46 protein-coding genes (1 of these 46 only partly in view) are annotated in these 57,671 nt (G+C 65.6%); 23 read left to right on the top strand and 23 right to left on the bottom strand.

The genetic code is table 11. From position 1 onward, the window contains the following. The 8 genes from NLR35_RS18710 to NLR35_RS18675 form a co-directional block, all read right to left on the bottom strand. Positions 1 to 1,418, bottom strand: the beginning of a protein-coding gene (locus NLR35_RS18710; protein WP_257167986.1) for an EAL domain-containing protein. 1,687 nt of this gene lie to the left of the window's left edge; only the first 1,418 of its 3,105 coding nucleotides appear in the window; the start codon lies at positions 1,416 to 1,418; its stop codon lies beyond the left edge, outside the window. 203 nt (positions 1,419 to 1,621) lie between these two features. Beyond that, positions 1,622 to 2,692, bottom strand: a complete 1,071-nt coding sequence (locus NLR35_RS18705) for a branched-chain amino acid ABC transporter permease (RefSeq protein ID WP_257167985.1) — start codon at positions 2,690 to 2,692, stop codon at positions 1,622 to 1,624. Then, a complete protein-coding gene (locus tag NLR35_RS18700; protein WP_257167984.1) occupies positions 2,689 to 3,699 on the bottom strand; it encodes a branched-chain amino acid ABC transporter permease in 1,011 nt (336 codons plus the stop codon). Before NLR35_RS18700 ends, NLR35_RS18705 begins: the two co-directional genes overlap by 4 nt. Next, positions 3,696 to 4,418 (bottom strand): ABC transporter ATP-binding protein, encoded by a 723-nt coding sequence (locus NLR35_RS18695; protein WP_257167983.1) that lies wholly within the window; start codon positions 4,416 to 4,418, stop codon positions 3,696 to 3,698. Before NLR35_RS18695 ends, NLR35_RS18700 begins: the two co-directional genes overlap by 4 nt. Continuing rightward, positions 4,415 to 5,179: an ABC transporter ATP-binding protein gene (locus NLR35_RS18690; RefSeq protein WP_257167982.1), complete on the bottom strand. Its 765-nt coding sequence runs from the start codon at positions 5,177 to 5,179 to the stop codon at positions 4,415 to 4,417. The genes NLR35_RS18695 and NLR35_RS18690 overlap by 4 nt, the downstream gene beginning before the upstream one ends. A 65-nt stretch (positions 5,180 to 5,244) precedes the next feature. Continuing rightward, a complete protein-coding gene (locus NLR35_RS18685; protein ID WP_257167981.1) occupies positions 5,245 to 6,438 on the bottom strand; it encodes a substrate-binding domain-containing protein in 1,194 nt (397 codons plus the stop codon). A gap of 135 nt (positions 6,439 to 6,573) precedes the next feature. Continuing rightward, positions 6,574 to 8,352, bottom strand: a complete 1,779-nt coding sequence (locus NLR35_RS18680; protein ID WP_257167980.1) for a bifunctional diguanylate cyclase/phosphodiesterase — start codon at positions 8,350 to 8,352, stop codon at positions 6,574 to 6,576. 191 nt (positions 8,353 to 8,543) lie between these two features. Beyond that, on the bottom strand, positions 8,544 to 9,506 hold the full coding sequence (locus NLR35_RS18675; RefSeq protein ID WP_257167979.1) for a sensor histidine kinase: 963 nt from the start codon (positions 9,504 to 9,506) through the stop codon (positions 8,544 to 8,546). A gap of 180 nt (positions 9,507 to 9,686) precedes the next feature. Between NLR35_RS18675 and NLR35_RS18670 the strand changes: the two genes are divergently transcribed. Further along, a complete protein-coding gene (locus NLR35_RS18670; RefSeq protein ID WP_257167978.1) occupies positions 9,687 to 10,529 on the top strand; it encodes an SDR family NAD(P)-dependent oxidoreductase in 843 nt (280 codons plus the stop codon). Between the two features lie 235 nt (positions 10,530 to 10,764). Here NLR35_RS18670 and NLR35_RS18665 read toward each other — a convergent pair whose 3' ends face one another. Then, positions 10,765 to 12,141: a cytochrome P450 gene (locus tag NLR35_RS18665; RefSeq protein WP_257167977.1), complete on the bottom strand. Its 1,377-nt coding sequence runs from the start codon at positions 12,139 to 12,141 to the stop codon at positions 10,765 to 10,767. Positions 12,142 to 12,850: 709 nt separating this feature from the next. Here NLR35_RS18665 and NLR35_RS18660 point away from each other — a divergent pair. Beyond that, a complete protein-coding gene (locus NLR35_RS18660; RefSeq protein ID WP_257167976.1) occupies positions 12,851 to 13,099 on the top strand; it encodes a hypothetical protein in 249 nt (82 codons plus the stop codon). On the opposite strand, the gene NLR35_RS18655 is transcribed toward NLR35_RS18660, so the two are convergent. Together NLR35_RS18655 and NLR35_RS18650 are read right to left on the bottom strand one after the other, a co-directional pair. Further along, entirely contained in the window at positions 13,083 to 13,238 is a 156-nt protein-coding gene (locus NLR35_RS18655; protein WP_006610278.1) for a hypothetical protein, read from the bottom strand. The two genes, NLR35_RS18660 and NLR35_RS18655, sit on opposite strands and share 17 nt — an antisense overlap. A 359-nt stretch (positions 13,239 to 13,597) precedes the next feature. Further along, the gene (locus NLR35_RS18650; protein ID WP_257167975.1) at positions 13,598 to 14,413 is read right to left on the bottom strand and encodes an outer membrane protein; all 816 of its coding nucleotides are present in this window, start codon (positions 14,411 to 14,413) and stop codon (positions 13,598 to 13,600) included. A 323-nt stretch (positions 14,414 to 14,736) separates the two neighbouring features. Between NLR35_RS18650 and NLR35_RS18645 the strand changes: the two genes are divergently transcribed. After that, positions 14,737 to 15,147 carry a response regulator gene (locus NLR35_RS18645; RefSeq protein ID WP_257167974.1) on the top strand — a complete coding sequence of 137 codons (411 nt, stop codon included), beginning with the start codon at positions 14,737 to 14,739 and terminating at the stop codon, positions 15,145 to 15,147. A gap of 540 nt (positions 15,148 to 15,687) precedes the next feature. Here NLR35_RS18645 and NLR35_RS18640 read toward each other — a convergent pair. Beyond that, positions 15,688 to 16,926 (bottom strand): LLM class flavin-dependent oxidoreductase, encoded by a 1,239-nt coding sequence (locus tag NLR35_RS18640; RefSeq protein WP_257167973.1) that lies wholly within the window; start codon positions 16,924 to 16,926, stop codon positions 15,688 to 15,690. A gap of 487 nt (positions 16,927 to 17,413) precedes the next feature. On the opposite strand from NLR35_RS18640, the gene NLR35_RS18635 reads away from it, so the two are divergent. Then, positions 17,414 to 18,919, top strand: coding sequence for a PHB depolymerase family esterase (locus NLR35_RS18635; protein WP_257167972.1), 1,506 nt, complete (start codon positions 17,414 to 17,416; stop codon positions 18,917 to 18,919). A gap of 221 nt (positions 18,920 to 19,140) precedes the next feature. Here NLR35_RS18635 and NLR35_RS18630 read toward each other — a convergent pair whose 3' ends face one another. Further along, on the bottom strand, positions 19,141 to 19,821 hold the full coding sequence (locus tag NLR35_RS18630) for an MBL fold metallo-hydrolase (protein WP_257167971.1): 681 nt from the start codon (positions 19,819 to 19,821) through the stop codon (positions 19,141 to 19,143). A gap of 146 nt (positions 19,822 to 19,967) precedes the next feature. On the opposite strand from NLR35_RS18630, the gene NLR35_RS18625 reads away from it, so the two are divergent. After that, positions 19,968 to 21,566 carry an alpha-amylase family glycosyl hydrolase gene (locus NLR35_RS18625; protein WP_257167970.1) on the top strand — a complete coding sequence of 533 codons (1,599 nt, stop codon included), beginning with the start codon at positions 19,968 to 19,970 and terminating at the stop codon, positions 21,564 to 21,566. 222 nt (positions 21,567 to 21,788) lie between these two features. Here NLR35_RS18625 and NLR35_RS18620 read toward each other — a convergent pair whose 3' ends face one another. Next, the gene (locus NLR35_RS18620) at positions 21,789 to 23,498 is read right to left on the bottom strand and encodes an alpha-amylase family protein (protein WP_257167969.1); all 1,710 of its coding nucleotides are present in this window, start codon (positions 23,496 to 23,498) and stop codon (positions 21,789 to 21,791) included. A gap of 123 nt (positions 23,499 to 23,621) precedes the next feature. Between NLR35_RS18620 and NLR35_RS18615 the strand changes: the two genes are divergently transcribed. Both NLR35_RS18615 and NLR35_RS18610 read left to right on the top strand, forming a co-directional pair. Beyond that, complete coding sequence (locus NLR35_RS18615) at positions 23,622 to 24,104, top strand: MmcB family DNA repair protein (protein WP_257167968.1); 483 nt, start codon at positions 23,622 to 23,624, stop codon at positions 24,102 to 24,104. Between the two features lie 233 nt (positions 24,105 to 24,337). Continuing rightward, positions 24,338 to 24,703 (top strand): hypothetical protein, encoded by a 366-nt coding sequence (locus NLR35_RS18610; RefSeq protein ID WP_257167967.1) that lies wholly within the window; start codon positions 24,338 to 24,340, stop codon positions 24,701 to 24,703. Positions 24,704 to 24,725: 22 nt separating this feature from the next. Here NLR35_RS18610 and NLR35_RS18605 read toward each other — a convergent pair whose 3' ends face one another. After that, complete coding sequence (locus NLR35_RS18605; protein ID WP_035646275.1) at positions 24,726 to 25,280, bottom strand: ActR/PrrA/RegA family redox response regulator transcription factor; 555 nt, start codon at positions 25,278 to 25,280, stop codon at positions 24,726 to 24,728. Between the two features lie 154 nt (positions 25,281 to 25,434). Next, the gene (locus NLR35_RS18600) at positions 25,435 to 26,799 is read right to left on the bottom strand and encodes an ActS/PrrB/RegB family redox-sensitive histidine kinase (RefSeq protein ID WP_257167966.1); all 1,365 of its coding nucleotides are present in this window, start codon (positions 26,797 to 26,799) and stop codon (positions 25,435 to 25,437) included. Between the two features lie 99 nt (positions 26,800 to 26,898). Here NLR35_RS18600 and NLR35_RS18595 point away from each other — a divergent pair, with 99 nt between their 5' ends. The 5 genes from NLR35_RS18595 to NLR35_RS18575 all read left to right on the top strand — a co-directional run bounded on the left by NLR35_RS18595 (position 26,899) and on the right by NLR35_RS18575 (position 33,977). Next, the gene (locus NLR35_RS18595) at positions 26,899 to 27,690 is read left to right on the top strand and encodes an ABC transporter ATP-binding protein (protein WP_257167965.1); all 792 of its coding nucleotides are present in this window, start codon (positions 26,899 to 26,901) and stop codon (positions 27,688 to 27,690) included. Continuing rightward, entirely contained in the window at positions 27,687 to 28,499 is an 813-nt protein-coding gene (locus NLR35_RS18590; RefSeq protein ID WP_257167964.1) for an ABC transporter permease, read from the top strand. The genes NLR35_RS18595 and NLR35_RS18590 overlap by 4 nt, the downstream gene beginning before the upstream one ends. A 124-nt stretch (positions 28,500 to 28,623) precedes the next feature. Next, the gene (locus NLR35_RS18585; protein WP_257167963.1) at positions 28,624 to 29,952 is read left to right on the top strand and encodes a polyhydroxyalkanoate depolymerase; all 1,329 of its coding nucleotides are present in this window, start codon (positions 28,624 to 28,626) and stop codon (positions 29,950 to 29,952) included. A gap of 208 nt (positions 29,953 to 30,160) precedes the next feature. After that, positions 30,161 to 31,000, top strand: a complete 840-nt coding sequence (locus tag NLR35_RS18580) for a M48 family metallopeptidase (protein WP_083846380.1) — start codon at positions 30,161 to 30,163, stop codon at positions 30,998 to 31,000. Between the two features lie 301 nt (positions 31,001 to 31,301). Further along, positions 31,302 to 33,977: an EAL domain-containing protein gene (locus tag NLR35_RS18575; RefSeq protein WP_257167962.1), complete on the top strand. Its 2,676-nt coding sequence runs from the start codon at positions 31,302 to 31,304 to the stop codon at positions 33,975 to 33,977. A gap of 248 nt (positions 33,978 to 34,225) precedes the next feature. Here NLR35_RS18575 and NLR35_RS18570 read toward each other — a convergent pair whose 3' ends face one another. Beyond that, complete coding sequence (locus NLR35_RS18570) at positions 34,226 to 36,454, bottom strand: transglycosylase domain-containing protein (protein WP_257167961.1); 2,229 nt, start codon at positions 36,452 to 36,454, stop codon at positions 34,226 to 34,228. A gap of 148 nt (positions 36,455 to 36,602) precedes the next feature. On the opposite strand from NLR35_RS18570, the gene NLR35_RS18565 reads away from it, so the two are divergent. From NLR35_RS18565 to NLR35_RS18550, 4 genes are all read left to right on the top strand, one after another. Continuing rightward, on the top strand, positions 36,603 to 37,028 hold the full coding sequence (locus NLR35_RS18565; protein ID WP_257167960.1) for a DUF1330 domain-containing protein: 426 nt from the start codon (positions 36,603 to 36,605) through the stop codon (positions 37,026 to 37,028). Positions 37,029 to 37,383: 355 nt separating this feature from the next. Then, positions 37,384 to 37,698, top strand: a complete 315-nt coding sequence (locus NLR35_RS18560) for a helix-turn-helix transcriptional regulator (protein ID WP_257167959.1) — start codon at positions 37,384 to 37,386, stop codon at positions 37,696 to 37,698. Then, positions 37,695 to 38,054: an SRPBCC domain-containing protein gene (locus NLR35_RS18555; protein WP_257167958.1), complete on the top strand. Its 360-nt coding sequence runs from the start codon at positions 37,695 to 37,697 to the stop codon at positions 38,052 to 38,054. The genes NLR35_RS18560 and NLR35_RS18555 overlap by 4 nt, the downstream gene beginning before the upstream one ends. Before the next feature lie 41 nt (positions 38,055 to 38,095). After that, entirely contained in the window at positions 38,096 to 38,713 is a 618-nt protein-coding gene (locus NLR35_RS18550) for an ATP-dependent Clp protease proteolytic subunit (protein ID WP_257167957.1), read from the top strand. A 324-nt stretch (positions 38,714 to 39,037) separates the two neighbouring features. On the opposite strand, the gene NLR35_RS18545 is transcribed toward NLR35_RS18550, so the two are convergent. The 4 genes from NLR35_RS18545 to NLR35_RS18530 form a co-directional block, all read right to left on the bottom strand. Next, positions 39,038 to 40,282: an ABC transporter substrate-binding protein gene (locus tag NLR35_RS18545; RefSeq protein WP_257167956.1), complete on the bottom strand. Its 1,245-nt coding sequence runs from the start codon at positions 40,280 to 40,282 to the stop codon at positions 39,038 to 39,040. 428 nt (positions 40,283 to 40,710) lie between these two features. Beyond that, positions 40,711 to 41,937, bottom strand: a complete 1,227-nt coding sequence (locus tag NLR35_RS18540) for an ABC transporter substrate-binding protein (RefSeq protein ID WP_257167955.1) — start codon at positions 41,935 to 41,937, stop codon at positions 40,711 to 40,713. A 346-nt stretch (positions 41,938 to 42,283) separates the two neighbouring features. Beyond that, positions 42,284 to 42,649 (bottom strand): DUF1304 domain-containing protein, encoded by a 366-nt coding sequence (locus NLR35_RS18535; protein WP_257167954.1) that lies wholly within the window; start codon positions 42,647 to 42,649, stop codon positions 42,284 to 42,286. A gap of 98 nt (positions 42,650 to 42,747) precedes the next feature. Next, entirely contained in the window at positions 42,748 to 45,543 is a 2,796-nt protein-coding gene (locus NLR35_RS18530) for a [protein-PII] uridylyltransferase (protein ID WP_257167953.1), read from the bottom strand. A 194-nt stretch (positions 45,544 to 45,737) separates the two neighbouring features. Between NLR35_RS18530 and NLR35_RS18525 the strand changes: the two genes are divergently transcribed. The 5 genes from NLR35_RS18525 (at position 45,738) to NLR35_RS18505 (ending at position 50,284) form a co-directional block, all read left to right on the top strand. Continuing rightward, entirely contained in the window at positions 45,738 to 46,712 is a 975-nt protein-coding gene (locus NLR35_RS18525) for an aliphatic sulfonate ABC transporter substrate-binding protein (protein WP_257167952.1), read from the top strand. 375 nt (positions 46,713 to 47,087) lie between these two features. Next, positions 47,088 to 47,936, top strand: coding sequence for an ABC transporter permease (locus NLR35_RS18520; protein ID WP_257167951.1), 849 nt, complete (start codon positions 47,088 to 47,090; stop codon positions 47,934 to 47,936). After that, on the top strand, positions 47,936 to 48,721 hold the full coding sequence (locus NLR35_RS18515) for an ABC transporter ATP-binding protein (protein WP_257167950.1): 786 nt from the start codon (positions 47,936 to 47,938) through the stop codon (positions 48,719 to 48,721). The genes NLR35_RS18520 and NLR35_RS18515 overlap by 1 nt, the downstream gene beginning before the upstream one ends. 58 nt (positions 48,722 to 48,779) lie before the next feature. Further along, entirely contained in the window at positions 48,780 to 49,295 is a 516-nt protein-coding gene (locus NLR35_RS18510) for an OsmC family protein (RefSeq protein ID WP_172235798.1), read from the top strand. Positions 49,296 to 49,486: 191 nt separating this feature from the next. Then, positions 49,487 to 50,284 (top strand): hypothetical protein, encoded by a 798-nt coding sequence (locus NLR35_RS18505; RefSeq protein WP_257167949.1) that lies wholly within the window; start codon positions 49,487 to 49,489, stop codon positions 50,282 to 50,284. Positions 50,285 to 50,287: 3 nt separating this feature from the next. On the opposite strand, the gene NLR35_RS18500 is transcribed toward NLR35_RS18505, so the two are convergent. Further along, positions 50,288 to 51,283: a hypothetical protein gene (locus NLR35_RS18500; protein ID WP_257167948.1), complete on the bottom strand. Its 996-nt coding sequence runs from the start codon at positions 51,281 to 51,283 to the stop codon at positions 50,288 to 50,290. A gap of 391 nt (positions 51,284 to 51,674) precedes the next feature. Further along, complete coding sequence (mutS, locus tag NLR35_RS18495) at positions 51,675 to 54,419, bottom strand: DNA mismatch repair protein MutS (protein WP_257167947.1); 2,745 nt, start codon at positions 54,417 to 54,419, stop codon at positions 51,675 to 51,677. A 502-nt stretch (positions 54,420 to 54,921) separates the two neighbouring features. On the opposite strand from mutS, the gene pcaF reads away from it, so the two are divergent. Further along, positions 54,922 to 56,130, top strand: a complete 1,209-nt coding sequence (gene pcaF / locus NLR35_RS18490) for a 3-oxoadipyl-CoA thiolase (RefSeq protein ID WP_257167946.1) — start codon at positions 54,922 to 54,924, stop codon at positions 56,128 to 56,130. Between the two features lie 309 nt (positions 56,131 to 56,439). Further along, positions 56,440 to 57,333: a dioxygenase gene (locus tag NLR35_RS18485; protein ID WP_257167945.1), complete on the top strand. Its 894-nt coding sequence runs from the start codon at positions 56,440 to 56,442 to the stop codon at positions 57,331 to 57,333. The last annotated feature ends 338 nt before the right edge of the window (positions 57,334 to 57,671 follow it).

The raw sequence follows: 57,671 nt of genomic DNA, 5'->3' as shown, positions 1-57,671 counted from the left end.
TCGCGCTCCTGCTCCAGCCTGCGATGCTCGCTGATGTCCTCGATGGTCGTGACCCAGCCGCCGGATGACAGCGGCTTGTCGATGACGTTGAAGAAGCGGCCCGAGCTTGCCTCCGTGACCATCTGCGACGTGCCGCCGGCCGCCGCCCGATTGATGACATCTGCGCAGAAATCCGCATCGTTGCCGACGAAGGCGCCGCGCGCCTTGCAGTGCGCGACGACCTCGCGGAGGTGCAGGCCGGGCCGGATCACGTCGGTGGACAGGTCGAGCAGATCGATGAAGCGCTGGTTGAACATCACCACGCAGGCATTCGCGTCGAACGAGATCAACCCCTGCGTCATGTTGTCGAGCGCGGTCTCGACCCGCTGCTTCTCGTCCTCGAGTTGCTGTGTTGCGATCCGGTTCTGGCGCACGATCTGCCGGATCATCAGGCTGAACATGATGGCGATGACGAGGATGGCGAGCATCGCCGCCGCGACCAGCAGCACCATTTGCGAACGCCAATCGGCCAGCGCGTCGTCCACGGTCTTGGTCGCTGTCATGGTCAGCGGAAAGCGACCGACCTTGGCGCCGGCTGCGATCTTCTCGACGTCGTCGACGGGACTGGTGATCAGGCCGGTGTGGACGTTGCCGTCGGCCACCGTGCGGTGCAGGTTGCCGGTGGCGATCCTGCGTCCCATGACTGAGGCGACATGCGGATAGCGCGCCAGCACCGTGCCGTCGGCGTGGAACAAGGTAATCGCCGCGTGCTTGCCGAGGGCGATCGACGCCATGAATGTCTCATAGGCGCGCGGGTCGACGCGGCGCGTGAGCAGGCCCAGGAATTCGCCGTTGGCGCCGCTCAGGCGATGCGCGACGATCGTGGCCCAGCCGCCGGTGACGCGGCTCATCACCGGCGCGATGACGAAGCCGTCCGGCTGCGAGGACGACTTGAGGTCCTTGAAGTACGGGCGGTCGCTGACGTCGATGGAGGGCAGCGGATCGTTGGTCGACCAATTGACGAAATGGCCGTCGTCTCCGATCAACGTGAGATCGCCCATGTAGGACAGGCCGTTGACCTGCGACTGCAGCATCTCGCGGATGTCGGGCTGTGACATCCGCGCGCGGAACGCGTCGGGCGAGCTGATCGATCCCAGCTGCATGCGGCGGATCGCGTGCGACACTGCCGTCTCGGCGTCCTCGAATTGCTGGCCGAAATGCCGGCTCAGCAGCAGGACCGTGTTCTCGAGTTCACGCTCATTGTTGGCGATCGTGCGGGCGCGAAAGTCGTTCGCCGTCACGATCGTGCCGATGACGATGGCTGCGATCAGCAGCGCACCGCAGGCGATCAGCCACGGCACCGGCCCGCGCCAGAGGGACGTGCCAATCCGTTCCGGCTCGATTGCGCCGGCCCCCGACGTGTCTGCTGCGCCCTGCATGCCCTGATCGACCCGGAAGGAAATGACCTGTTGCAAGCAAGCTTGATAACAAGCCAGTGGTACCGGAGCGGTTAGGAAACGCGGTTAGCCCGGGCTTAAGGCGAGGATGAAACCTCGTCTCAAACGGCCGGTTCTCCATCGGAGTACCGCGGTTGCGCTGTCAGGACGGCCATGTTGCGCAAAGTTTTAATGGTAATTGCAGCCTAGCGTGATGAACCGGGCTTGCTGCGGAGACGGCCGACGACGCCGGTCGGGAAGAAGTAGACGCTGGCGATGAACAGCAGGCCCAGCCACAGCAGCCAGCGGTCGGGATGCAGCAGCCCCGGCAGCAGCGGGAGCCCGGCATCGGCTGCGGCGGTGGAGGCGATGCTCATCAGCGCCTGCAGGTAGTTCTGGGCGAGGATGAAGATGGCCGCGCCGATGATCGCGCCATAGATCGTGCCCATGCCGCCGATCACGACCATCAGCAGGATGTCGAGCATGATCGAGAATGACAGAGACGTGTCCGGCCCGGCGTAGCGCAGCCACAGCGCGTTCAGCATGCCGGCGCTCGCGGCGATCATGGCCGCGATGCAGTTGGCGTAGGTCAGGTGAAAGACGGTGCGGAAGCCAAGCGCCTCCGCGCGAAACCTGTTCTCGCGGATCGCCTGCAGCACGCGGCCGAACGGCGAGTTGACCACGCGCAGCAGCGCCAGGATCATCAGCGCGCAGGCGAAGAACACCAGGTAGTAGGTCAGGATGCGGCCATTGACCGTAAAGCCGAACCATTCCTTGCCGATGAACACGGTGCCGGGGCGCAGCAACTCGGGCAGCTGGAAGCTGCGGCCGTCCTCGCCGCCCGTCAACCATGAGAGCTGCGAGGCCAGCACCAGGAAGGCGGAGGCGACGGCGAGCGTGATCATGGCGAAGAAGATGGCCTCGACGCGTAGCGAGAACAGGCCGATGGCGAGCGCGAGCAGTAGCGCGAGCGGCAGTCCAGCCGCGACGGCCGCGGCGACCGAGGTCCAGTTGGGACCAAGGCCGTAGAGCGCGATCGCGATCGCGTAGGAGCCGATGCCGTAGAACATCGTGTGGGCGAACGACACCGAGCCGGTGTAGCCGAGCAGCAGGTCGTAGGAGGCGACCAGCGCTGCGAAGATGCAGATCTTGGCGGCGACGTTGAGCGCCTTGGCGCCGGGGAAGATGAAGGGCGTCGCCAGCAGCGCCAGCACGATGACGACGAGCAGGATCGACAGCGCGCGGCTGCGGGGCGGATCGCCGGACAGGATCATCATCGGCTGGTCACCGCATAGAGGCCGCGCGGCCGCCACATCAGAACGGCGACCATCAGCAGGATGTTGGAGACGAGGGCGAGCTTCGGCACCAGGAAGCCGCCGTAATTGGCGACCATCGCGACCAGGATCGCGCCGATGAAGCAGCCGGTGATCGAGCCGAGCCCGCCGATGATCACGACGATGAACACGAGCACGGTGAGCTCGTCGCCGATCGAGGCATGGACCTGTTCGCGATACAGCCCCCACATCACGCCGCCGAGTCCGGCGAGCGCCGAGCCTGTCATGAACACGCCGAGGAACAGCCGACGGATGCGGTAGCCGAGCGCCTCGACCATCTCGCGGTTTTCGACGCCGGCGCGGATCAGGAGGCCGATCTTGGTGCGGTTCAGCACCAGCTCGATGGCGATGAAGATCACGAGGCCGATGAGCAGCGCCAGCAGCCGGTATTTCGAGATCGCGACGTCGCCGAGGATGAAGGAGCCGCGGAATGCCGTGGGCAGCGGCAGCGGGATGATCTGCGGGCCGAACAGCGCATAGAGCGTCTGCTCGGCGACGATGAGGCCGCCGGTTGTCATCAGGATCTGCTTCAGATGCTGGCCATACACCGGCAGCACCAGCACGCGCTCGACAACGAGACCAAGTGCACCGGTCACGCCCATCGACAGCAGCGCCGCAGGAACGAGGACGGCGAGGTTGGTCAGCAGCGAATCGGCCTGCGCCCAACTCGCGAGCGGCAGCAGCACCAGGGTTGCGACATAGGCCCCGACGGCGATGAAGGCGCCGTGGCCGAAATTGAGCACGTCCATCAGCCCGAAGACGAGCGTCAGGCCGGAGGCCATGATGAAGATCATCATGCCCATCGCGAGGCTCGCCACGGTGAGCGTGACCCAGGAGCTCTCAGATCCGATCAATGGGATCATCAGGAGCGCCAGCACGACGGGGAGCAGCAGCGGCGCGATGTCGCGCTTCGGCTTCGGCAGCGCGTCGGTTGCGGCAATCTCGCTCATTGATGCGCCTCCAGGCTGAGGCCGAGCAGGCGCTCCTGCAGCGGCACGTCGGCGGCGAGCGCGGCCATCTCGCCGCGATGGACGATGGTGCCGTTGTCCATCACCAGCACCTGGTCGCCGAGCTCGCGCGCGGCGTGGAAGTTCTGCTCGACGAGGAGGATCGTTGCGCCACGGCGCTTGATCTCCTTGAGGCACTCGATCAGCGACATCACGATCGCCGGCGCCAGTCCCTTGGTCGGCTCGTCGATCAGGAGCAGCTTGCGGGGTTCGACGATCGCACGCGCGATGGACAGCATCTGCTTCTGTCCGCCGGAGAGACTGCCGGCGCGCGACAGCCAGAACTTTTTCAGGGCCGGGAAGAAGCCGAAGATCCAGGCGAGCTGGGCATCGTCGAGCGGGCCGTTGCGCGCCGCCAGCACCAGGTTCTCCTTGACGGTGAGATCGGAGAACACCGCCATGCTCTCGGGCACATAGCCGACGCCGCGCTGGGCGATATCTGGCGTCGCGAGCTTCTCGATCGACTCGCCGGCAAGCGAAATGCTGCCGCTCTTTGCCTGCCACAGCCCCATGATCGTGCGGAGCGTCGTGGTCTTGCCCGCGCCGTTCCGCCCAAGCAGCATCGTCGTCTGGCCCTCGGGCACCTCGAAGTCGACGCCCTGCAGGATGTGATAGCGGCCGATATAGGTCTCGACGCCCGACAGCTTCAGCAGCGTGCTCATGCCGCGCTCCGCGGCGAGACGCCGAGATAGGCCTCCTGCACGATCGGCGAGGCGATCACCTCCGTCGGCTTGCCGTCGGCGACGAGCTGGCCGTTATGCAGCACGATGATCCGATCGGCGAGCGAGCGCACCACGTCCATCTTGTGCTCGACGAGCAGAATGATCTTGCTCTTGTCCTGCTTGAGCCGGCCGATGAGATCGAGCACGACCGGCACCTCGTCGATGCTCATGCCGGCGGTCGGCTCGTCGAACATGAAGACCTTCGGCTCCAGCGCCATCATCAGCGCCACCTCGAGCTTGCGCTGGTCGCCATGCGACAGCGTCGTCGCCGTAACGCTGCGACGGCTGCCGAGCGCGACCTGATCGAGGATCGCATCCGCGCGTGCAATCAGGTCGCGCCGCGCCATCCACGGGCGGAGAAGGTCGTAATGTGTGCCGCTCTGTGCCTGCACGGCGAGGCGGACATTCTCCTCGACGCTGAGATTGGGGAACAGATTGGTCAGCTGGAACGCGCGTCCAAGTCCGGCGCGGGTGCGCAGCGGCGCGGAAAGCGAGGTGATGTCGCGGCCGTCAAACAAGATGGAGCCCGAAGAGGCGGACAATTGGCCGGAGATCAGGTTGAAATAGGTCGTCTTGCCGGCGCCGTTGGGGCCGACGATCGCGGTGAGCTCACCGGGCCGGAAGCTGCAACTGACGCTGTTGACTGCGACGTGGCCGCCGAAGCGGATGGTCAGGTCGCGGGTTTCGAGAGCAAGTGTCATGGCGTCAGCTGTAGGACTTCCAAAGTGGACGTGCCCGGCGCGAGGGCCGGGCACGAATGCAATCGTCAGCGCTTGTTGCGGATCGGGATCGCCATCTCGTCGATCTTGATCTCGCGCACCGGCTCGTTGACCGCCCAGGCGAGGTTCGGGTCGACCTTGACGCGGAAGTGATACATGCTTTGCAGCGCCTGGTGATCTTCCTTCCGGAAGATCATCTTGCCCTTCGGCGTATCGAACTCCATGCCCTCCATCGCCGTGATCAGCTTCTCGGTGTCGGTCGACTTCGCCTTGGTCACCGCGGTGACGACGGCCATGGCCGCGGAGAAGCCGCCTGCGGTGAAGAAGTCTGGCGGCGCGTTGAAGCGCTTCTGGTGCTCGGCCACCAGCCAGTCGTTCACAGGGTTCTTGGGGATGTCATAGTAGTAGTAGGTGGCGCCTTCCATGCCGGGCAGCCGCTTATAGGCGGCGAGGGCGGGAAGGATGTTGCCGCCGGTCGACAGCTCGATGCCGTAGCGCTTCGGATCCATGTCCTGCAGCTTGGTCAGCGGATCGCCGGCGCCGGCCCAGATCACCCAGATGATCTTCTTGCCCGGCTTGTCCTTCAGCGCATCGAACAGGCGCTGGCCGACGGCGGTGAAGTCGGTGGTGTTGGTGGGCACATATTCCTCGGCGCCCAGCGTGGCGCCGGTCTTGGCGAGCGCCTCCTTGAACGCGGCGACGCCGTCGCGGCCGAAGGCGTAGTCCTGCGCCAAGGTGGCGACCGTGACGCCGGGCTTGCCGATCGCGACCGCGTTGGAGATCGCGTCCTGCGAGGAATTGCGGCCGGTGCGGAAGATGTAGCGGTTCCACTTCTCGCCGGTGATCTGGTCGGCCACGGCGGGCTCGACGATCAGGATCTTCTTGTTCTCCTCGGCGACCGGCAGGTCGGCGAGCGCTGCGGCCGAGGATGTCGTGCCGATCGCGATGTCGGCGCCGTCATCCTGATAGGCTTCGGACAAAGCGGTCTTCGACAGGTCGGGCTTGCCCTGGTCGTCCTTGGTAATGATGACGATCTTGCGACCGTCGATCATGTTGGTGCCCTTGGTGGCATATTCGAAGCCGAGGCGGAGGCCCGCTTCGGTCTGCTTGGCATAGGCTTCGAGCGGGCCGGTCTTGCCGTAGATGAGAGCGATTTTCAGATCATCGGCCTGGGCGGCGGTGGCCAGCAGGGCTGCAGTCAGTGATGAAACAATGCCTTTGAAAATATGTGACGTTCTCACGAAGCCTTCCTTCCAGCTACCGGCGGCTGTTGTCTGCAACTGATAGTGTGCAGGCTTAGGCCGGGTCAAGGCGCTTTCGGCGGCAGTCTGGCTTCGCTCATACTTTGTGCTGACGGGCCCTCGTTCCGATCGATGTCAGCGGCGATAGCGGCTGCTGCGCGCATAGGCCTGGCGATTTTCCTGCACAGCGCGACTGGCGAGGCTCATGCGCGCTTCGCTTGCAAGCGGCGCCGCGGGCTTCAGCTCCTCGAGGAAGATCGGCCGCGAGAAGTAGTAGCCCTGCGCATAGCGGATCTTGGTCGCGGCCTGCAGATAAGCAAGCTCCTCGAACGACTCGATGCCTTCCGCGATCACGGTCATGCCGAGCGCTTCGCTCAGCGACTCGATCGCACGCAGGATGCCCTGACTGCGCGGCCGCTTGTGGATGTCCGTGATGAAGGAGCGGTCGATCTTGATCTCGTCGGCGGTGATGTCGGCGAGCGCCGACAGCGACGAATAGCCGATGCCGAAATCGTCGATCGAGATGCCGACGCCGATCTCGCGCAGCAGCGGCACGATCTCATCCTGAAAATGGCTGCGGGTCACGAAGGCGTCTTCGGTGACCTCGATCATGAAGCGCTTCGGAAACCCGGTCGCCGCGATCGCCCGCGCGAACGGCTGCATGAAGTCCGGGTTCGACGCCTGCTTGGCGGCGACGTTGATGCTGATCGTCGCGTCCTGGCCGAACGTGTCGTTGATCAGGTCGATCGACTTGACGATCTCGTCGAGCACCAGATGCGCCAGCTCGTCGATCAGGCCGAGCTCGACCGCGAGGTTGATGAAGGCGCCCGGCGCCTGGATCACGCCCTCATTGTCGCGCAGTCGCACCAAGGCCTCGATGCCCTTGATCTCCTCGGTGCGGATGTCGACCTTGGCCTGGAATGCGCAGCAGAAGCGCTTTTCGAGAATCGCGAGCCGCAGCGACTGCTCCACCTTCATGCGCGCCAGCGCCTCGTGCTCCATGGCGCTGGAGAAGAAGGCGAGCGTGCCCTTGCCGCTGTTCTTGACGCGATACATTGCGAGGTCGGCATTCTGCCGCAGCACGTCGTAGCTCGCACCGTGCTCGGGGAACAGGCTGACGCCGACGGAGGCGGAAGCGAACACCTCTGCGCCATCGATGAAGAACGGTGCGTTCAGGCGATCCAGCAGGGCGTGGAGGAATTCGGCGACCTCTTCGGCGCGCTCGATCGGATGCAGCAGCAGCAGGAATTCGTCGCCGCTGATGCGCGACAGCAGGTCGGATTCACGCAGGTCGCGGCTGATGCGCTTGGCCAGCTCGATCAGCAGCGCATCGCCGGTGGCGTGGCCGTAATAGTCGTTGATGTATTTGAAGTTGTCGAGATCGAGGAAGGCCAGCGCGAAACGTCCATCGACACGGCCGCGGCGAACGAGCGTGTCGGCGCGGTGCTCGACCACGCGGCGCATCGGCAGCCCGGTCAGCTCGTCATAATAGGCGGCGCGGAACAGCTGGTCCTCGAACTCCTTCTGCTCGCTGATATCGGCCGAGCTCGAGATCAGCACCTGCCGGTCGCCGATGCGCACCGGCCGATGGGCGGTCAGCAGCGTCTGCGCCCCGCGCTCGCCCGTGACCTTTTCCTCGGCGATCACGGTCCGCCCCCGGCCGAGGATCTCGCGACAGCTCGTCCGCCTGACATCGAGATGTGGCGCCGAGACGCCGTCGACGCTGTTGGCGGCGGCGCCGAGCTGAACGGCTGCGGTATCGTTAACGAGAAGAAAACGACCCTGCTCGTCCTGCACCGTGACGCCCGACGGCAGCTGGCCGAGGACGCTGCGCAGGAAGCGCAGCTCGGCCTCGGTCGCGCCCAGCCCGTCATTGGCGTCGGGGGAAAAGTTGAAACGGTCGCTGCTGTACATGCGCCGATTGTGCAAAGTTCCCGCTTCATTTTAGTTAAGCGGTACGTAGAAACACGGAATGCGCGAACCAAGTATCTGGGACGCCGCGCGTTTGTGCCGCGGCGTCATTAACGGATCCTCAATTCGGTGTGGCACCGTTGATCCGCGCCTGCTGCGAAAGTCGTAGGCCGAATTGGCCGCCTGACGGCCCCTCAGCTTGGCGGCACGCGGCACTGCATGGTGCAGTGAAGACCGGTTGCGAGAAACGTGGTCTCGGTGGTGCCGTCGAACGACGACAAGGCCGCCTTCAGCAGCTTGGTCCCGAAGCCGGGCTTGCCGATCGGACCGGGCGCCGGTCCCTCGGCCTCGTCCCAGGTCAGCTTGAGGCGGTCGCCCTGCATCGTCCATGACACCTGCAGGAAGCCGCGGGGCGAGGCGAAGGCGCCGTACTTGCCGGCGTTGGTGGCGAGCTCGTGGAAAATCAAAGCCAGGCTGACGGCGAGCTTGGCAGGAAGAAACAGCGGGTCGCCGCTGAGATCGAAGCGGACATGGCCGTAGGGCCCGAGCTCCGACGTCAAGAGATCCTTGAGATCGCAGCCCTGAGCGTCGGCGCGCGCGATCAGGTCGTCGGCGGTCGCGAGCGCGCGGATGCGCTGGTCGATGCGGCCCCAGACCTGCGGCTGGTCGTGCAGCACCTGATGCAGCACGGCGTGAATGGTCGAGGTCTTGTTCTTGAGCCGGTGATGCAGCTCGTCGACCAGCAGCTTGCGATACTGCTCCTCCTCGGTCAGCCGTCGCGCGATCTCGCGCTGCTTGCCGGCCAGAGAGCGATAATGATTGACGCCCCAGATCACCAGGCCTGCGACCGTCAGATACATCGTCATCAGCGCGAGCCGCGCGCCATCGGCCGGGCCGCCGCCGAAGTCGAGCGTCAGCCCGAGCGCTGCGCCGAGTATCGCCGTGGCGAGGCCGACGCCCGATCCGCCCATGGCGGTCGCGAAGAACACCGCCGGCATGTACGGCGTGAAGAACACGTCGGGCCGCAGATGCGCCATGCCGTAGCGGATCGCGGTCGCCGCGATCAGGCAGATCGCTGCAAACAGGCAGCTCCATGTCAGCGATGGCTGCTGCTCGCCCCGCCAGACCCGCTTGATGTCGTCGATGAGTCGCGTCATGGACTCCCATCAGCCTCAATCGCGCAACCAAATTAAGGCCGACGTGGCGGTAATTTGTCCAGCTGATGAAAGCCGCTTCGCTTATGCTGCAATCCCGATGCAACATGATGGTTCCATGACAGGAACTCGGCGGGCATCGTGGTCGGATGATTTGTAAACAATCAGCAAGAGGAGTGGGGGATGGGACGGTTGAACGGCAAGGTCGCGGTGATCACCGGCGCGACCAGCGGCATCGGCTTGCGCACGGCGGAGGTGTTCGTCGCGGAAGGCGCGACGGTGATTGCCGCGGGCCGGCGCAGCGCCGAGGGCGAGGCGCTGGCTGCTCGACTCGGTCCGAGCTGCATTTTCCGTCGGACGGATGTCACTGACGATGCGCAGATGCGTGCGCTGATCGATCTCGCGGCGGAGCGCTTCGGCCGGCTCGACTGCCTGTTCAACAATGCCGGCGGACCGGCGCAGACCGGCGGCATCGAGGGCCTCGATGCGGATCGTTTCGACCAGGCGATGGCCGTGCTGGTGCGCAGCGTGATGCTGGGGATGAAGTATGCCGCGCCTCACATGAAGAAGCAGGGCGCCGGCAGCATCATCAACAATGGCTCGATCGCGGGCCGGCTCGCGGGCTATTCGACCTCGGTGGTCTACAGCACGGCGAAGGCCGCGGTGATCCATCTCACCAAATGCGTGGCCATGGAGCTCGGCGAATCCGGCGTCCGCGTCAACTCGATCTCCCCCGGCCTGATCGCGACCGGCATCTTCGGCAAGGCGCTGGGCCTGTCGACCGAAGACGCCGAGAAGACGCCGGAGACGATCCGCAACGCCTACGCCACTGCGCAGCCGATCCCGCGCGCCGGCCTGCCCGAGGATATCGCCTACGCAGCGGTGTTTCTCGCCAGCGACGAATCCAGCTTCATCAACGGCCATGATCTCGTCATCGACGGCGCCATCACCGGCGGCCGCAATTGGAGCCAGCAGCAGCAGGGCTACGCCGCGATGCGCAAGCTGCTCGGGGATGCGGTGGAGTAGGAGGCGAAGTCTTTCGGCATGGCCTGAAGATCCGCGAGAAATGCGGTGTTCGGCCGGATTTCTCCACGCCGTCATGGCCGGGCTTGTCCCGGCCATCCACGTCGTTCGGAGTTCGCTGACGGGCGTAGATGCCCGGGACAAGCCCGGGCATGACGAGCAACTAATTGACACTTGTCGTCGCGGTGATGAGCAGTTTGCCGTCTCATGATGCTTCGACGACCGCGACACTTTCAGATCACACCGCCCTGAGCTGCACCTTCAGCCCATCCCGCGGCTTGGGGATCGGCCAGACCTGCCAGCTCGGCTGATAGCCTGATGCGAACGAGACCTCGATGTTGCTCAGGAAATGCCGCGCGAAGCACTTGGCCTGCATGTAGGCGAAGTGCAGGCCGAGGCACATATGCGCGCCGCCGCCGAACGGCACCCAGGCGAAGCGGTGGCGGCCGCGCTGCGCCTCGTCGGTGAAGCGCATCGGGTCGAACCGCTCCGGCTCGGGCCAGATCTCCGGCATGTGATGGGTGTACATCGGATTGATGCCGACGCCGGTCCCGGCGGGAATCGCAAAGCCCTTGAAGGTGAAGTCGCGGACCGGGCGGCGCGGCAGCGACGGCACTGGCGGCATCAGCCGCAAGGTCTCCTGGAACGCCATCTCCGTGAGCTTCATCTTTTCCAGGTGCTCCGAGCTCATCGGATCGCCCTGGGCGAGGCCGAGACTCTCCACCTCCGCCCGCAGCTTCTGCTGCCACTCCGGATGCGCCGCGAGCTGGGCGACGAAGGAGGTCAGCGATGAGGTCAGCGTGTCATGCGCCGCCATCATCAGGAAGCTCATATGGTCGACGATGTCCTGCGTCGACAGCAGCGCGCCCTGATCGTCGGTGGCGCGGCACAGATGCGAGAACAGGTCGTCGCCATCGGCCTTGGCGCGGCGCAGCGGGATCTGCTCGGAGAAATAGGCGACGATGCGCTGGCGGCCCTTGACGCCGCGCGCCATCTGCGTGCCAGGCAGCGGCTTGCGGATCGGCGCGACCGCCGCGGCCACCATGTCGATGAAGGCGCGGTTGATGGCGTCGACCTCCGGCCCGATCTCGGTGCCGAGAAAAGACGTCGCGGCGAGATCGAGCGTCAGCTGCTTGATCGCGGGATAGAACAGCATCTCGCCGGGATTCTGTTTCCACTGCGCAATGCGCGCGGCGATGCCGCGGTCCAGCCCGGCGAGATAGGACTTCATCGGTCCCGCCTTGAAGGCCACCGACAGCGCCTTGCGGTGCATCCGGTGCTCCTCGAAATCGAGCAGCATCAGTCCGCGCGGGAACAGCAGATTGAGAATGTGGCCCCAGCCATGGGCGGAGGAGAACAGCTTGGCCTGGTCGAACAGCACCAGCTCGTTGGCCTCGGGTCCGAGCAGCACCACGTTGACGTCGCCGAACATGTGGCTGCGATAGACCGGACCATATTTCCTGGCGTTGCGCTCGACATGACCCTTGGGGTCGGCGAGCACCTCGAAGGTCTTGCCGATGATCGGCCAGCCCTCGTCGCCGGGAATATGGGTCAGCGAATTGCGCCGGGGGGACGTCAGCCTGATCGTGTCAGAGACCACATGCTGCATCGACATCTCGGGATTCCCTCTCGTCTGCTGGCTCGTGTCTGCCGTTAGGTGTCTTGGGCCTGACTTCGTATCGGTCAGCGTTGCATGGCCGGACTCTCTCGCCTTCATTGATAGGCGGTTGCAGCCGTGATGCAATACGCTCCGGCGTCTCATGATCGGTCAGTCGCGCTGCGTCGCAAACGGCTGCGCGCTCGCGGCGCGCGGTTGCGTCCGAGGGATGGAATATTCCGCCCTCTTCTGGACAGAGGGCGCGGGGAATGCCGGGCGCTGGCCGCACCCATGGCCCGCCTGCGAAAAAAATGCAGGCGGCAGGAACCACAGGTTCAGCCGAGGCATCCCGGCATTCCCCGCGCGATGGTTTTCACGCTTATGTCGCGCTCTCCCCGGTGTCCGGCTTGTTAGCCACCGTCGCCCGAGGGATCATCATCACCCCCGGCTTGGCGCCAGCTTCGGGGCGCCAGGACCACGCGTCTTCACGTCCGCAAGCCTGCCGTTCGTCGGCGAGCACGAGGCCCGCTGCAGCACGCTTGCAGCCACCGCATCCCGCACCCGACGTTTCGTGACGACCGCGAAGCGTCCCTCTTATCGAGACGGGATGGCGTGACGATAGACATTGTTCTGAAAAACGGAAGCAGAATATTTTTGCGGGCAGGACTGGACAGGTGTGATGCAGTTGAGCGGGCTTGTGAATTAAGATTTTCGGCGCACACGTTGAATGGCGATCGACCTTCATCGACAGGCCCGCGCGATGTCGTTTTGCGTTCTCAAGGGCGCGTTGCCGGGCGCGAGTTGCCCGTCGGGTCGGATGGCCGCCAGCAGTTTCCGGCGCTCATGGGCGAGCGACGCCGCGACATCGGGGATCGATCGAAGCGGGATCGGCTATGAGACGAGGCGGGTCTTGCCGTCGATCGGCGTCGCCACCCGTTTCGAAGTGGACACCAAGGCCATCAGCCCGACTTGTTGATCTTCTTCACCTTGGCGTCGGTGGCCTCGATCGAGGCCGCGAGCTCCAGGATCGCTTTCGCCAGGAGGTCGGCGGCCTCCTTGGGATCCTGCGACCGTTCGGCGCGCAGCGCGTAGTTCTTGGCCGAGGAGAGTGACATTGGCGACCTTTCCCACGAACAAGCACGCCGGGTCGAGACGGCGGGCCAACTGACGCATCACGGTGCGAGCGGTCCGTTGCAGGACCTGCTCGATCTGCCGCCAATCTAGCTGGCCCGGGTTAAGAAAATTCTCGTGACGCCGGATCGCCGATGCCTGCCGCGCTGCCGCCGCAGGCGATGACGTCGGTCCGGACGGGCACCTGTAGGGTGGGCAAAGGCGCTGCCGGGCTGTCTCCCAACGACGGGCTGCCGGTGGCGCCGTGCCCACCATCCTGCTCATGAGTCGTGGAGAGGCGGTGGGCACGTGCCCGCCTGTGGCGGCTGATTTGACCACCCTACGCTTCTGCTACGCGGCGATGTCAGAATTTGTAGGCGAGACCCACCGTGGCCGTATGCGTCCGGCTCGTGACATGCGCGGTGAAGCGGTCGTCGAAGCCGAAGCCTGTGCCGCCGGCGGTGAAGAACGGCTGGGTCCAGGTGCCGAAATCGGCATAGCGATAGTCGGCACGAACCAGCCAGTGGCCGCCGATCATGTGCTCGACACCGCCGCCGACGGTCCAGCCGACCCGGGTCGAGGCGAAGGTGTCGTTGTGCGGATTGCCGGCGCAGAAGGAGTTGCCGGGAACGACGGTGCAGCTGGCGTTGAGCTCGACGCGCTGCCACGCCACGCCGCCGCTGCCATAGAGCATCGTCGACGGCGCGATCAGATAGCCGAGCCGGGCGCGCAGGCTGCCGTCCCAGGTGTCCTTCACCGCGGCTGTGGGCAGGCCGACCAGCGGGGCGCCGAAGAACAGACCCGTGGTCCCGGGTGTTGGATTCGTCGTCTTCTTGTTGTCGGCCCAGCCGAAGTCGCCTTCGAGGCCTGCGACCCATGTCGGGGCGAACTGCCAATTGACGCCGACATAACCGCCGATCCTGGCCGCCACGCTGTCGATGCTCCCGCCGGTGCCCGCTGTCGGCACGAACACGCCGACGAAGTTCGGGGCGACGTCGCTGGTTCGCCAATCATTGTCAGCCCAGCGGGCGCCGACCGACACGCCGGCATAGGCGCCGGTCCATGACGGCGCGGCCATGCCGGTTGGCGCCTTGACGGGCAGATCAGCCGCGAGCGCCGAGCCCGCGAGCATGCCTCCCGCCAGCGCTCCCATCATTGCCGCCATCATCAATTTCGTCATGTTCTGTCCGAGCGGGTCAATTCGAGCTGATACGATGCGGTCACCCTCTCTGGTTGCCGCAAGCGCGGCAACAGCAGCGCGCGCGGGCCAACAGAAAAGCTCATGATGTTGCGGATCGGGCACACCGGACCGCGAGTCTGCTTCAGTCTGATACCGGCGGCGGACCCCCGGTGACGATGTCGATCGTGGCGCGACGGTGCTGACAGGCCCGCTTGGACCGCAGCCGTAAATCTACGGACCCAAATCTTTACTTCACGGCCATTGGCCGCGCCTAGCAACGGCCGGACTGGGACATCTGGCCAACAGGCAACAAGGGCAGGACCATGAGCAATCAGTTGCTGGTGATCGAGGATGCCGAGGTGCATCTCTCGATTCTGCGCAAGATCGCCGCGCAATGCGGCTATGAGGCGACCTGCGTGACGTCGGTCGAGGCGGCGGCAGAGGTGCTGCGCGAGAAGACGTTCGACTGCATCACGCTGGATCTGTCGCTCGGCGATCGTTGCGGCGCCGACATCCTGCTGCTGCTCAATGAGCTGAAAATCCGCACGCCGGTGATCTTCATCAGCGGCGCCGAGGACGGCACCCGCGAGGAGCATGTCCGGCTCGCCACCGTGCTCGGCCTCGTCGTTTATCCGCAATTCCAGAAGCCGGTCGACCTGCCGGCGCTGCGCGAGACGCTGAAGCAGATCGCGACGCTCGCCGACTGCGAGAGGCTGGTTGCCGCGGTGAGGTAGTTTGGCGCGGCAAACGCGCTCTTTGCTCGCTTCACACACAATGATTGGGAGAAGCCTCGTCTTCTTTGGATGATATTGTTGGGAGCACCATCGGCGGATGCGCGGTGCTATCAATACGCGGGAGGTGCGGGCTCGCGTTGCGAGAGAGGCCGCAGCCGCCGCGGTGCCGATGATTGCGCCCTCTCCCCTTGTGGGAGAGGGCATCGCCGGCCTATCCATTTGCTCGGTTGGGTGAGGGGTATCTCTCCACGAGCGCAACACGCGGAGAGACACCCCTCACCCAACCGAGCTTGCCGAACCGTTCTGCATGCCCTCTCCCACAAGGGGAGAGGGCGCATTCATGGACACTGCGCTGACGTTTCAACCGTCTCAAGACTCAGCGCGTAGGGCGGATTAGCGCAGCGTAATCCGCCGCCGCTCAAGCGACATGCCGATATCACGTGGTCGGCTCATCCGGTCTCGGCCATGTGGCCAAAACAAACGGATCGTGTCTGGGGGAGAGGTGGCGGATTACGCTGCGCTCATCCGCCCTACTTGTTTTCATCCCCTTTGCTTCGCCGCCTCCTGCAGATCAGGCGCATTGACCGCGGGAATTGCGATGCGGCCCGGGCCGGTCTGCGACAGCGCGGCGGCGGCCTTGTCGTTGTCCATGATCTTGGCCATCACCGCTTGCCCGGCGCGCTCGAAGATCTCACGGTTCTCGATGACGAATTTCTGCGAGCGGCGCAGGCCGTCGATATAGCCGTTGATTTCCGGCACGACGTAGCGCGCGACCATGTCCCAGCTGCGCCGCGTGTTCTCCGGATTGGCCCAGTCGTGCACGAAGCCGATGATGGCGCCGACCCCGCCGGACACCTGCATGAGATTCTTGATCGTCTTGACGAGGTCATCGGGCGTGCCGATCGTCGACGCCGCGCCCTCGACGAAGGCGGTCTTGTCGACGGCCTCATCAGGCGATGAGAACGGCTTGAGGCCCGGCCGCATCAAGGTGCCCACGGTATATTCGTTGTGCCAGCGCATCAGGCCGGGTCCGGCCTCGCGGCGCGCCTGCTCGCGGGTCTCGGCGATGTGCCAGGACAGCAGCACGCGCCAGTTCGCCCGGCTCACCGTGGTGCCGTGCTTCTTCGCGGCGTCCTCGGCGAACTCCCATTGCTGCGGCAGCGCCATCAGGCCCTGCGTCGACATCGAGCCGAGCGAGATGATGCCGATGCCGTATTTGCCGGCGAGCGTCATGCCCGACGGCGAGATCTGCGACGCCACCACGAACGGCATCTCCTCCTGCAGGGGGAGGATCTGCAGCGCCGCGTCGTTCATCGTGAACCAGTCGCTCCTGGCGGTGACGCGCTCGCCGTTGAACAGGCGGCGGATGATCGCGATCGCCTCGTCCTGACGGTCGCGCTGCGTCATCGGATCGATGCCGAGCGTGTGGGCATCGGAGGCCAGCGCGCCCGGGCCCGAGCCGAAGATGGCACGGCCGCCGGTCATGTGGTCGAGCTGCACCATGCGCTGCGCGACGTTGTAGGGGTGATGATAGGGCAGCGAGATCACGCCGGTGCCGAGCTTGATGCGCTTGGTGCGCTCGCCGGCGGCGGCGAGGAACATCTCGGGCGAGGCGATCATCTCCCAGCCGCTCGAATGATGCTCACCACACCAGAACTCGTCATAGCCAAGCTCGTCGAGCTGCGACACGAGGTCGAGGTCGCGGCGGAATTGCAGCATCGGATGCTCGCCGATCGGATGATGCGGAGCGAGGAATGCGCCGAATTTGAGCCGCGCCATTTGTTTTCTCCCGAATGGAATTTCATTGTTGATTGCGGTTCAGGCTAATCGGCGCATCGTTTGTAGGCAATCATCTTACCGCTCATCCGAGAGCGGTGCATGCCTGCCATTTGTTGTTTACTGATCGCGGATCGCTGCGCACACTCCGACGCGAGATCGCGATTCGCGGATGAGTGGTATCGCCGGGGTCGACATGTTGCGATCGGTGGCAAGCAGTTGCGTCGTCGGCCGTGCTCACGCTCTCCGCGATTTCGGCCGTGTGAGGTTCGCATTTCGGTGAAGACTGCGTGAAGCGCCGCCTCCGCGTGGCATTTTGATCGCAGCAGGAGCGAAATTCGCAATCAAATTGCTGCACTCCGCTTTTGTGCGGGCTTTTTCTTTTGCGCTGCAGCAACCATCTGGGTGATGGTGGAGTTTGATCTGCACCATTGAAGACGTGACGACCGAAGACGTGACTGCCGAAGACGAGAGTGCCAAGGAGCTGCCGTTGTCCCTCGCTGAAAATGTTGAGTATTTGCGACGGCTGCGGGAGCTGAACGGCATCACCGGATTCGGCGATTTCAACCGTCAGACGCGGCCCGCGCCGGAGTGCCCGCTGATCGAGGTCGAAGGCTTCGGCAGCAATCCCGGCCGTCTCAAGATGTTCGCCCATGTGCCGGCGCAGCGTCAGCCGCTGCTGCCGCTCGTCGTCGTGCTGCATGGCTGTGGGCAGAGCGCGGCGGAGTATGATCTCGGCGCAGGCTGGTCGACGCTATCAAAACATTTCGGCTTCGCGCTGCTGATGCCGGAGCAGCAGCGCATCAACAATCCGCAGCGCTGCTTCAACTGGTTTCAATCCGAGGACATCACGCGCGGCCAGGGCGAGGTCGCCTCGATCCGCGAGATGATCGCGCGGATGGTGGCGGATTGCGCGATCGATGAGAGGCGCATCTTCGTCACCGGCCTGTCGGCCGGCGGCGCGATGACCATGGCGATGTTGTCGGCGCATCCCGAATTGTTCGCGGCCGGCGCCGTCATTGCGGGCCTGCCGTTCGGAACGGCGCGCAACATGCGCGATGCGATCCTGCAGATGCGGATGCCGCCGGCGCGCCCCGCGGGCGAGCTCGGCGATCTCGTGCGCCGCGCCTCCAGCCATCGCGGCAAATGGCCGAAGCTGTCGGTGTGGCACGGCACTGCGGACTACACGGTGCATCCGGACAATGCCGGCGAGATCGTCAAGCAGTGGCTCGATTTGCATCATCTGCCGTTGGCGCCGATGGCCGCGAACGAGGTCAACGGCTATCCGCACGAGCAATGGTGGAACGCCGACGGCGAGACAATGGTGGAATCCTTCACCATCACCAACATGGCGCATGGCACGCCGATCGGGATCGCCGCCAACGACAAGCGCTACGGCAAGGCCGGGCCGTATTTGCTCGAGGCCGGCATCTCCTCGTCCTATCTGATTGCAAAGTTCTTCGGCGTGACCGACTGGATCCGCCAGCCGAAGCCGGCGGTGACGTCGCCGAGCAGCAAGCTCATTCCGGAGGTGTCGCCGATCTCGGCGCTGCCGGTCCTGTCGAAGATCCTGCGCCGCCCCGAAGATGCGCCCGCAGCACAGCCGGCGGAGGTCGCGCCCGAGCCTCCCAAACCTGTGCAGCCGCGGCCGGCGCGCGCCAAGCCGAACCGCTCCGCGGCGCGGCCGCCGAAGCGCAAGGCCGAGCCGTCCATCGCCGCGCCGGCGCCAGGCGAGATCAAGGTGCTCAGCGCAACGCCGGCCGACGCGCCGCCCGAGGTGAAGTCGCCCGTTGCCAAGTCCGTGGTGGCCAAGCCCCTGGTGGACAAGCCCGTGGTGGCCAAGGCCGTCGACATGACGCCCGCCGATCCGCCGCCGGTCATCGCGGTGACGCCGCCCCCGATTCCCGCCGAGCCGATCCCGGAGGCGAAGCCCCGTCGCGTCATCGACGTCGCCGCCGTGATCGACCGCGCGCTGAAGGCCGCCGGGCTGAAATGATACGGGTTGCCGCTCGGTGATGTGAGGCGCGCCGCGCCGACACTGCGAACTCTCTCTTCACCTCTCCCCACCGGGGAGAGGTCGGCGCGCAGCGCCGGGTGAGGGGACTCTCCACGCGATCACTCGAATCTGAGCCCCTCACCGGATGGCATCTGGCGATGCCATCCGGCCTCTCCCTTTGGGAGAGGTGGACGGTGCGGGCCGCAGCTTCCGAAGAAAGCTCAAGCCATGCCGGTGAGGAACGGGTTCGTCATCCGCTCCTGGCCGAAGCTCGAGCCCGCGCCATGGCCGCAGATGAAGCCGATGTCGTCGCCGAGCGGCAGCAGCTTGTCCTTGATCGAGCTGATCAGCGTCTCGTGGCTGCCGCCGGGCAGGTCGGTACGGCCGACCGAGCCGTTGAACAGCACGTCGCCGACATGGGCGAAGCGCATCGCCTTGTTGAAGAACACCACGCTCCCTGGTGAATGGCCGGGGCAGTGCAGGATGTCGAAGACGAGCTCGCCGATCTCGACGGTGTCGCCTTCTTCCAGCCAGCGGTCCGGCGTAAAGTCGCGCACGCCCGTGATGCCGAAGCGCGCGCCGCTGGCAACGACGTTGTCGAGCAGGAACTTGTCGGCGATGTGAGGACCCTCGATCGGCACCTTCAGCTGATCGCGCAGATCGGCGGCGCCGCCGACGTGATCGATATGGCCGTGGGTCAGCCAGATCTTCTCCACCGTGACCTTGGCTTGCGCGATCGCCGCCTGGATGTTCGGGACGTCGCCGCCGGGGTCGATCACGATCGCCTTCTTCGTGGCCTCGCACCACAGGATGGTGCAGTTCTGCTCGAATGGCGTGACGGGCACGATCATCGCGCCGGCCTTCGCCTTGGTCGGGTTTGGTGTCTGGTTCTGTTCGCTCATGCCGCCAGCATGCCGATTTTTCGCAATGCGCCAAGCGAAAAAGACTGCGAGGCGCGGCGCGATAGCGGCTCGATCGTTGCGCTGTTCTGAACCCACCGCCGGTTCCTGCGTTGGGCCGCACGGTTGCGAGCAGAAAGCGGTTCGAGATGGCGGAGCAGGGCGCCTGGTGGCGCGAGGGGATTTTCTACCAGATCTATCCGCGCTCGTTCCAGGACAGCGACGGCGACGGGGTCGGCGACCTCACCGGCATCATCCACCGCCTGCCCTATCTGATGACGCTCGGCGTCGATGCGATCTGGCTGTCACCGATCTTCACCTCGCCGATGGCCGATTTCGGCTACGACATCGCCGACTACACCGGCATCGATCCGCTGTTCGGCACGATGGAGGATTTCGATGCGCTGGTGAAAGCCGCCCATGAGGGGGGCCTCAAGGTGATCCTCGATCTCGTGCCCAACCACACCTCCGACCAGCATCCGTGGTTTCTGCAGGCCCGGCAATCGCGCGACGACCCGCATCGCGACTGGTACATCTGGCGCGATCCGGCGCCTGACGGCGGCCCGCCGAACAACTGGCTGTCGGAGTTCGGCGGTAGCGCCTGGCAGTTCGACAAGGAGACGGGGCAGTACTACTACCACGCCTTCCTGGCGCAGCAGCCGGACCTGAACTGGCGCAATCCGGCGGTGCGCGCTGCCATCTACAACGTGATGCGGTTCTGGCTGCGCAAGGGCGTCGACGGCTTTCGCGTCGACGTGATCTGGCACCTGATCAAGGACGCTGGTTTCCGCGACAATCCGGCCAATCCCGACTATCACGGCGGCCGGCCGCCGCATGAGCAGATCATCTCGCGCTATTCCGCCGACCAGCCGGAGGTGCACGAGGTCGTGGCCGAGATGCGCGCTGTTGTCGACGAGTTCGACGATCGCGTGCTGATCGGCGAGATCTATCTGCCGCTGGAACGGCTCATGACCTATTACGGCAAGGATCTCGGCGGCGCGCACCTGCCGTTCAATTTCGCGCTGCTGTCGGCGCCCTGGCATGCGCGCGAGATCGAGGCCATCATCGCCGATTACGAGGCGGCGCTGCCGCAAGGGGCCTGGCCGAACTGGGTGCTCGGCAATCACGACCGGCCGCGGGTCGCGAGCCGGGTCGGGCGTGATCAGGCGCGCGTCGCGGCGATGCTGCTGTTGACCCTGCGCGGCACGCCGACGCTGTATTACGGCGACGAAATCGGCATGCATCAGGTGACGATTGCGCCGGAGCAGGTGCGCGATCCCTTCGAGACAAACGTGCCGGGCATCGGCGTCGGCCGCGACGGCTGCCGCACGCCGATGCAGTGGAGCGCACTGCCGGGGGCGGGCTTCACGAATACGTCGCCGTGGCTGCCGGTGGCGGATGATTTCACCCATGAGAACGTCGTCAATCTCACCGCCGACCGGCGCTCCATCCTCAATCTCTACCGGGCGCTCATCCGGCTGCGGAAGACGCATCGCGTGCTCGCCGGCGGCAATTACCGCCCGGTCGCCGCGCAAGGCGATCTGCTGCTCTACCGCCGCGAAGGCGACGGCGAAGTCTTGACGATCGCGCTCAATCTCGGCGACGAGCCGGTGTCTATCGCGACCGGAGGCTCAGGCCTCGACGGCGCGATCCTGCTTTCGACCTGGCTCGACCGCGACGGGGAGCGGATCGACGGCACGCTGGATCTGCGCGGCAATGAGGGCGTGGTGATTGGGCGGAGCGGGTAGCTGCTGTCGTCATGCGCGACGGCGTCACCCCACATTCAGTGTCGTCCCGGGCTTGACCCGGGACCCATACTCCCGGGAGACGCTTGAGGCAGGCCGGCAACTCCGAGTCGTCGCCAAACGACGGCCTGTGGTTATGGGTCCCGGGTCAAGCCCGGGACGACACTGAGTTTAAGGAGGCCGTGTCGCCAACTCATAAGGCACTTGGCCGCGAACGCTTGATCGTTATCGCCTCCGCCCCTTCTTGACCCGTTTCCCCGGGCTCTCCGTTTCGATGTCGCTCCGCCGCAGCAGATAGTCCAGGCCGCCGACGCGGTACCAGCGGTAGCCGTAGGGCTCCAGCACCAGGGTGTGGCGGCCGCGGTCGTCGGCGTGGCTGTGATCCTCGGACAGGAGATTGATCAGCAGCTTGCCGGTGTCATCGGGCAGGCCGACGTCGAAGCTGATCTCGCGCGGCTTCTCATCGAGATTGTGCACGAACAGCACCGAGTTGTTGCGCCAGTCGTAGCGCATGATCAGGACGGCCGGGTCCTTCGTCGCGATGACGGCAAAGTCGCCCCAGCCGACCTCCGGCACTTCCTTGCGCATGCGGATGATGCGCTCGGTCCAGTTCAGCATCGCGTTCGGGTCGCGGCGCTGCCTGGCGGCGTTGACGTGCTCATAGCCATAGGGCCCGTGGTCGATCACGGGCGACGCCGATGTCTCGCTCTTGGTGAAGCCGCCATGCGGCTCGGTCGACCATTGCATCGCCGTGCGCGCGCAATTGCGCTCAGGGAGCTTGAGATCATCGCCCATCGCGAGCTCGTCGCCATAGCGGATGACGGGCGTGCCGGGCAGCGTGAACATCAGGCTGTAGGCGAGCTCGATGCGGCGGCGGTCGCCGCCGAGCATCGGCGCCAGCCGCCTTCGGATGCCACGGTCATACAGCTGCATGCTCTTGTCGGGTCCGAACGCCGCGAACACCGCCGCGCGCTGGTCTTTCGTCAGCCGCCCCAGATCGAGCTCGTCGTGATTGCGCAGGAACAGGCCCCATTGCGCCGAGGCCGGCCGCGGCTTGGTCGCCTGCAGCGCCTTCGCCAGCGGCCTGACGTCGGAGGCGGCGAGCGCATAGAACAGATGCTGGTTGACGTGGAAGTTGAACATCATGTGCATGCGGTCGCCGTCGTCGCCGAAATACTCCATGTCGGTTTCCGGCAGCACGTTGGCTTCCGCCAGGATGATCGCCTCGCCCTGGCGCCATTGCAGGAATTCTCTGAAAGTCCGGAGCATGTCGTACTGCTCGACCGGCTTCTTCACATCGGCGCCCTTGGTCGCGATCACGAAGGGTACGGCGTCCATGCGGAAGCCGGAGACGCCGAGCTGAATCCAGAAACCCATGATCTTCAGGATCTCGGCCTGGACTTCCGGGTTCGAGGTGTTGAGATCGGGCTGGAAATCGTAGAAGCGGTGGAAGTAGTAGGCGCCGGCCTGCTTGTCGAGCGTCCAGGTCGTCTTCTGTACGCCGGGAAACACCATGCCCTTGTCGGCATTGGCCGGCTTCTTGTCGGACCAGACATACCAGTCGCGATAGCGCGATGTCTCGGAGCTGCGCGCATCCAGAAACCACGGATGCTGGTCCGAGGTGTGATTGACGACGAGGTCGATGATCACGCGGATGCCGCGCTGCTTGCAGCCATGGGTGAACTGCACGAAGTCGCCGAGCGTGCCGTAGCGCGGATCGACGTTGTAGTAGTCGGCGACGTCATAGCCGTCGTCGCGCTGCGGCGAGGGCTGGAACGGCATCAGCCAGATCGCGGTGATGCCGAGGCCGTGCAGATAATCGAGCCGGCGCGTCAGGCCCTTGAAGTCGCCGATCCCGTCGCCATCGGCATCCATGTAGGTGCCGACGGCGAGGCAGTAGAACACCGCGTTCTTGTACCAGAGATCATCGATCATGGACGGCGCCCCGTTGCGCCGCCCCTGTGGGCGGCCGGTTGATAAGCCGAAGTGTCGGGTCAGGTTCCGGTTCCGCCGCCAGAGCGCGCTTGGGAGATGCCTGGAATCGGCTATGCTGTTGGGATGGAATCGTCCGCCGCCAGGATCAGCCTCGTCCCCGTCGACCGCCGCCAGTCCGAGACGGCGCTGGCGATCGCGCGCGGCACCTCGCGGCTGCTGCGTTCGCTCGGCTTTGCCACGATCAGCGAGCTGCCGCTGCCCTCGGGCCGGCGCGCCGACCTCGTGGCGCTGAACGAGCGCGGCGAGATCTGGATCGTCGAGATCAAGTCGTCGCTCGAGGACCTCCGCGCCGATCACAAATGGGAGGAGTATCGCCTCCATTGCGACCGGCTGTTCTTCGCCTTCACGCAGGACCTGCCCTGCGAGCTGTTTCCGCAGAGCACCGGCCTGATCGTGGCCGATGCCTATGGCGCCCATCTGCATTGCGAGGCGCCCGAGCACAAGCTGCCGGCCCCGACGCGCAAGTTGATGACGGTCCGTTTTGCGCTCGCCGCCGCCCAGCGCATGAACCGCCTGATCGACCCGCAAGGCCATCTTGGCGATTGATCGCAGCCTGCCGCGGACCGCTGCGGGTCGGCTTCACATCAGGCGCATGATACCGTTCGACACGGTCCTGGAGCGAAAATGGGACGTCGTCGTCTTGGGACACGATCCGGAGCACGGCCGGCGGATTGATTTCGCAGCTTTGCCCGACAATTGCCCCGTATGCGGCGCAACAATCCGGAACAATTTTAACGTTCGAGCGGTATCCAGCCCAGGGGTGCAGACAGGGACGGGCGATGCGTTGGCTGGTCTTGGCGATGACATTGCTGTTTGCGACGGAGCTTCACGCAGAGGAAATGGCGTTCTACGTCATTGGCGTGGGCGCGGATTCCTGTGAGCGCTTCATCGCTGCCGCCGAGGAGCAGCCGCCCGGCACCTACAAGGCGATCGGCAATCCCGACGGGCCCTATGTCAACGCCATCTCGAAATATCAGCAATGGATGATGGGCTACGTCTCGGCGGTCAACGCCGCGCGCGGCGACGAGGGCATGCAGATCAAGCTCGACCTCACCGAGATGGACAGCTGGATGCGCAACTGGTGCAGCCGCAACCAGCGGCGTACGGTCTTCCATGCGCTGCAGGCGTTCGTGAAGTCGCACTGACGGCGAAACGCGGTCCGATCGGTTATTTCGGCGCGCGCTTGGCCAGGATGCGCTGCAGGGTGCGGCGGTGCATGTTGAGGCGGCGCGCGGTTTCCGAGACGTTGCGGTTGCACATCTCGTAGATGCGCTGGATGTGCTCCCAGCGCACGCGGTCGGCCGACATCGGGTTTGACGGCAGCTCGGACTTCTCGCTGGTGGTCGCCAGCAGCGCGGCGACGACGTCGTCGGCATCCGCGGGCTTTGCGAGATAGTCGACGGCGCCCATCTTCACCGCGGTCACGGCAGTGGCGATGTTGCCGTAGCCGGTCAGCACGATTGCGCGCGCCTCAGGGCGCTTGCGCTTCAGCGCCGACACGACGTCGAGGCCGTTGCCGTCACCCAGCCGAAGGTCGACCACGGCGAAAGCCGGCGCCGCCTTGCCGATCTCGGAAATGCCCTCGGCCACGCTCTCGCAGGAGGTGACGGTAAAGCCGCGGGTTTCCATGGCGCGCGATAGCCGCTCGAGGAAGGGCTTGTCGTCCTCGACGATCAGAAGGGAGCGGTCCGGGTGGTTCGTCAATTCGGCGATGGCGCCCACGGTCATATCCTCAGGAGAAGGCTCGATGGTCACGAGACGATCTGTGTCAGCCTCATATGGTCTGCCGATCCGGCGCTGCCAAGATCGCGGGATGCCGCAGTCTGCGGCGTGACGCCGCGCAGGCTGGCGGGCCGTATACCAGGGCGGGCTCCATTCATTCTTCCGGTTCCATGCCGTCAGCGTCCTCGCTGGCTTCGAAACGCCGCCGCGGCCAGGAGATCTGGACCACGGCGCCATGGTCCGGGAAGGTGCGGTTGGTAAACGAGACCTTGGCGCCGGTGCGCTCCAGCAAAGTGCGGGCGATGAACACGCCGAGCCCGAGGCCGCCGCCCTGGTTTCCGCCTTGGTTTCCGCCTTGGCCATCCTCGCCGCTGCGCCGGCGCGACAGATAAGGCTGGCCGATCCGCTTCACGATATCGGGGGCGAAGCCCGGTCCATCGTCGGAGATCACCAGCTCGACGACGTCGTTATTCCACCAGGCATTCACCTCGACCGTGTCGCGCGCGAAGTCGACCGCATTCTCGAGGATGTTGCCGACGCCATAGAGGATCGCCGGATTGCGGGTGCCGACCGGCTCCTTCGCGGCTGTCACGGCGACGCGGATCTTGATGTCGACGCCGAAGTCGCGGTGGGGGGCGACGGTTTCCTCGATCAGGGTCGACAGCTTCATGCGGTCGAACATCGAGCCGGTCGACGACAGCTGGGTGATCTTGCCGAGGATATCGCGGCAGCGCTGGGCCTGCTCGCGCAGGGTCTTGATGTCGGACGTGACCTGGCTGTTGTCCTGCAGCGCCCGCTCCAATTCGCGCGAGATCAGCACGATGGTGGCGAGAGGGGTGCCGAGCTCGTGCGCCGCGGCCGCGGCGAGGCCGTCGAGCTGGGTCAGATGCTGCTCGCGCGCCAGCACCAGCTCGGTCGCGGCGAGCGCATCCGACAGCTTGCGCGCCTCCTCGGTGACCTGGAAGGCGTAGAGGCTGGTGACGCCGATCGCGAGCGCGATCGAGAGCCAGACGCCGAACAGGTAGATCGGCGGAAAGATCAGCGGCTCCTCGCCCTCCCAGGGCAGCGGCAGATGCATGAAGAACAGCGCGGTGGCACAGGCGACCGCGAGCAGCCCGAGCATGATCGTCAGGCGGATCGGCAGGGCGGTCGCGGCGATCAGCACCGGCGCCAGAAACATGTAGGAGAACGGGTTCTCCAGTCCGCCGGTGAGATAGAGCAGCACCGTCAGCTCGATGATGTTGAGCGCGAGCAGGCCGCCGGCATGCGCGGGCTCCAACAGCTGCATCGGATTGAAGGCGATCTGCAGGCCGAGATTGAGCAGCGCCGAGATGCTGATCACGGCGAGGCAGGGGACGACCGGCAGGTCGAACTCCAGCCCCTGCACGACGATGAAGATCGCACTGAGCTGCCCGAGCGCAGCGAGCCAGCGCAGCCGCAGGATGGTGTCGAGCCGAACGCGCTGGCGCGGATGGCGATAGTCCGTATCGGGCGTGTCGATGATCAGGGCGTCGGTCATGGGATCGGAACTTAATGCCGTCAGGGCGCGGCGACAAATCGGCCCGGCCGTTGGTGGCCTGTTGCGGTTTGCGGCACAATGCCTCAATGAACCCAGGACATGACGCAAGATGACGCAGCGCCGACGCCATCGTCGGCTCCCGGATCAGGTTCGCCTGCGATAGCGGTGTCGCGCCTGACCAAGATCTACAAGACGGCCACGGCCGTCGACGGCATCTCCTTTGCGATGTCCCGGGGCAGCATCACGGGGCTGCTCGGCGGCAACGGCGCCGGCAAGACCACGACGATCGCGATGATCATGGGGTTGGTGCAGCCGACCTCCGGCACCGTCGAGGTGCTCGGCCACAAGATGCCGGACGAGGCTGCTGCGGTGCTCGGGCGGATGAATTTCGAGAGCCCCTATGTCGACATGCCGATGCGGCTCACGGTGCGGCAGAACCTCACCATCTTCGGCCGGCTCTATGCGGTCGACCATCTCAAGGAACGCATCGCCGAGCTCGCCGCGCAGCTCGACCTGACCGACTTCATCGACCGCGCCAGCGGCAAGCTGTCGGCCGGGCAGAAGACGCGCGTGGCGCTCGCCAAGGCGCTGATCAACGATCCCGAGCTGCTGCTGCTCGACGAGCCCACGGCCTCGCTCGATCCGGACACCGCCGACTGGGTGCGCGGCCATCTCGAGCGCTACCGCGCGCGCCGCGGCGCCACCATCCTGCTGGCCTCGCACAACATGCTCGAGGTCGAGCGTCTCTGCGACCGGGTCATCATCATGAAGCGCGGGCGGATCGAGGATGACGACAGTCCGGCCGGCATCATGGCGCGCTACAACCGCTCGACCTTGGAAGACGTGTTCCTCGACGTCGCCCGCGGCCGTGACCGGGAGGCCGCACAATGAACGACCTGTCCTTGGCGATCGCTCCTCACCGCATCGGCGCGATGGTCCTGCGCTATTGGTACCTGCTGCTGTCGTCCTGGCCGCGGCTCCTGGAGCTGATGTACTGGCCGACCCTGCAGATCATCACCTGGGGCTTCCTTCAGACCTACATCGCCAGCAATGCCGGGTTCTTCGCCCGCGCCGGCGGCACGCTGATCGGCGCCGTGATCCTGTGGGACATCCTGTTCCGCGGCCAGCTCGGCTTCTCCATCTCCTTCCTGGAGGAGATGTGGGCGCGCAACATCGGCAACCTGATGATGAGCCCGCTCACGCCGATCGAATTCCTGCTGGCGCTGATGACGATGAGCCTGGTCCGGCTCGCCATCGGCATCATCCCGATGACCTTGATCGCGGTCTGGTTCTTCGACTTCAATTTCTACAGTCTCGGCCTGCCGCTGGTCGCGTTCTTCTGCAACCTGATCTTCACCTCCTGGGCGGTCGGCATCTTCGTGTCGGGCCTGGTGCTGCGCAACGGGCTCGGCGCCGAGAGCATCGTCTGGACTTTGATGTTCGCGCTGATGCCGCTGACCTGCGTGTACTATCCGGTGCAGGTGCTGCCGCACTGGCTGCAACTGATCGCCTGGTCCTTGCCGCCGACCTATGTGTTCGAGGGCATGCGGGCACTGCTAACCGACCACGTGTTCCGCTCCGACCTGATGCTGACCGCGCTCGGGCTCAATGCCGCCCTGCTGTTGGCGTCGTTTGCGGCATTCATTGCTCTGTTACGCAGCGCGCGCCGCGCGGGCTCGCTGCTGTCGTCGGGTGAATAATTGCGTTTTCCCGTGGATTTCCGGGCTCATTTCGCTGGTTTGAGGCACGAACTCGTAACTCAGCGCATTGACGCTTAATTACGCATTCGGCAGTATGCTGCGTTGCAGAGAGGGTTGAACGAGAATGCCGATAGGTGAGTTTGGCGGTGCACCGCCCCTGGCGTCGGAAGGCAGTCCGGTCCTGACGACGCCGATGTACTGGATGTACGAAATGGCGCATGCCTCGCTCAATCCGGCGCGCGCCGTCACCGATGCCACCAAGATCCTGTTTCAGAACCCGCTCAATCCCTGGGCGCACACCGAGATGGGCAAGTCGATCGCGGCGGCCTGCGAGCTGTTCGAGCGCACCACGCGCCGCTACGGCAAGCCCGAATGGGGACTCGACGAGACCGAGGTCAACGGCGTCAAGACGCCGGTCGAGGTCCACTCGATCTGGGAAAAGCCGTTCTGCCGCCTGCTCCATTTCGACCGCAAGCACATCCGCCCGCTGCGCAGCCCGCAGCCGCGGCTGCTGATCGTGGCGCCGATGTCCGGCCATTACGCGACGCTCTTGCGCGGCACGGTCGAGGCCTTCCTGCCGACGCACGAGGTCTACATCACCGATTGGGCCGATGCCCGCATGGTGCCACTGGCCGAAGGCCGCTTCGATCTCGACGACTACATCGATTACGTCATCGAGATGCTGCGCTTCCTCGGCACCAACATGCACGTCATGGCGGTGTGCCAGCCGGCGGTGCCGGTGCTCGCGGCGGTCTCGGTGATGGAAGCCGAGCGCGACCCTTTCGCACCTATCTCCATGACCCTGATGGGCGGACCGATTGACACCCGTCGCAACCCGACCGGCGTGAACAATCTCGCCCAAGAGCGCGGCATCGACTGGTTCCGCAACCACGTCATCACCAAGGTGCCGTTCCCGCATCCCGGGGTGATGCGCGATGTCTATCCGGGCTTCCTGCAGCTCAACGGGTTCATCAGCATGAACCTCGACCGCCATGTCGACGCCCACAAGGCGCTGTTCGCCAACCTCGTGAAGGGTGACGGCGACCAGGTCGACAAGCACCGCGACTTCTACGACGAGTATCTCGCCGTCATGGACCTGGCTGCGGAATATTATTTGCAGACGGTGGAGACGGTGTTCATCAAGCACGCGCTGCCGAAGGGGGAGATGACCCATCGCGGCGTGCTGGTCGATCCGTCGAAGGTCACGCGCGTCGCGCTGATGACGGTCGAAGGCGAGAAGGACGACATCTCCGGTCTCGGCCAGACCGAAGCGACGCATGGCTTGTGCTCGTCGATCCCGGATCATCGCCGGGTTCACTACGTGCAACCAGGTGTCGGTCATTACGGCGTGTTCAACGGCTCGCGATTCAAGTCGGAGATCGTGCCGCGCATCAACGACTTCATGTTGTCGGCGGCTGATCCGAAGTCGCTGCTTGCGATTGCTGCTGAATAGCGTCGAGGGAAGGATTTCGCGCAGTCGAATCCGACTGCGCGTTAACTCTTTGAAGAGACTTCGAAAACCCGATTTCAGGAGTGACTCAAGCAGTGAATGTGGCGTCGCTACTTGAGCGGTGCTTCTGATTCTGAATTCACTTTTTGAGCTCGCGCAGAGGCCCAAACTCTGGGGTGCGGAACCCCCGGAGCCCCTGTATGTTGGGCAAATGATTTGTTTTTGCGCCGAGCGCTTTCCCTGGCGGTGGATATGGCAAAATCCGGGCGAGTTCTTCCCTCCCGGACTGACAGAAATGGCCACTCGCGCGCTACTCTATCGGCGGCCCGCCGAACCCTCGCGTCTTCTCGTCAAGCACGGCTCGCAAATCTACTCGATTAGATTGCGGCGTCACCGTCGTGCGCGACGTTATACACTGAGAATCCATCCGTCGGATCGCGAAGCGATCCTGACGATGCCTCCGCGCGGCACCATCATCGAAGCAAAAGACTTCGCGCAGCGTCACGGCGCGTGGATCGCCGCGCGTCTCGGCCGTCTGCCGAAGGCGGCGCCGTTCCTGCCGGGCACCTTGGTGCCGCTGCGCGGCGTGCCGCACAAGATCGTGCATCGCGCCGGCGAGCGCGGCACGGTGTGGACCGAAACGCGTGACAGTGGCGAGAAGATCCTGTGCGTGGCCGGTGGCATCGAGCACACCGAGCGCCGCGTGCTCGACTTCCTCAAGCGCGAAGCGCGCCGCGACCTGCAGAAGGCCTCCGACGCCTATGCCGAGCAGCTCGGCGTCAAGGTCAAGCGGCTGTCGATCCGCGACCAATCCAGCCGCTGGGGCTCATGCACCTCGGCCGGCTCGCTGTCGTTCTCGTGGCGCCTGATCCTCGCGCCGCCCTTCGTGCTCGATTATCTCGCAGCGCATGAGGTCGCGCATCTGATCGAGATGAACCACTCGGCGCGGTTCTGGAAGGTGTGCGGCAAGATCTGCGGCTCGGTCGAGCGCGCCAAGAAGTGGCTCGACACCTGCGGCAACGACCTGCACCGCTACGGCGTCGAGGACTGAGACATCGAACGATCGGCGATGGAAGACGACAATGGCCCGGCCTCTTGGTCCGGGCCATTTGTTTGAGTTCCGTCATCCGAGCAGAAGCGATCCATCAGCTATCGAATTCTTAAGCCTCCTCACATGCAACCAGAGGAGTCCGGCCAATTCGCCAGCGCTTTAACGTGGCTGTAACGACGACCTCGCCAGATTCGAGCTTGATCAACCCCCAAGGTGACGCCCCAGCAGAAGTCGGGGCGTTCGCTGCAACCCCAGTGCTGATCGTTTCTCCCAAAACGTGCAGCGCGCCTCGAATCGAACGATGCTTGCAAGCGAGTTTCAACCGGCCGCGTCCGCTCCACTGCTCTCGGCCGCGCTCGAGCGTGCTTCCGAAGCGATCCTCTTTCTCGACGCGCGTGGCCGCGTCCATCACGCCAACAACGCCGCCGCGGCGCTGCTGCGGCGCGATCTGGCCAGCCTGATCGGGGCCGAGCTCGCGGATCTGGGCGTGCCTGCGGACGCGATGCCGGCGACGCTTGAAGACGAGGAGCCGGGCGATGAGGCGGCGGATCGCCGGTCTGCGTGTGACGAGGCCGATTTTGCCTGCGAGCTGACGATCCGCCATGAGGACGGCTCTCGCAACCGCGTCCACCTGACCCGCCATCAGCTCCCCTCCGGCCCGACGCCGGTGCGCTCGCTGCTGCTGATGCGCGACGTCACCTCCGAGGTCCAGTTGCGCGAGCGCAACGCGCTGATGACGTCGGTGGCGGACCGGAGCAACCGTGCCGTCGTCGTGGCGGATCACGAGCTGAAGATCCTCTACACTAACGCCGCCTTCACCTGCATCTATGGCTACTCCGCCGAGGAGGCGCTCGGACAGCAGGTCGAGAAGCTGCTGTCCGGCCCCTGCACCGATCCCGCGCTGGTCGAGCGCTTGAAGCAGTGCATTCTCGATGATCAGGGCGTCGAGGAAGACCTGCTGATCTATGACAAGGACGGCCACGAGATCTGGACCACGGCGCATGTGAAGGCGCACCGGAGTCGCCACGGCAAGGTCAAATATCTCGTCGGCCTGCTCAGCGACATAAGAGAGACCAAGCAGCTGCGCTCGCTGCAGCAGCTGATCATGTCGTCGCTGGCATCCGATCTGTCGATCACGACGATCGCCGACCAATTGTGCCGCCGGGTCGAGGAGCTGGCCCCCGACGTGGTCTGCTCGATCCTGCATGTCGATTCCGAGGGCAAGATTCACCCGCTCGGCGGGCCCAGCCTGCCGCCGGCCTATTCCGCCGGCCTCGATGGCGTTGCGATCGGGCCGGATGTCGGCTCCTGCGGCACCGCGGCCTATCTCTGCGAGCCGGTGCTGGCGCGCGACATCGACAGCGATCCGCGATGGCAACTCTACAAGGACGGGCCCTTGGGTGCCGGCCTGCGCGCCTGCTGGTCGACCCCGATCCAGGGCAAGGACGGCCGCGTCATCGGCACCTTCGCATTCTATTTCCGGGAATGCCGCGGGCCGAGCCCCTGGCATGAGCAGATCGTGCAGGCCTGCGTCCAGCTCGGCGCGCTGGCGATCGAGCGCCAGGAGGTCCGCTCGACGATCTCGCAGGTCGCCTATCACGACATGCTGACGGGCCTGCCCAACCGCGCCCGCATCCCGTCAATGATCGCCGAGGCGATCAAGGCCTGCCCCGAAGGCAGCCATCTCGCCGTCGCCTTCCTCGACGCCGACAATTTCAAGGACGTCAACGACACGCTCGGCCATGCCGCCGGAGACGAGTTCCTGGTCGGCTTCGCCAACCGCTTGCGGGCGCAGATCAGGCCCGGCGATCTGCTGGGCCGGCTCGGTGGCGACGAGTTCGTGATCGTGCTGCAGAACCGCGATGCGCTCGAGTGCTCGCTGGCGGCGGCGCGGATCACCGCGGCGCTGGCGATGCCGCTGACGATCGGCAAGCGCCAGGTGCCGATGTCCGCGAGCATGGGGCTCAGCCTGTATCCGGACAATGCCAAGGATATCGAGACCCTGATCAAGCAGGCCGACGGCGCGATGTACAAGGCCAAGCGCGCCGGCCGCGCGACCTATCGCTTCTTCAGCGCCGATATCGACAAGCTGGCCGAAGAGCGCCTGATGCACTCGACCGCGCTGCGCGAGGCGATCGCCAGCGAGGCGCTGACGCTGCATTACCAGCCGCAGATCTGCACCAAGAACGGTGCGATCCATGGCGTCGAGGCGCTGGCGCGCTGGCATGATCCGGTGCTGGGCGAGGTGTCGCCGTCCAAGTTCATCCCGCTCGCCGAGGAATGCGGCCTGATCGAGCAGATCGGCGTGTGGTCGATCAAGACCGCCTGCCAGCAGATGGCGTCCTGGCGCCGCGCCGGTCTCGACATCCCCTGCATCTCGGTCAACCTGTCGCCGATCAACTTCCAGAACGTCAATCTGGCGGCTGTCGTGGCGCAGATCCTGGCCGCCAACGACCTGCCGGCGAAGATGCTGATGCTGGAGATCACCGAAGGCGTGATCCTCAACGAGCGCGCCACGGTCATCGCCACCATGAGCGAGCTGCGCAACATGGGCGTCGGCCTGTCGCTGGATGATTTCGGCACCGGCTATTCCAGCCTGAGCCGGCTGGCGCAGCTGCCGATCCACGAATTGAAGATCGACCGCAGCTTCATGCGCGATTTCGAGAACGACCAGGGCACGCGGGCGATCGTCACCGCGGTGGTCCGGGTCGGCCAGAGCCTCGATGTGAAGGTGGTGGCCGAGGGCGTCGAGACCGAGCCGCAGCGCAAGCTGCTCGCCGAGCTCGGCTGCGATGCCATGCAGGGCTTCCTGTTCGCCCGTCCGATGGCCGCCGGAGCCTTCAACCGCTGGCTGCTGGACTACAGCTCCTATCGCGCCAGCCTGATGCTGCGCCAGGTCGGACGGGCGCTGGCGCAGGCGGCGGGATCGGTGGCGGTTGAGCCGTCGCCGCGCCCGGCCGCCAAGGCGGCTGGCTGAGTTAGCCGCGCTTCATCGTCTCCCCAGCCGAGATCGCGGCACAGCTCGGTGCCGTACCATCTCGCTTCCATCGTCATTCCGGAGCAATCGTCAACGCGCGTGAGCGCGGTGGCGATTGAACCCGGAATCTCGAGATTGTTGGAAAAGAACAACACCAGGCCAAATCGAGATTCCGGGTTCAAGGCCTGCGGCCTTGCCCCGGAATGACGGTGGGTGTGGCGCTATCGGCGGAACGCGATCAGCTGAAATCAGCGGCCGCCGAACAGGCGGTCCACCAGCCAGCCGTCGAGGCCGGCCGCGGGTTCAGGCCGGACATTGCCGCGGCTGGCGTTCGGCGCCGACGAGCGCGCGGCGTAGGCGGCATTGGGCGCGGGGGCAGGAGCCGTCGGCGCCGTGATCTGCGAGGCGATCTGCGCCAGCGTCGGCACCAGGCCGGCGCCTTGTGCATTCGGTAGCGCTGCCACCGGCACGCCCTGATGCGCCGCGCGCATGAAGCGGGTCCAGACCTCGACCGGCAGGCCGCCGCCGGTGGCCTTCTTGGTCGGCGAGTTGTCGTCATTGCCGAGCCAGACGCCGGTGACGAGGCGCGAGGTGTAGCCGATGAACCAGGCGTCGCGGAAATCCTGGCTGGTGCCGGTCTTGCCGGCGGCGACCCAGCCGGGAATCTCCGCCTTCTTGGCGGTGCCCGAGATCAAGGTCTCCTGCATCATCTGGTTCATCATCGCGACGTTGCGCGGGTCGATCACCTGCGCGGCCTGCTCGTTCTGGCGCATGTAGAGCAGCTTGCCGTCGAGCGTCTTGATCCGCGTCACCACATGCGGCGAGACGGCGAGGCCGCCATTGGAGAACGGCGCGTAGGCGCCGACCAGCTCGATCATCGACACCTCGGACGTTCCGAGCGCGATCGACGGGTTGGGGTCGAGCTTCGAGGCGATGCCGAGGCGGTGCGCGGTGCGCACCACGTTCTTCGGCCCGACTTCGAGGCCGACGCGCACGGCGACTGTATTGAGTGACATCGCGAGCGCTTGGGTCAGCGTCACCGGCCCGAAATACTCTTTCGTGTAGTTCTCCGGCCGCCAGCCCTTCAGATCCAGCGGCGCGTCCTGCCGCACGGTGTCGGGCGTCAGGCCCTGCTCGATCGCGGTGAGATAGACGAACGGCTTGAACGCCGAGCCGGGCTGGCGCTTGGCGGTGACGGCGCGGTTGAACTGGCTGTCCGAATAGTTGCGGCCGCCGACCATGGCGCGCACGGCGCCATCGGGCGTCATTGCCACCAATGCGCCCTGGCTGACGTTGAACTTCACGCTCTTGGCCGCGAGCTCGTCGATAACAGCGGCTTCCGCCACGCTCTGCAGCTTCGGGTCGATGGTGGTCTCGACCACGATCGAGTCCTCGACCTGGCCGACGAGATCGTCGAGCACCTCGCCGATCCAGTCGGCGACGTAGTTCACGGTTCCGGCCCCGGCCGGCTTCACCGCGACGGAGGGATGCGCGATCTGGGCCTGCGCCTGGGCCTCGGTGATGAACTTGGCATCCGCCATCGCCGCGAGCACGGTCTGCGCCCGCTTGGCGGCGCCCTCCGGATTGCGGTTCGGCGCCAGCCGCGACGGTGACTTGACGAGGCCGGCGAGCATCGCGGCCTCGGCCACGGTCACCTGCCGCGCCGACTTGCCGAAGTAACGCTGCGCCGCCGCCTCGACGCCATAGGCGCCGGAGCCGAAATAGACGCGGTTGAGATACAGCTCCAGGATCTCGCGCTTGGAATATTTGCGCTCCAGCCACAGCGCGAGCTCCGCCTCCTGGAGCTTGCGGGCGAGCGTGCGCTCCTGGGTCAGGAACAGGTTCTTGGCGAGCTGCTGCGTCAGGGTCGATCCGCCCTGCGACACGCCGCGATGCAGGATGTTGGCGACCACGGCACGCGCGATGCCGATCGGGTCGATGCCGAAATGCTGATAGAAGCGGCGGTCCTCGATGGCGATGAAGGCCTTCGGCAGATAGGGCGGCAGATCCTTCAGCGCGACATTGGCGCCGGCCATCTCGCCGCGCTGCGCCAGCATGGTCCCGTCATAGCCCACGATCTCGATCGTCGGCGGACGCTTCGGGATTTCCAGCGATTGGATCGGCGGCAGATGCGCGCCGGCCCAGATCACGACGCCGACCAGCCCGATGACGCCCCACAGGCCGCACACGACAGCCCAATACGCCATGCGGCCGATCGACATCCCCCAGCGCGATTTGCTGCGGGCAGGCTTGGCTTTTGATGGGGTGGGTTTCGGCTGGGCAGATTTGGGCTCGCGCGCCGGCACATCGTCCTCGTCGTCCGGCTCGACCGGCTTCTTCTTGGTTGATTTCTTCGGCGCGTCTTCGCCGGCCGGAATGCGGTCCTTGGGATCGAGGCGCAAATCGGCCATCGCCGCCGCAAGGCCGAAACGCGGCTCCTTGCGACCGCTGCCGCCCTGTTTCCGTCCCCGCGCCATACGCAACCCGAGCCCTGCCGTCCGACCACGGTAATGTCCGGAGTTTAAGGGGCAGTTAGGAAAAGCTTAACGCGCAATTAGGAGTTCCGCGCCGTCAACGCCGCGTTATGGTTAAGCAGACGTAAACAACAAACAGGCGAGGAGATTCATGGGCCATATCGATCCCACCAAGGAGGTGTTCGCGCAGTTCCGCGACAACGACCGGCCGGGTCCGATCCACATGCTGAACCTGGTGCGGCTGCGCAAGGAGGCCGCCTATCCGGACGGCCGCAAGGCCAGCGGCGCGGAAGCCTATGCCGCCTATGGCCGCGAGAGCGGCCCGGTGTTCGAACGCCTCGGCGGCCGCATCGTCTGGCAGGGCCGCTTCGAGCTGATGCTGATCGGCCCGCAGGAGGAGCGCTGGGATCATTGTTTCATCGCGGAGTATCCGTCTGTGCAGGCCTTCGTGGAGATGATCAGGGATCCCGTCTATCGCGAGGCGGTGAAGCATCGCCAGGCGGCGGTGGAGGATTCGCGGCTGATCCGGCACGCCGTGCTACCGGTGGGGAAGAATTTTGGCGAGGTGCCGGAGTGATACTCCTGCAATGAGGTGACGAGCACCTGAGCAGCAGCTCCATCTTCAATGATCAGCCCGTGAAGCGCGAGATCATCCCATGCTGTCGTCCCGGACAAGCCCGCTGACGCAACGCGTCAGCGGGCGCAGATCCGGGACCCATACCGCGTGATCTATCTTGAGGCAGGGGGCTGGTTGAACCTGTCGTGCCCCAAACTCCGCCCGGGGTTATGGGTCCCTGCGTTCGCAGGGACGACACCGGTGGTGCAGCGGCGTCGGGGCAGACCCAGACGAGATGTCGATAGCGCAGCTCCCGGTACGGGCCTGTTCGGAATGCCCGCTTGCGCAACACATAAGTTCATGCTTATGTCTCGGCATGATCGAGAGCGACATCTTCAAAGCCCTGGCCGACCCGACGCGCTACGCGATCTTCGAGAAGCTCGCCGCCGGCAGCATGAATGCCAGCGCGCTGCGCGAGGGGCTGACGATCAGTCAGCCGGCGATGTCGCAGCATCTCGCGGTGTTGCGCAATGCCGGGCTGGTGCGCGAAGAACGGCAGGGCCGTTTCGTCAACTACGAGGTCGATCCCGATGGACTGGCGCAGATCGCGCGCTGGCTGGCGAAGTACCGCGCCTACTGGCCGTCACGGGTCGATGCATTGAAAACCCTGCTGAAGGAGATGGACCAATGACCGATCTCGAGGCTGGCCGGCAGGGCGACGATCTGGTGCTCGACTACGAGCTCGACGCACCGCCGGAGAAGGTCTGGCGTGCCATCAGCATTCCCGCCTTTCGCGAAGCCTGGCTGCCGTCAGGAGACCTCGCCGATGCCGCGCCGATCTCGTCGACCTCGGGCGAGGAAGTCCGCTACCGGATGCGCGATGACGCGCCGCCCTATCTCGAAAGCATCGTGACGTTCCAGGTCACACCCAATGCCGATGGCGGCACGCGGCTCAGGATCATCCACGGCCTGCCCGCGACGATGCGGATGAGTTGTATGCCGCCCGCGGCGAACAGCAACACGCGCAGTCTCATGCGCGCGGCCTGACGCTCTAACCCATCACCAACTCACTGAACGGGAGCTCGCGCATGCGCGACACGATGCAACTCGTCCCCATGGTCATCGAGCAGTCGAGCCGCGGCGAGCGATCCTTCGACATCTATTCGCGGCTGCTGCGCGAGCGCATCGTGTTCCTCAACGGCGAGGTCAACGACACCGTGTCCGCGCTGGTCTGCGCGCAGCTGCTGTTTCTCGAGGCTGACAATCCGAGGCGGCCGATCCACCTCTACATCAATTCGCCCGGCGGCGTGGTCACCTCTGGGCTCGCGATGTACGACACGATGCAGTTCGTCAAGGCGCCGGTGCACACGCTGTGCATGGGAACGGCGCGGTCGATGGGATCGTTCCTGCTGATGGCGGGCGAGCCCGGCGAGCGGACGGCGCTGCCCAATGCCAGCCTCCACGTCCATCAGCCGCTCGGCGGCTTTCAGGGGCAGGCGTCCGACATCATGATCCACGCCAGGGAGATGGAGCAGACCAAGCGCCGCATGATCCGGCTCTATGCCGAGCATTGCGGCCGCAGCTACGAGGACGTCGAGCGCACGCTGGATCGGGATCACTTCATGACCGCGGACGAGGCGCAGGACTGGGGGCTGATCGACCGGGTGGTCAAGCAGCGGGATCTGGCGAGCGTCAGTGGTGATTGATCGTCTGCCGCCCTCGGATGCGTGATCGGAGTTTTGTGCGCCTCCAACTCCTCGTCGTCATGGCCGGCCCGTCCCGGCCATCCACGTCGTCCGGCATTCTGAGAACGACGTGGATGCCCGGGACAAGCCCGGGCATGACGGAGTAACCAACGCGTTTGATCGCTCGTAGTGACAGATGTGCGATAACGCGCCTTCTTCCGGTCGACAGTTGTTATCCACGAGAGGCCGCGGCGTCCTGGATGCCCGCCGGAGCCTGTCATCGAGCTCGCCAAAAGGCGAGACCCGGTGGCGGGCATGACAGCGATGGGTGCGGAGGCGCCGGGGCTACCCAGCCGCTCCCGTATCCTCGATGATCGGGCCGAACAGCTCCCAGCGCTCGCCGTTGAACTTCATCATCTGCATCTGCTTGTTGATGCGGAAGTCGGTCGGCGAGGTGTTGATCGAGAGGCCGGGCAAAGCAAGGCTGGGCACGTAGCCCTTGATGTTGGCGGCTTGCCGCATCACGTTTTCCCGCGTGAGATCGTCGCCGCACTGGCGCAGGATCTGCACCAGCAGCTCCGCGGTCGAATAGCCGTAGGTGTTCACCGTGTTGAGCTTGTCGCCTTCAGGATAATACTTGTCCATGAACTCGAAATAGGCCTTCACGCCGGGATCGTCCTTCCATTCCGGATCGGCTGGGTCCTTGCCGTAATTGGTGCTGATGATGTCCTTGGAGATGTCCAGGCCGGCGGGCTTGAGCGTGGCCGACACCGGGCTCGCGTTGATGTCGAGGATGTGCACCGGCTTCCAGGCGAGATCGGCGAGTTTCTTGATCGCCTGCGCCGCGAATTTCGGCGTCGAGGCGTTGTAGAGCAGGTCGGCGCCGGAGGATTTCAGCTTGACGATCTGCGAGTCCACGGTCGGGTCGGACAGCTCGTAGGACGCCTCCGACACGATCATGCTGTCGGCCTTGGATCCGAGGCCGCTGCGCAGGCCGGCGATGTAGTCGCGGCCGAGATCGTCGTTCTGGTAGAGGATGCCGATCTTGGCGTTGGGGTGGTTGGCCAGAATATACTTCGCGTAGATCCGCCCCTCGGACTGGTAGTTCGGGTTGTAGGCGATGGTCCACGGAAAATTCTGCGGATCGGTGAAGCGCGACGCGCCGGTCGAAGCCAGCAGCTGCGGCACCTTCTTGGCGTTGAGATATTTCTGCACCGCAGCGTTCGACGGCGTGCCGATGATCTGGAAGGTGAACAGCACCTCGTCGCCTTCGACCAGCTTGCGCACCTGCTCCACCGCCTTGGGCGGCGAGTAGGCGTCGTCATACTGGATCAGATTGAGCTTGCGGCCGTTGATGCCGCCCTTCTCGTTGATCATGCGCAAATAGGCGGCCTGGGTCTTGCCGATGCCGGCATAGGCGGACGCCGGGCCGGAGAACGGCACGGTCTGGCCGATCTTGATCTCGGTGTCGGTGGCGCCGGTGTCGTATTTCTTCTGGGCGTAGGCGGATGTGGAAAGCGCGATGGCAAGCGACGCAGCAAGCGTCATGACACGTGCCATGGCACCGAGACCGAACAGTGACGTTCTCATGCGAGTCCTCCCTCCGGTGATATCTGTCGATGGTTCTTCTTGGTTGTTATGTCGCCATCGCTGCACGCGAGTGTGGAGGAAGCAAGTCGACAAGGCAACGTTTCAGAGAGCGACCAACCGGCGCAATCCGTGCCGCAACGCAAAAGGGCTGCGCGCTGGCGCAGCCCTTTACCGGTTTTGCAAGTCGAATGCTTCTGCTCCTCACCCTGAGGAGCCCGCCGAAGGCGGGCGTCTCGAAGGGCGAGGCCCCAGCTCGGGCCTCATGGTTCGAGACGCGCCGCGAGTTTGTAGCTTTCGTAATGGCCAGCAGCCGGGCGCGGCGCTCCTCACCATGAGGGGAAAAAGCCGAGGGCGGCACTGCACACCGGCCATGAACAAGCCGAGAGGCTTGTTCATGGCGAAGGTCGGGCGCCGAAACTGGCGGAGAACTAACCCGCCGCGCCCTTGTCCTCCAGGATCGGGCCGAACAGCTCCCAGCGCTCGCCGTTGAACTTCATCATCTGCAGCTGCTTGTTGACGCGGTAGTCGGTCGGCGAAGTGTTGATCTTCATGCCCGGCAGCGACAGGTCGCCGACGACGTCCTTCAGCGAGGCTGCCTGCTTCATGACGTTCTCGCGCGTGAGATTGTCGCCGCACATCTTCAGGATGGTCACCAGGAGCTCGGCGTTGCCGTAGCCATAGGTGTTGAAGTTCGAGTTCTTGTCGCCGTCCGGATAATACTTGGCCATGAACTCGAAATAGCGCTTCATGCCCGGATCGTCCTTCCACTGCGGATCGAGCGGATCCTTGCCGTAGTTGACCGAGATCACGCCCTTCGACGCTTCCAGGCCCGCCGGCTGCAGCACCGCGCCCACCGATGTCGCATTGATGTCAACGATGTGCACGGGATGCCAGTCGAGCTCGTGCAGCTTCTTGATCGCCTGCGCCGCCTGCTTCGGCGTTGCTGCCGAGAACAGGAGGTCGGCGCCGGCCGCCTTGAGCTTCAGGAGCTGGGAATCGATGGTGGGATCGGACACCTCGTAGGAGGCCTCGGACACGATCATGGTCGCGGCCTTGTCGCCGAGGCCGGCCTTGATGCCGTTGAGATAGTCCTTGCCGAGATCGTCATTCTGATAGAGCACGCCGACCTTGGCGCTGGGATGCTCCTTCAGAATGTATTGCCCGTAGATGCGGCCTTCGGTGAAGTAGTTGGGATTGTATCCCATGGTCCAGGGAAAGTTCTTCGGATCGGTGAACTTGGTGGCGCCGGTCGCCGCGAACAGCTGCGGCACCTTCTTGGCGTTGAGGTATTTCTGGACGGCGGCGTTGGACGGCGTGCCGATGATCTGGAACGTCAGCAGAACTTCGTCGTCCTCGACCAGCTTGCGCACCTGCTCCACGGCCTTCGGCGGCGAATAGGCATCGTCATACTGGATCAGCTTGAGCTTGCGGCCGTTGATGCCGCCCTGCTCGTTGATCATGTTGAAATAGGCGGCCTGGGTCTTGCCGATCGAGGCATAGGCCGAGGCGGGGCCCGAGAACGGCACGGTCTGGCCGATCTTGATCTCGGTGTCGGACGCGCCGGGATCGTATTTCTTCTGGGCCTGGGCTGACGTGACGGAGAGCGTGACGGCCAACGCGGCCGCGCCGGCAAGACGGATAATTCCCTGTCGCATGGGGTCTATCGTTCCTCCTGATTTGTTATGCGGCTGGTCTACCCTGCGGGCGCCATCGCTGGGGGGCAGTGTGGAGGAACGGCTGGGCGCGCGCAAGGCGAGTAGGGCAGGGGGCGGCGGTTCCGGCGATATCGCTATGACATGCCCAGTTGGCTCAACAAGCTCGGTGTCGTCCCGGCCAAGCCCAGGCGTCGCGTAGCGACGACGGGGCGCAGAGCCGGGATCCATAGCCACCGGCGGTCGTGTGGCGAGGACTCGGAGTGGCGATCGTGCCTCGAGCGCTGCCCGGGATTATGGGTCCCGGCTCAAGGCCGGGACGACACCGGTGGTGGAGATGCAGCCTGGCTCAGCCCGCCAGCCAGACCAGCACGAGGCCGATCGTGGCGGGCACGCTCTGGATGAACAGGATCTTGCGGCTGGCGGTGGCGGCGCCGTAGAGGCCGGCGACGAGGACGCAGAGCAGGAAGAAGATCTTGATCTGGAAGGCGAAGGCCGGCGCGGGGTGCGCGAGGCCCCAGAACAGGCCGGCGGCGAGGAAGCCGTTGTAGAGGCCCTGGTTGGCGCCGAGCACCTTGGTCGCCTCGGCGCGCTCCGGCGTGTTGTTGAACGCTCGCAGGCCGGCCGGCTTGGTCCAGAGAAACATCTCGAGCACGAGAATGTAGACGTGCAGCAGGCCGATCAGTCCGACGACGATGTTTGCAAGCAATGCCATGGTTCGGCTCCCCCAAGCCATTCGAGACCGGCGGCGTTGCCGATCCCCTCAATCAAGTCCCTGCCGCGCAGCCGCAACCGCCGACACTCCCCATATCCTTACGCCGCCGGCTGTGCCGCCGCGTCCTCGCTGGCCAACAGATGCAGCAGCGCGCTCTTGATCGCCGCTTGCCGGGTCGGCGCGTTGATCTGCGCCCCCAAGAGATCGGTCACGTAGAACACGTCGCGGGCGCGCTCGCCGAAGGTGGCGACATGCGCCGAGGCGATGTTCAGGTTCAGCTTCGAGATCGCGGTGGTCAGCTCGTAGAGCAGGCCGGGTCGGTCGAGGCCGGAGACCTCGATGACCGTGTAGAGCTCCGACCATTGGTTGTTGATGCTGACCTCCGGCTCGACCGAGAACGCCTTGTGCTGCTTGCCCCTGGTGGTCCGCCGCGCCACGGCGTCGGGCAGCCGCAGCTTGCCTTCCAGCACCTGCTCGATGGTCTCGCCGATCCGCGTCGCGCGCCGGCCCTCGTCCTCGTCGCGCTCATATTCCCTTGATATCGCGATGGTGTCGAGCGCGCGGCCGTCGGTCGTGGTGTAGATCTGGGCGTCGACGATGTTGGCACCGGCCGACGCGCAGGCGCCGGCGATGATCGACAGCAGCCACGGATGGTCCATGGCGAAGATTGTCAGCTCGGTGACGCCGCGCGCCGGATCGAAGCCGACATTGATCGCGAGCTTGTGGCCGGCATCCTCGCTCGACCTGACGAAGCGGGCGTGGCGGATCTTGCGCGGCAGCTCGACCTTGAGCCAATAGGCCGGATAGTGCCGGCCGATATAGGTGTTGAGCTCGTCTTCGGGCCAATCGGTGAAGGCGTTGCGGAATTCGGCCTGCGCTGCGGTGATGCGCTTGGCGCGATTGACCTCGGAGAAGCCGCCGGTCAGCACCGGCTCGGTCTCGTAATACAGCGTGCGCAACAGCTGCGCCTTCCAGCCGTTCCAGACGCCGGGGCCGACGCCGCGGATATCCGCGGTGGTGAGGATCGTCAGCAGCTTCATCTGCTCGACCGACTGCACCACGGCCGCAAACTTCTCGATGGTGCGGCGGTCCGACAGGTCGCGCGACTGCGCCACCGTCGACATCGTCAGGTGCTCCTCGATCAGCCAGGCGACCAGCTCGGTGTCGGCATTGTTGAAGCCGAGCCGCGGGCACAGCCGGCGCGCGATCTTGGCGCCGGCGACCGAATGGTCCTCGGGCCTGCCCTTGGCGACGTCGTGCAGCAGCACCGTGATGTAGATGACGGCGCGATGCTCGGGCCGGATCTTGCGCATCAGGTCGGAAGCGAGCACGAACTCGTCATGGCCGCCGCGCTCGATCTCCTGCAGGAAGCCGATGCAGCGGATCAGGTGCTCGTCGACCGTGTAGTGATGATACATGTTGAACTGCATCATCGAGACGATGCGGCCGAAGGCGCTGATGAAGTGGCCGAGCACGCCGGTCTCGTTCATCCGCCGCAGCACGGTCTCGGCATCGTTGGAGGTCAGGATCTCCATGAACAGCCGGTTGGCCTCGGGATCGTCGCGCAGCTCGGTGTTGATCATGTTGAGCGAGCGCGTCACCGCGCGCATCGCGTCGGGATGGAACGCGAGGTTGTTCTTCTGCGCCAGGCGGAAGATGCGGATCAGATTGACCGGATCGTGCTTGAAGACGTCGGGCGCGGCGAGGTTGATGCGGTTGTTGTCGACGATGAAGTCGTCGCTCTCCGGCACGCGGCGCCAGGTCGAGCCGGTGGTCAGGCGCGAGATCATCCGGCTCAGCACCGGCGCCGCCTTGGCCTGCTGATCCTCGAGCTTGGCGCACAGGATCGCGGTGAGATTGCCGACCTGCTTGGCGACCAGGAAGTAGTGCTTCATGAAGCGCTCGACATCCTGCATGCCCGGATGGCTGGTGTAGCCGAGCCGGACCGCGATCTCGCGCTGCAGGTCGAATGACAGCCGCTCCTCGGGGCGGCCGCTGACGAAGTGCAGATTGCAGCGCACCGACCACAGGAAGTCGGCGCAGCGGCGGAAGGTGCGGTACTCATGGGCGTCGAACACGCCGCGCTCGACCAGCTCGGCGGTCTCGCGCACGCGGTAGACGTATTTGGCGATCCAGAACAGCGTATGCAGGTCGCGCAGGCCGCCCTTGCCGTCCTTGACGTTGGGCTCGACCAGATAGCGCGACTGGCCGCCGCGGCGATGCCGCTCCTCGCGCTCGGCGAGCTTGGCGGCGACGAACTCGGCCGCCGTGCCCTGCACGACCTCGCTGTCGAAGCGCGCGACCAGCTCGTCATAGAGCGGCCGGTCGCCGGCGAGATAGCGCGTCTCCAGGATGGCGGTGCGGATGGTCATGTCGCCGCGCGCTTGGCGGATCGACTCGTCGACGGAGCGGGTCGCGTGGCCGACCTTCAGTCCCATGTCCCACAGCGAATACAGGATGGCTTCGGCGACCTGCTCGCCCCAGGCGGTCTGCTTGTAGGGCAGGATGAACAGGAGATCGATGTCGGACTCTGGCGCCATCAGGCCGCGGCCATAGCCGCCGGTGGCGACCACCGCCATGCGCTCGGCGCCGCTCGGCACGTCCGAGCGATAGAGATGCTCGGTGGCCGCCGCGTAGAGGATGCGGATGATCTCGTCCTGCACGAAGCACAGCCGCTCGGCGCAGCGCCGGCCATGGCGATCCCTCAGCAGCTCCGCCTGGGCGGCGGCACGCGCCTTGACCAGCTCCGCTTTCAGGAACTGCACGACCGCGGCGCGGAACATGTCCTCCCGGCCGGAGTGCTGCTTCGCTAGCGCGTCGACCGCGGCTGCGATGCCGGCGCTGTCGAAATCGGCCGAGGTGAAGGCTTTGGAATCTGTGGCGACGCTGTCCATGGATGCAACCGGATATCGAACAAGGCCCGTGCTGTCACGAAACTTCCAATGCAGCAATCATTCCATGCTGTCACCGGTCGTGGACGGATGGTGATCGTGCTTCGGCGTGGCATGGAAAGGAAAAACAATTCTCGTTGAGCCCTGGCATAACGCTTTGAAACAACACCAATGTTTTTAAGGTCAGGAGGTTGACGATGGGTGGATGGACGAGGCGGGGACTGGCCGGGCTCGCAGCCGTGTTTCTACTGGGATGCGGCGTTGCAACAGCCGCTGACCAGGTGAAGGAGATCCGGATCGACTGGGCGACGTACAATCCGGTGTCGCTGGTCCTGAAGCAGAAGGGTCTCCTGGAAAAGGAGTTCGCCAAGGACGGCATCAGCATCGTCTGGGTGCAGTCGGCCGGCTCCAACAAGGCGCTCGAGTTCCTCAATGCCGGCTCGCTCGATTTCGGCTCGACCGCCGGCTCCGCCGCGCTGGTCGCCAAGATCAACGGCAACCCGATCAAGTCGATCTACGTCTATTCGCGGCCCGAATGGACCGCGCTGGTGACGGGCAAGGATTCCAAGATCGCCTCGGTCGCCGACCTCAAGGGCAAGCGCGTTGCGGTGACCCGGGGCACCGATCCGCACATCTTCCTGGTGCGCGCGCTGCTGGCGGCCGGGCTCACCGACAAGGACATCACCCCGGTGCTGCTGCAGCACGCCGACGGCCAGGCGGCGCTGATCCGCGGCGATGTCGATGCCTGGGCCGGGCTCGATCCGATGATGGCGCGGGCCGAGGTCGAGGAGGGCGCCAAACTTTTCTACCGCAAGGCCGACGCCAACACCTGGGGCATCCTCAACGTCCGCGAGCAGTTCCTGAAGGACAATCCGGAGATCGTCCGCCGCGTGCTCGCGACCTACGAGGTCGCGCGCAAGGACGCGCTGGCCAATTACGACGACCTGAAGAAGACGTTCATTGCCGTCACCAAGCTGCCGGAGACGGTCGTCGACAAGCAGCTCAAGGAACGCACCGAGCTCACCCACAGCCGCATCGGCGCCCCGCAGCGGGAGTCGATCCTGGCCGCTGGCCTGGCGCTACAGCAGGCGGGCGTGGTGGACGCCAAGGTCGACGTGAAGGCCACGCTGGATGCGCTGATCGACGACCAGGTGCCGCTGCCGACGAATTAGCGCGACCCGCGCTTGCGCGAGCGCTCACGCCTCCCCTAGCGCTTGCCGCAAAGTCCGAGCGACAAAGACCGGTGGCGCGTTAAAAAACAGGTGTCGTCCCGGACAAGCCCGCCGACGCGCCAGCGTTGGCGGGCGCAGATCCGGGACCCATACTCCGTGCAATCTGTTTGAGGCAGGCTGGAGCGGCATCTCGCCTCCTCACGACTGCCGCGGAGTATGGGTCCCGGCTCAAGGCCGGGACGACACCGAATTTGGGGCGCCGCCGTTGGTTCACCCCTGACAGGCGCGCCCACATCCGTCATTGCCATCGGCCAGCGCCACCCGCCCCGGGTCCACTCCACGCCTTGCATTCCCACCCCAGACGCTGTTCTCACTATGACCATGACCGTCGAACTCCAGGCCCCCGCCGCGGCGGCCACACCGCAGACCGCAAGCCGGCCATGGCTCACCCGCCTGGCGCGGCCGCTGCTCGGGCTGTTGCTGCCGCTGTCGCTCGCGCTGGCCTGGGAGCTCGCCGTCCGGGCCGGCTGGTCCAATGGCCGCCTCGTGCCGCCGCCGTCAAAAGTCTTCACCACGATCGCCGAGCTCGCCCAGTCCGGCGAGCTGACCCGCCACATCACGATGACGCTCTCCCGCGTCGGCATCGGCTTCGGCCTCGGCGTTGCCGCCGGCACCTTGCTCGGCGGCATCTGCGGCTATTGGGGCCTCGCCCGCCGGCTGGTCGATCCGACCATCCAGGCGCTGCGCGCGATCCCGTCGATCGCCTGGGTGCCGCTGTTCATCCTCTGGCTCGGCATCTTCGAGACCTCCAAGGTGGCGCTGATCGCGGTCGGCGTGTTCTTCCCGGTCTATCTCGGCCTCACCGGCGCGATCCTGTCGGTCGATCGCAAGATCGTCGAGGTCGGCCGCGTCTTCCGCCTGTCCGGCCCGGCGATGATCCGCCGCATCCTGCTGCCCGCGGTGCTGCCGGCCTATGTCGTGGCGCTGCGCGTCGGCCTCGGCCTGGGGTGGATGTTCGTCGTCGCCGCCGAGTTCATGGGCGCCTCCGAGGGCCTCGGCTATCTACTGATCGACGGCCAGCAGCTCGGCAAGCCGGCGCAGATCGTCGCCGCCATCGTCATCTTCGCCATCATCGGCAAGGCGACCGACTGGCTGCTGGAGATCGCGACCGCGCCGCTGTTGCGCTGGCAGGACAGCTTTGCGCGCCAGAGCGGAGCCGCCTGATGCTGCAGCTCGCCTCCGTCACCAAGGTCTATCCCAACGGCGTCCACGCGTTGGAGCGGTTCTCCTCCGAGATCCAGCTCGGCGAGATCATCGCCATCATCGGCGGCTCCGGATGCGGCAAGTCGACGCTTCTCCGGGCCATCGCCGGCCTCGACCGCGCCAGCGCCGGCACCGTGACGCTGGACGGCGAAGCGATTTCGGCGCCGCATGCGAAGGTCGGCATCATCTTCCAGGAGCCGCGACTGCTGCCCTGGCTCAGCGTCGCCGACAATATCGGTTTCGGCCTGTCCGAGCTGCCGGCCGCCGAGCGCCGCGAGCGCGTTGCGAAGGCGCTGGCGCGTGTCGGCCTCGCCGACAAGGCCAAGGTCTGGCCGCGCGAACTGTCCGGCGGCCAGGCGCAGCGCGTCGCGATCGCCCGCGCGCTGGTGGCGCAGCCGGAGGTGCTGCTGCTCGACGAGCCGTTCTCGGCGCTCGATGCCTTCACACGAAAAGACCTGCAGGATCACCTGCTCGACCTCTGGGCCGACACCCGCCCGACCTTGGTGCTGGTGACCCACGATGTCGAGGAAGCCGTCGTGCTGGCCGACCGCGTGCTGGTGATGCGGCCGCATCCCGGGCGGCTGTTCGAGGAGATCACCATCAATCTGTCGCGCCCGCGCGACCGCAACGCGCCCCTGTTCGAGCAGTTCAAGCGCCACGTGCTGACCGCGCTCGATCGCTCGCTCGACCGGACGGTGCCGGATACGCAGGGCAGGCGTGAGCCCGGCGGCGGGCTGTGGTGGTGACAGCGGCGTCCTTGCCCGGTACATCTGTTCGGAAATGAATCCGGGAGAGAGAACGACAATGGATGCTGCCGAGCTGCGCGCCATGCAGGCGCCGATCAAGGAACGCTACAAGGCTGACCCCTCCGCCGCCGTCATCACGCTGAAGGCGAAGGGCGAGGTCGGCGGTGAAGGCCTGACCTGCAAGCTCGAGACCGGCCGCGCGCTGGCCGTCGCCGGACTGCATCCGGCCACGGGCGGCTCCGGCCTGGAGCTGTGCTCCGGCGACATGCTGCTGGAAGCATTGGTCGCCTGCGCCGGCGTCACCCTCAAGTCGGTCGCGACCGCCGTAGAGGTCCCGCTGAAGAGCGGCCTCGTGCTGGCCGAAGGCGATCTCGATTTCCGCGGCACGCTCGGCGTCGACAAGGAGGCCCCGGTCGGCTTCCAGGAAATCCGCCTGCGCTTCGAGGTCGACACGGATGCGCCGCAGGACAAGCTCGACCTCCTGCTCAAGCTCACCGAGCGCTATTGCGTGGTCTATCAGACCATCAAGAACGGCCCGAAGGTGTCGGTCAGCCTGAAGCGGGTGGCGGCGTAGCCTGTCTTTCTCCACGGGGGCGTCCCGGCGAACGCCGGGACCCATAACCACCGTCGGCAATAGTTGCCCCGGCCGGTCACTCCAATCTTCTCCTTCCCATGACCGCCTGTGGTTATGGGTTCCGGGTCAGCGCTATCAGCGGCGATGCTTGCGCATCGCCATGGTCTGCTTGCCCGGGACGACGGCTGAACATGTCCCTCGATCCCTCCTTCCTGCTCGTCCTCGGCCTGCGCATGGTGATCGCGGCGTCGTTCGTGGTGTCGGCGTCGATGATCGCCGAGCGCACCGGACCCGTGATCGGCGCGCTGGTCGCCACCTTGCCGATCTCGGCCGGGCCGACCTACGTGTTCCTGGCGCTCGACCATGACGCGGCCTTCATCGCGCAGGGCGCGCTGACCAGCCTGCCGATCAACGCCGCGACCATCTTCCTCAGCCTCGCCTACGCCGTGCTCGCGCAGCGCCACAGCGTGTGGGTGGCAAGCGCCACCGCGGTCGCGGTGTGGCTCGGCCTCGCGTCGCTGATCAAGAGCGTGCAGTGGACGCTTCTGATGGGCATCGTCGCCAACATCGTCACCTTCGCGATCTGCCTGCCGCTGCTGCAGCGCTACCGCCACGCCAAGATGCCGCTGATCACACGACGCTGGTACGATGTCCCTTTGCGCGCCTCGCTGGTGGCAACGCTCGTCGCCACCGTCACCTCGGTCTCCGGCTGGGCCGGCCCCAGCGTCTCCGGCATTCTCGCGCTGTTTCCGATCGTCTTCACCTCGATGATGCTGATCCTCCAGCCGCGCATCGGTGGCCCCGCCACGGCCGCGGTGATGGCCAACGGCGCCTGGGGCCTGATCGGATTTTCCTTGGCGGTCGTCGTGCTGCATCTCGGCAGCCTGCATCTCGGTGCCGTCGCGGGCCTCAGCGGCGCACTTGCGACCTGCGTGGGCTGGAATCTCGGCCTGTGGTGGCTGGGGCGACGCAAGCCGGCGCGCGTCTGATCGTTACGACAGACGTGGGCGTCGGCGCAGGAAGTCGGCGCGCGATCGCACGGATGGGTTCTTGTCCTGCTCGAAATGCGCGATCAGCCGGTCTTCGTCAGGTACGGCTGCACGACTGGCAATCAGTGCATCGGCTGCGGCACGCCGCACGATCACCGATGCATCGCGTGCCGCCTGCCAGAACAGATCAGGCGGCCGTGCGATGCCCTGTAGGGGACGGTGATCGAATTTCGGAACGCGCTTCCTGATGCCATAGACCTTGTCGATCCATTCCCACCCGTAGCCCGTAAACCAGGTGACGCTGCCCGTCAGCAGGCAGCGATAGGCAATGGCTCTGACCCGCGGCTGGATCGCCGATGTGGCCAGGGCGGGTAGATACTGATCGATCGCAGGATAGCGCGCGAGTAGACGCAGATACTTGGCCAGCGAGCCGTTTGCAGTCCGTTGCAGAAAGCCGGCAACGATCGGCAGCACGTCCGACCTGCTGAAAACGTCGTCGAGCAGGTCGGCTTCGCTGCCCCAGCGACCCCAGCTGTGTCGGCGGTCGAGGAGATAGGGTGCACTGCTTGCTGCGACGTCCGGCGCGATCTGCCTCTGGACGCGCTCCAGATAGCCTGCGGCGGCGCGCCGGACCGGCTCGGCCCAATCATTCAACCGCCAGGCCACGGCAGCCAGAAAGAACGCAGACAAGGGAGGTGTCTGTAATGTGTCGAGCGCCGCCTCGCGGACATGGCCGTTCGGATGAAACAAAAAAATCCACGCATAGTTCGGAGTTCGTCCCATCATGGAGAGATCGCGGACATAGACGCGTTCACTGGAAAATCCAGCGAGTAGCCGATCCATCAATGTCGGCCTGCCGAGATGGGCCGCTAGCGCGATCTCACGCGAAGCCAGGACGACAAGCTGAGGTGGCAAAGCAGACAACTCGTCCAGGATGCCCGGCAACTCGTCATCCCAGCTCTCGCGAGTCGACGCCAGCGCGGACAGCTTGGCGATCAAGGCGCGAGGCACTGCTGTTCGAGACTTCATTGTCATCTGGCCAGGATGGCAGTCTCGTGCCGGTTTTGAAAGTGGGGACCGCTTCGAGCATTGCTGACAAGCGGACTTATAGCTCCGGTCGCGATCCGTGCAACAAATCGCCGTAACCTCGATCGCTCCCTCCTTCGTCATTGCGAGCGAAGCGACGCAATCCAGGGGCTCGGGTGGGACTCTGGATTGCTTCGGCGCAAGGGGCGCCTCGCAATGACGGAGAGTGCGGGCCGAGCTGCCTGCCTCCCCACCAGGGTCATTCCGGGGCGCGCGGAGCGCGAGTCCGGAATCTATTGAGCTGCAAGCACCGTGGTGAGATGGATTCCGGGCTCGCGCCGCGCGCGCCCCGGAACGGCAGCAACTATTTGTTCGGCAGCTTGGCCTTCAGCCGATACAGCGCGTCCAGCGCCTCGCGCGGCGTCATCTCATCCGGATGCAGATCTTTCACCGCGGCGATCAGCTCTTCCGTCTCCTTCGACATCGCCGGCTCCACAGCCGCGCGCGACGGGACCGCGAACAGCGGGAGGTCGTCGACCAGCGCGCGCGCGTTCTGGCCGCGATCGGCGGCCTCCAGCTTCGCCAGCACCGACTTGGCGCGGTTGATCACGGCCGGCGGCAGGCCGGCGAGCTTGGCGACCTGGATGCCGTAGGAGCGGTCGGCGGAGCCGGGCAGCACCTCGTGCAGGAACACCACGTCGCCCTGCCATTCCTTGACCCGCACCGTGGCGTTGAACAGTCGCGGCAGCTTGGCGGCGAGTGCGGTCAGTTCGTGATAATGCGTCGCGAACAGCGTGCGGCAGCGGTTGCTCTCGTGCAGATGCTCGATCGCGGCCCAGGCAATGGAGAGACCGTCGAACGTCGCGGTGCCGCGGCCGATCTCGTCGAGAATGACCAGCGCGCGCTCACCGGCTTGGTTCAAAATCGCCGCGGTCTCGACCATCTCGACCATGAAGGTCGAGCGTCCGCGTGCGAGGTCATCGGCCGCGCCGACGCGCGAGAACAGCCGGTCGACGATGCCGATGCGCGCCCGGCTCGCCGGCACGAAGCTGCCGATCTGCGCGAGCAAGGCAATCAGCGCGTTCTGGCGCAGGAAGGTCGATTTGCCGGCCATGTTCGGGCCGGTCAGCAGCCACAGCTGGCCGCTCTTGTGTCCGGGCGTCGGCGACAGATCGCAGGAATTGGCGATGAACGGTTGGCCCTCGCGCTTCAGCGCCTGCTCGACCACCGGATGGCGGCCGCCCTCGATGGCGAAGCCGAGCGAGCCGTCGACCTCTGGGCGGACGTAGTTGTCGTCGACCGCGAGCTTGGCGAGTGCGGTCGCGACATCGAGCATCGCAAAGCCATGCGCGGCGGCGCGCAGATCGTCGCCGATCGCCAGCGCCTGTGCGCAGAGACGGTCGAAGATCTCGAGTTCGAGATTGAGCGCGCGCTCGCCGGCATTGGCGATCTTGGCCTCGATCTCGCCGAGCTCGGACGTCGTGAAGCGCACCTGTCCCGCCAGCGTCTGGCGATGGATGAAGGTCGCGTTCAACGGCTGAGACATCAGCTTGTCGCCGTGCTGCGCGGTGACCTCGACGAAATAGCCGAGCACGTTGTTGTGCCGGATCTTGAGCGCCTTGACGCCGGTCTGGTCGGCGTAGCGCGCCTGCATCGAGGCGACGACGAGCCGCGAGGCGTCGCGCAGATTGCGCGTCTCGTCGAGCGTCGCATCATAGCCTGCTCGCACGAAGCCGCCGTCGCGCTTGATCAGCGGCAGCTGCTCGTCGAGCGCGCGGGCGAATTCGTCGGCAAGCGTCCGCGCCGGCCGCGCCAGCGCGGCCATCACGGACGCGATCTCCTGTGGTGGCTCAGCGAGCGCGGAGAGCCGCGCCAGCGCCTGGTCGGCGGCGAGGATGCCGTCGCGCAAGGCGGCCAGATCGCGCGGGCCGCCGCGGCCGACCGACAGCCGGGCCATCGCGCGCGTCATGTCCGGCGCGCCGCGCAGGATCGAGCGGATGTCCTCGCGCGCGGCGCTGTCGGCGACGAACACGTTGACGGCATCGAGCCTTCGTCCGATCTGCGCCGGCTCCGTCAGCGGCGCGGCAAGGCGCTGGGCGAGCAGCCGCGAGCCGGCCGAGGTCACCGTGCAGTCGATCGCGTCGAGCAGCGAGCCGCGCCGCTCGCCGGCCAGCGTCCGCGTCAGCTCGAGATTGGCGCGCGTCGCCGGATCGATCGCCATGGTGCTGCCGGTGGCCTCGCGCGCGGGCGGGGCCAGCGGCGGGCGCTGGCCGACTTGTGTACGCTCGACATAAGTGACGCAGGCGGCGGCCGCGGTGGCTTCAAGCCGCGACAACACGGCGAGCCCGTCCATCGTGGCGACCGCGAAATAGTCGCACAGCCGCCGCTCGGCGGTGGCGCCGTCGAACACGTCGCGGGTCAGCGGCGTCACCGCGGCGAGCTCGCGCAGCACCGGCTCGAACGCTTCGTCCGAATACAGCGCGTCGGAGACGATGACCTCGTTCGGATTGATCCGCGCGAGCGTCGCAGTGAGCTCGGCGAACGCGCATTCGGTGACGATGAAGTCCGAGGTCGAGATGTCGATCCAGGCGAGGCCGAGCCGGTCGCCGCCGGATGAACCACGGCTGCGCGCGATCGACAGAAGATAGTTGTTGGCGCGCGCGTCGAGCAGGTTGTCTTCGGTGAGCGTGCCCGGCGTCACCACGCGCACCACGCCGCGCTTGACCACGCTCTTGTTGCCGCGCGCCCGGGCCGCCGCCGGATCCTCCATCTGCTCGCAGACCGCGACGCGGATGCCCTGCGCGATCAGCCGGTGCAGATAGTCCTCGGAGCGTTCGACCGGCACGCCGCACATCGGGATGTCCTGGCCCTGATGCTTGCCGCGCTTGGTCAGCACGATGCCGAGCGCTTTCGAGGCGACCTCGGCGTCCTCGAAGAACAGCTCGTAGAAATCGCCCATCCGGTAGAACAGCATCAATCCGGGATGAGCGGCCTTGATGTCGAGATATTGCTCCATCATCGGCGTGAGCTTGGCCGGCGCCTCGGCGGGCGCGGCGCCGGGCGCTGACTCTTGCGGAACCGGGGCGGAGATGGGCTGCTGGATCGTCATGGCGCGGAAACTAGCCAATTTGCCCGGACGGTCCTACCGCTTTGCAGGCGATGTCCCGGTTTTCCACGACGGGTGTTGCTCACGGTTGCGGCCGCAAGAATGGTGCGAGGGAGCAGATCGGCGCGACAGCGGCGGTGTAACCTCTGCCCGCTCTTTGCGGGGAGAGGTCGGATTGCGCAGCAATCCGGGTGAGGGGCATGCCACATGCGTGGCCCAGTCGAAGGTCCATCGGACGGGCACGGCTGCTCCATGCCTTCGAGCATTCTCGCAGATGCATTGGTGAGATTCTTCGCGGGAAGCGGCACTTCCCGTGCGGCTGCCCCTCACCCCGACCCTCTCCCCGTGAAGAACGGGGAGAGGGAGCGCACCGATCGCGGGGCGGCAGCGAGCGCATACGGCCATCTCAGCGCATATCACCCCGCGTCCCCGTCATTTGACCTCCTCTTGGCGCACTCCTAAAACCGCCGTCAATTCTGACCAGAAACACCCCCGGGAGAGAGCGATGCGAGACGTGTTCATTTGTGATGCGGTGCGGACCCCGATCGGGCGCTTCGGCGGCGCGCTGGCGAAGGTGCGCACCGACGATCTCGCGGCGACGCCGCTGAAGGCGCTGAAAGCCAAGCATCCGAATCTCGACTGGGCCGCGGTCGACGAGGTGTTCTTCGGCTGCGCCAACCAGGCCGGCGAGGACAACCGCAACGTCGCACGCATGGCGCTGCTGCTCGCGGGTCTTCCCGACTCCATTCCCGGCCAGACCCTCAACCGTCTCTGCGCCTCGGGCCTCGATGCGGTCGGCGCCGCGGGCCGTGCGATCCGCGCCGGCGAGGTCGACCTTGCGATCGCCGGCGGCGTCGAATCGATGACCCGCGCGCCGTTTGTGCAGGGCAAGGCCACGGAAGCGTTCTCGCGCTCGGCCGAGATCTTCGACACCACGATCGGCTGGCGCTTCATCAATCCGCTGATGAAGCAGCAGTATGGCGTCGATTCGATGCCGGAGACCGGCGAGAACGTCGCCGAGGAATTCCAGGTGTCGCGCGCGGACCAGGACGCCTTCGCGATCCGCTCCCAGCAGCGCGCCGGCCAGGCGATCGCCTCGGGCTATTTCGCCGCCGAGATCACGCCCGTGTCCGTGCCCGGCGGCAAGGCGGGTCCTGTGATCGTCGACAAGGACGAGCATCCGCGGCCCGAGACCACGCTCGAAGGCCTCGCCAAGCTGAAGCCGATCGTGCGCAATCCCGGCACCGTCACCGCCGGCAACGCCTCGGGTGTCAATGACGGCGCCGCAGCCATGATCCTCGCCTCGGAAGCAGCAGTGAAGAAGCACGGCCTGACGCCGCGCGCGCGCGTGCTCGGTCTCGCCTCGGCCGGCGTGCCGCCGCGCATTATGGGCATCGGCCCGGTGCCGGCCGTGCGCAAGCTGCTGGAGCGGCTCGGCTTGAAGATCACTGATTTCGACCTGATCGAGCTCAACGAGGCATTTGCCTCCCAGGGCATCGCCTGCCTGCGCCAGCTCGGCGTCGCCGAGGATGCCGATTTCGTCAACCCGCATGGCGGCGCCATCGCGCTCGGCCATCCGCTCGGCATGAGCGGCGCGCGCATCGCGATGACCGCCGTGCACGGCCTCGAAGTCCGCGGCGGCAAGCGCGCGCTCGCCACGATGTGCGTCGGCGTCGGCCAGGGCGTCGCGCTCGCCGTCGAGATGATCAACTGATCCCACACCTCATCCCGAGGAGCCTGCCGCTTGGCGGGCGTCTCGAGGGATGAGGCCCAACTCTGGCCTCATGGTTCGAGACGGCGCTTCGCGCCTCCTCACCATGAGGGGAAGCAGTCGAGAGCGCCGCTATGACGATCCTCGGCGAACAGGGCGTTGCTTCGAGACGATCGATTGACGAAGCGCAATTCGCTTCGTCATTCCGGGGCAGCCCGCAGGGCTGAACCCGGAATCTGGAGATGAGTCCAACAATGTCGAGATTCCGGGTTCGACGCTGACGCGTCGCCCCGGAATGACGGAGAACGAGTGATGACCATCTCGCGCGAACAGGACGTCACGCCGGCCGTGCTGGCGGTGATGGAGCAGACCTCCAATCCGCGGCTGCGCGAGATCATGCTGTCGCTGATCAAGCATCTGCACGGCTTCGTCCGCGACGTCAGGCTGACCGAGGCAGAATTCCGCGAGGCCGCCGCGCTCATCGCCGAGCTCGGCCAGCGCACCAACGACACGCATAACGAGGTGGTGCTGATGGCCGGCTCGCTTGGCGTCTCGCCGCTGGTCTGCCTGCTCAACAATGGCGATGGCGGCAACACCGAGACCGCGCAGTCGCTGCTCGGTCCGTTCTGGCGGCTGAACTCGCCCGTGACCGCGAATGGCGGCTCGATCCTGCGCTCGTCGACGCCGGGCCCGGCGCTGTTCGTGCAGGGACGCGTGGTCGATCCCGACGGAGCGCCCGTCGCGGGCGCCGAGGTCGACGTCTGGCACGCCTCGCCCGTCGGCTATTACGAGAACCAGGATCCCGAGCAGGCCGACATGAACCTGCGCGGCAAGCTCACCACCGATGAAGACGGCCGCTTCTGGTTTCGGTCCGTCATGATGGTCGGCTATCCCATCCCGACCGACAGCGTCGTCGGCCGTCTCCTGAAGGCGCAGGGCCGCCATCCCTATCGTCCTGCGCATCTGCATGCGTTGATCGTCAAGCAAGGCTTCAAGGTGCTGATCTCGCAGGTCTACGATCCCAACGACCCGCACATCGACAGCGATGTCCAGTTCGGCGTCACCAAGGCGCTGCTCGGCAATTTCACTCGCCACGACGCGCCGCATCCGACCGAGCCCGACGTCACCGCGCCCTGGTACTCGCTCGATCACGTCTACCGGATGGAAGTCGGCGATACAGTGCTGCCGCGCGCGCCGATCAAGTAGCGCAGCTAGCTTCATCGCTTCAAAAGTCGGTGTCGTCCCGGGCAAGCACGTCGGCGCGAAGCGCTGGCGTGCGCCGACCCGGGACCCATACTCCCGGGAGACGCTTGAGGCAGGATCGCCACTTCGAGTCTTCGCCTCATCACGGCCTGTGGTTATGGATCCCGGCTCTGCGCCCCGACGTCGCTGCGCGACGCCAGGGCTTGGCCGGGACGACATCAGACGTGGGGATGCTGCCTCCCAGCAATCGAAGCGAACCGAGGAGGCACCCTGCGTCATCTACGCGGCGCGCGACATGGGTGAGGTCGACCTGTCCAACAAATAGCCTTGCGCGCAGGTTC

Origin of the sequence: Bradyrhizobium sp. SRS-191, assembly GCF_024586915.1 — a bacterium.
In the GTDB taxonomy this organism is placed as follows: Bacteria; Pseudomonadota; Alphaproteobacteria; order Rhizobiales; family Xanthobacteraceae; genus Bradyrhizobium.
This window is presented reverse-complemented; position numbering and strand designations above follow the sequence as displayed.

Bases quoted from the DNA above. Each gene is read 5' to 3' on its own strand.
- NLR35_RS18545 (WP_257167956.1), bottom strand. From the start codon at position 40,282: ATGAGAACGTCACTGTTCGGTCTCGGTGCCATGGCACGTGTCATGACG.
- NLR35_RS18590 (WP_257167964.1), top strand. From the start codon at position 27,687: ATGAACGACCTGTCCTTGGCGATCGCTCCTCACCGCATCGGCGCGATG.
- NLR35_RS18625 (WP_257167970.1), top strand. From the start codon at position 19,968: ATGGCGGAGCAGGGCGCCTGGTGGCGCGAGGGGATTTTCTACCAGATC.
- NLR35_RS18580 (WP_083846380.1), top strand. From the start codon at position 30,161: ATGATTTGTTTTTGCGCCGAGCGCTTTCCCTGGCGGTGGATATGGCAA.
- NLR35_RS18640 (WP_257167973.1), bottom strand. From the start codon at position 16,926: ATGGCGCGGCTCAAATTCGGCGCATTCCTCGCTCCGCATCATCCGATC.
- NLR35_RS18695 (WP_257167983.1), bottom strand. From the start codon at position 4,418: ATGAGCACGCTGCTGAAGCTGTCGGGCGTCGAGACCTATATCGGCCGC.
- NLR35_RS18560 (WP_257167959.1), top strand. From the start codon at position 37,384: ATGATCGAGAGCGACATCTTCAAAGCCCTGGCCGACCCGACGCGCTAC.
- NLR35_RS18705 (WP_257167985.1), bottom strand. From the start codon at position 2,692: ATGATGATCCTGTCCGGCGATCCGCCCCGCAGCCGCGCGCTGTCGATC.
- NLR35_RS18585 (WP_257167963.1), top strand. From the start codon at position 28,624: ATGCCGATAGGTGAGTTTGGCGGTGCACCGCCCCTGGCGTCGGAAGGC.
- NLR35_RS18675 (WP_257167979.1), bottom strand. From the start codon at position 9,506: ATGACGCGACTCATCGACGACATCAAGCGGGTCTGGCGGGGCGAGCAG.
- NLR35_RS18680 (WP_257167980.1), bottom strand. From the start codon at position 8,352: ATGTACAGCAGCGACCGTTTCAACTTTTCCCCCGACGCCAATGACGGG.
- NLR35_RS18700 (WP_257167984.1), bottom strand. From the start codon at position 3,699: ATGAGCGAGATTGCCGCAACCGACGCGCTGCCGAAGCCGAAGCGCGAC.
- NLR35_RS18665 (WP_257167977.1), bottom strand. From the start codon at position 12,141: ATGTCGATGCAGCATGTGGTCTCTGACACGATCAGGCTGACGTCCCCC.
- NLR35_RS18540 (WP_257167955.1), bottom strand. From the start codon at position 41,937: ATGCGACAGGGAATTATCCGTCTTGCCGGCGCGGCCGCGTTGGCCGTC.
- NLR35_RS18655 (WP_006610278.1), bottom strand. From the start codon at position 13,238: ATGTCACTCTCCTCGGCCAAGAACTACGCGCTGCGCGCCGAACGGTCG.
- NLR35_RS18620 (WP_257167969.1), bottom strand. From the start codon at position 23,498: ATGATCGATGATCTCTGGTACAAGAACGCGGTGTTCTACTGCCTCGCC.
- mutS (WP_257167947.1), bottom strand. From the start codon at position 54,419: ATGACGATCCAGCAGCCCATCTCCGCCCCGGTTCCGCAAGAGTCAGCG.
- NLR35_RS18550 (WP_257167957.1), top strand. From the start codon at position 38,096: ATGCGCGACACGATGCAACTCGTCCCCATGGTCATCGAGCAGTCGAGC.
- NLR35_RS18690 (WP_257167982.1), bottom strand. From the start codon at position 5,179: ATGACACTTGCTCTCGAAACCCGCGACCTGACCATCCGCTTCGGCGGC.
- NLR35_RS18555 (WP_257167958.1), top strand. From the start codon at position 37,695: ATGACCGATCTCGAGGCTGGCCGGCAGGGCGACGATCTGGTGCTCGAC.
- NLR35_RS18570 (WP_257167961.1), bottom strand. From the start codon at position 36,454: ATGGCGCGGGGACGGAAACAGGGCGGCAGCGGTCGCAAGGAGCCGCGT.
- NLR35_RS18535 (WP_257167954.1), bottom strand. From the start codon at position 42,649: ATGGCATTGCTTGCAAACATCGTCGTCGGACTGATCGGCCTGCTGCAC.
- NLR35_RS18670 (WP_257167978.1), top strand. From the start codon at position 9,687: ATGGGACGGTTGAACGGCAAGGTCGCGGTGATCACCGGCGCGACCAGC.
- NLR35_RS18575 (WP_257167962.1), top strand. From the start codon at position 31,302: ATGCTTGCAAGCGAGTTTCAACCGGCCGCGTCCGCTCCACTGCTCTCG.
- pcaF (WP_257167946.1), top strand. From the start codon at position 54,922: ATGCGAGACGTGTTCATTTGTGATGCGGTGCGGACCCCGATCGGGCGC.
- NLR35_RS18600 (WP_257167966.1), bottom strand. From the start codon at position 26,799: ATGACCGACGCCCTGATCATCGACACGCCCGATACGGACTATCGCCAT.
- NLR35_RS18485 (WP_257167945.1), top strand. From the start codon at position 56,440: ATGACCATCTCGCGCGAACAGGACGTCACGCCGGCCGTGCTGGCGGTG.
- NLR35_RS18660 (WP_257167976.1), top strand. From the start codon at position 12,851: ATGGCGATCGACCTTCATCGACAGGCCCGCGCGATGTCGTTTTGCGTT.
- NLR35_RS18645 (WP_257167974.1), top strand. From the start codon at position 14,737: ATGAGCAATCAGTTGCTGGTGATCGAGGATGCCGAGGTGCATCTCTCG.
- NLR35_RS18595 (WP_257167965.1), top strand. From the start codon at position 26,899: ATGACGCAAGATGACGCAGCGCCGACGCCATCGTCGGCTCCCGGATCA.
- NLR35_RS18630 (WP_257167971.1), bottom strand. From the start codon at position 19,821: ATGAGCGAACAGAACCAGACACCAAACCCGACCAAGGCGAAGGCCGGC.
- NLR35_RS18510 (WP_172235798.1), top strand. From the start codon at position 48,780: ATGGATGCTGCCGAGCTGCGCGCCATGCAGGCGCCGATCAAGGAACGC.
- NLR35_RS18525 (WP_257167952.1), top strand. From the start codon at position 45,738: ATGGGTGGATGGACGAGGCGGGGACTGGCCGGGCTCGCAGCCGTGTTT.
- NLR35_RS18650 (WP_257167975.1), bottom strand. From the start codon at position 14,413: ATGACGAAATTGATGATGGCGGCAATGATGGGAGCGCTGGCGGGAGGC.
- NLR35_RS18610 (WP_257167967.1), top strand. From the start codon at position 24,338: ATGCGTTGGCTGGTCTTGGCGATGACATTGCTGTTTGCGACGGAGCTT.
- NLR35_RS18530 (WP_257167953.1), bottom strand. From the start codon at position 45,543: ATGGACAGCGTCGCCACAGATTCCAAAGCCTTCACCTCGGCCGATTTC.
- NLR35_RS18505 (WP_257167949.1), top strand. From the start codon at position 49,487: ATGTCCCTCGATCCCTCCTTCCTGCTCGTCCTCGGCCTGCGCATGGTG.
- NLR35_RS18615 (WP_257167968.1), top strand. From the start codon at position 23,622: ATGGAATCGTCCGCCGCCAGGATCAGCCTCGTCCCCGTCGACCGCCGC.
- NLR35_RS18565 (WP_257167960.1), top strand. From the start codon at position 36,603: ATGGGCCATATCGATCCCACCAAGGAGGTGTTCGCGCAGTTCCGCGAC.
- NLR35_RS18520 (WP_257167951.1), top strand. From the start codon at position 47,088: ATGACCATGACCGTCGAACTCCAGGCCCCCGCCGCGGCGGCCACACCG.
- NLR35_RS18515 (WP_257167950.1), top strand. From the start codon at position 47,936: ATGCTGCAGCTCGCCTCCGTCACCAAGGTCTATCCCAACGGCGTCCAC.